The sequence below is a fragment of the Sphingobacteriaceae bacterium genome (assembly GCA_016715905.1).
GTDB lineage: Bacteria > Bacteroidota > Bacteroidia > B-17B0 > Aurantibacillaceae > Aurantibacillus.
On sequence record JADJXI010000003.1, the window covers coordinates 692056 to 749726 of the forward strand.

Annotated in this window: 39 protein-coding genes (2 of these 39 only partly in view); 23 read left to right on the forward strand and 16 right to left on the reverse strand. The window is 35.1% G+C overall.

Annotation, left to right across the window (positions count from 1 at the left end; translation table 11 throughout):
- The 3 genes in view from IPM51_03455 to miaA are tightly spaced (each overlapping or abutting the next) and all read right to left on the reverse strand, a layout consistent with a single transcriptional unit that may run on beyond the window.
- Positions 1–423 carry the start of a hypothetical protein gene (locus IPM51_03455; protein ID MBK9283354.1) on the reverse strand. It extends 1068 nt beyond the left edge of the window, so 423 of the gene's 1491 nt are visible here — the first part of the coding sequence; it begins with the start codon at positions 421–423; its stop codon lies off the left edge, out of view.
- The gene (locus tag IPM51_03460; GenBank protein ID MBK9283355.1) at positions 407–1675 is read right to left on the reverse strand and encodes an MFS transporter; all 1269 of its coding nucleotides are present in this window, start codon (positions 1673–1675) and stop codon (positions 407–409) included. Before IPM51_03460 ends, IPM51_03455 begins: the two co-directional genes overlap by 17 nt.
- Complete coding sequence (miaA, locus tag IPM51_03465) at positions 1668–2585, reverse strand: tRNA (adenosine(37)-N6)-dimethylallyltransferase MiaA (GenBank protein MBK9283356.1); 918 nt, start codon at positions 2583–2585, stop codon at positions 1668–1670. The genes IPM51_03460 and miaA overlap by 8 nt, the downstream gene beginning before the upstream one ends.
- A gap of 106 nt (positions 2586–2691) precedes the next feature.
- Here miaA and IPM51_03470 point away from each other — a divergent pair, with 106 nt between their 5' ends.
- The 3 genes from IPM51_03470 to IPM51_03480 all read left to right on the forward strand — a co-directional run bounded on the left by IPM51_03470 (position 2692) and on the right by IPM51_03480 (position 7016).
- Positions 2692–4149, forward strand: a complete 1458-nt coding sequence (locus IPM51_03470; protein ID MBK9283357.1) for a hypothetical protein — start codon at positions 2692–2694, stop codon at positions 4147–4149.
- Entirely contained in the window at positions 4150–5367 is a 1218-nt protein-coding gene (locus tag IPM51_03475; GenBank protein MBK9283358.1) for a hypothetical protein, read from the forward strand.
- Positions 5368–5504: 137 nt separating this feature from the next.
- Entirely contained in the window at positions 5505–7016 is a 1512-nt protein-coding gene (locus tag IPM51_03480; GenBank protein MBK9283359.1) for an MBOAT family protein, read from the forward strand.
- A gap of 17 nt (positions 7017–7033) precedes the next feature.
- Here the strand turns inward: IPM51_03480 and uvrB are convergent, their stop codons facing one another.
- The gene (uvrB, locus tag IPM51_03485) at positions 7034–9058 is read right to left on the reverse strand and encodes an excinuclease ABC subunit UvrB (protein MBK9283360.1); all 2025 of its coding nucleotides are present in this window, start codon (positions 9056–9058) and stop codon (positions 7034–7036) included.
- A gap of 56 nt (positions 9059–9114) precedes the next feature.
- Here uvrB and IPM51_03490 point away from each other — a divergent pair, with 56 nt between their 5' ends.
- Positions 9115–13662 carry a gliding motility-associated C-terminal domain-containing protein gene (locus IPM51_03490; protein ID MBK9283361.1) on the forward strand — a complete coding sequence of 1516 codons (4548 nt, stop codon included), beginning with the start codon at positions 9115–9117 and terminating at the stop codon, positions 13660–13662.
- A gap of 141 nt (positions 13663–13803) precedes the next feature.
- Complete coding sequence (locus IPM51_03495; GenBank protein ID MBK9283362.1) at positions 13804–18351, forward strand: gliding motility-associated C-terminal domain-containing protein; 4548 nt, start codon at positions 13804–13806, stop codon at positions 18349–18351.
- A gap of 42 nt (positions 18352–18393) precedes the next feature.
- On the opposite strand, the gene IPM51_03500 is transcribed toward IPM51_03495, so the two are convergent.
- Positions 18394–19131, reverse strand: coding sequence for a M15 family metallopeptidase (locus tag IPM51_03500; GenBank protein MBK9283363.1), 738 nt, complete (start codon positions 19129–19131; stop codon positions 18394–18396).
- Positions 19132–19217: 86 nt separating this feature from the next.
- Between IPM51_03500 and IPM51_03505 the strand changes: the two genes are divergently transcribed.
- From IPM51_03505 to IPM51_03525, 5 genes are all read left to right on the forward strand, one after another.
- Entirely contained in the window at positions 19218–19706 is a 489-nt protein-coding gene (locus tag IPM51_03505) for a YajQ family cyclic di-GMP-binding protein (protein ID MBK9283364.1), read from the forward strand.
- Positions 19706–20740, forward strand: a complete 1035-nt coding sequence (locus tag IPM51_03510) for a dehydrogenase (GenBank protein MBK9283365.1) — start codon at positions 19706–19708, stop codon at positions 20738–20740. The genes IPM51_03505 and IPM51_03510 overlap by 1 nt, the downstream gene beginning before the upstream one ends.
- Positions 20728–21846 (forward strand): rhomboid family intramembrane serine protease, encoded by a 1119-nt coding sequence (locus IPM51_03515; protein MBK9283366.1) that lies wholly within the window; start codon positions 20728–20730, stop codon positions 21844–21846. The genes IPM51_03510 and IPM51_03515 overlap by 13 nt, the downstream gene beginning before the upstream one ends.
- A gap of 3 nt (positions 21847–21849) precedes the next feature.
- Positions 21850–22797, forward strand: coding sequence for a phosphoribosylaminoimidazolesuccinocarboxamide synthase (locus IPM51_03520; protein ID MBK9283367.1), 948 nt, complete (start codon positions 21850–21852; stop codon positions 22795–22797).
- Positions 22798–22922: 125 nt separating this feature from the next.
- Positions 22923–26171: a PD40 domain-containing protein gene (locus IPM51_03525; GenBank protein ID MBK9283368.1), complete on the forward strand. Its 3249-nt coding sequence runs from the start codon at positions 22923–22925 to the stop codon at positions 26169–26171.
- A gap of 31 nt (positions 26172–26202) precedes the next feature.
- On the opposite strand, the gene IPM51_03530 is transcribed toward IPM51_03525, so the two are convergent.
- Complete coding sequence (locus IPM51_03530) at positions 26203–28572, reverse strand: M1 family metallopeptidase (protein MBK9283369.1); 2370 nt, start codon at positions 28570–28572, stop codon at positions 26203–26205.
- Positions 28515–29099, reverse strand: coding sequence for a HupE/UreJ family protein (locus IPM51_03535; GenBank protein MBK9283370.1), 585 nt, complete (start codon positions 29097–29099; stop codon positions 28515–28517). Before IPM51_03535 ends, IPM51_03530 begins: the two co-directional genes overlap by 58 nt.
- A 17-nt stretch (positions 29100–29116) precedes the next feature.
- On the opposite strand from IPM51_03535, the gene IPM51_03540 reads away from it, so the two are divergent.
- Together IPM51_03540 and IPM51_03545 are read left to right on the forward strand one after the other, a co-directional pair.
- Positions 29117–29635, forward strand: coding sequence for a hypothetical protein (locus IPM51_03540; protein ID MBK9283371.1), 519 nt, complete (start codon positions 29117–29119; stop codon positions 29633–29635).
- A gap of 317 nt (positions 29636–29952) precedes the next feature.
- Complete coding sequence (locus IPM51_03545; protein MBK9283372.1) at positions 29953–30924, forward strand: peptidoglycan DD-metalloendopeptidase family protein; 972 nt, start codon at positions 29953–29955, stop codon at positions 30922–30924.
- Here the strand turns inward: IPM51_03545 and IPM51_03550 are convergent.
- Positions 30914–31789: a leucine-rich repeat domain-containing protein gene (locus tag IPM51_03550; protein ID MBK9283373.1), complete on the reverse strand. Its 876-nt coding sequence runs from the start codon at positions 31787–31789 to the stop codon at positions 30914–30916. The genes IPM51_03545 and IPM51_03550 overlap by 11 nt on opposite strands.
- Positions 31790–31901: 112 nt before the next feature.
- Entirely contained in the window at positions 31902–32297 is a 396-nt protein-coding gene (locus IPM51_03555; GenBank protein MBK9283374.1) for an AAA family ATPase, read from the reverse strand.
- Positions 32298–32373: 76 nt separating this feature from the next.
- Here IPM51_03555 and IPM51_03560 point away from each other — a divergent pair, with 76 nt between their 5' ends.
- From IPM51_03560 to IPM51_03580, 5 genes are all read left to right on the forward strand, one after another.
- Positions 32374–33084, forward strand: coding sequence for a hypothetical protein (locus IPM51_03560; protein MBK9283375.1), 711 nt, complete (start codon positions 32374–32376; stop codon positions 33082–33084).
- Between the two features lie 145 nt (positions 33085–33229).
- On the forward strand, positions 33230–34330 hold the full coding sequence (gene mnmA, locus IPM51_03565) for a tRNA 2-thiouridine(34) synthase MnmA (protein ID MBK9283376.1): 1101 nt from the start codon (positions 33230–33232) through the stop codon (positions 34328–34330).
- Positions 34331–34418: 88 nt separating this feature from the next.
- The gene (gene fabD, locus IPM51_03570) at positions 34419–35306 is read left to right on the forward strand and encodes an ACP S-malonyltransferase (GenBank protein MBK9283377.1); all 888 of its coding nucleotides are present in this window, start codon (positions 34419–34421) and stop codon (positions 35304–35306) included.
- Positions 35303–36043, forward strand: a complete 741-nt coding sequence (locus IPM51_03575) for a hypothetical protein (protein MBK9283378.1) — start codon at positions 35303–35305, stop codon at positions 36041–36043. The genes fabD and IPM51_03575 overlap by 4 nt, the downstream gene beginning before the upstream one ends.
- An 11-nt stretch (positions 36044–36054) precedes the next feature.
- On the forward strand, positions 36055–37272 hold the full coding sequence (locus tag IPM51_03580; protein MBK9283379.1) for an alanine dehydrogenase: 1218 nt from the start codon (positions 36055–36057) through the stop codon (positions 37270–37272).
- A gap of 13 nt (positions 37273–37285) precedes the next feature.
- Here the strand turns inward: IPM51_03580 and IPM51_03585 are convergent, their stop codons facing one another.
- The 4 genes from IPM51_03585 to fabG form a co-directional block, all read right to left on the reverse strand.
- Entirely contained in the window at positions 37286–38374 is a 1089-nt protein-coding gene (locus IPM51_03585; protein ID MBK9283380.1) for an acyl-CoA desaturase, read from the reverse strand.
- Between the two features lie 56 nt (positions 38375–38430).
- On the reverse strand, positions 38431–38781 hold the full coding sequence (locus IPM51_03590) for a hypothetical protein (GenBank protein MBK9283381.1): 351 nt from the start codon (positions 38779–38781) through the stop codon (positions 38431–38433).
- A gap of 4 nt (positions 38782–38785) precedes the next feature.
- Positions 38786–40678, reverse strand: a complete 1893-nt coding sequence (locus IPM51_03595; protein ID MBK9283382.1) for a VWA domain-containing protein — start codon at positions 40676–40678, stop codon at positions 38786–38788.
- A gap of 182 nt (positions 40679–40860) precedes the next feature.
- The gene (fabG, locus tag IPM51_03600; protein MBK9283383.1) at positions 40861–41607 is read right to left on the reverse strand and encodes a 3-oxoacyl-[acyl-carrier-protein] reductase; all 747 of its coding nucleotides are present in this window, start codon (positions 41605–41607) and stop codon (positions 40861–40863) included.
- A gap of 132 nt (positions 41608–41739) precedes the next feature.
- Here fabG and IPM51_03605 point away from each other — a divergent pair, with 132 nt between their 5' ends.
- The 5 genes from IPM51_03605 (at position 41740) to IPM51_03625 (ending at position 54718) form a co-directional block, all read left to right on the forward strand.
- Entirely contained in the window at positions 41740–45543 is a 3804-nt protein-coding gene (locus IPM51_03605) for a gliding motility-associated C-terminal domain-containing protein (protein ID MBK9283384.1), read from the forward strand.
- Between the two features lie 107 nt (positions 45544–45650).
- The gene (locus IPM51_03610) at positions 45651–46106 is read left to right on the forward strand and encodes a hypothetical protein (protein ID MBK9283385.1); all 456 of its coding nucleotides are present in this window, start codon (positions 45651–45653) and stop codon (positions 46104–46106) included.
- A gap of 11 nt (positions 46107–46117) precedes the next feature.
- Positions 46118–49429: a gliding motility-associated C-terminal domain-containing protein gene (locus IPM51_03615; GenBank protein ID MBK9283386.1), complete on the forward strand. Its 3312-nt coding sequence runs from the start codon at positions 46118–46120 to the stop codon at positions 49427–49429.
- 29 nt (positions 49430–49458) lie between these two features.
- Positions 49459–52917 carry a gliding motility-associated C-terminal domain-containing protein gene (locus IPM51_03620; protein ID MBK9283387.1) on the forward strand — a complete coding sequence of 1153 codons (3459 nt, stop codon included), beginning with the start codon at positions 49459–49461 and terminating at the stop codon, positions 52915–52917.
- Positions 52918–52978: 61 nt separating this feature from the next.
- Positions 52979–54718 carry an ABC transporter ATP-binding protein gene (locus IPM51_03625; GenBank protein MBK9283388.1) on the forward strand — a complete coding sequence of 580 codons (1740 nt, stop codon included), beginning with the start codon at positions 52979–52981 and terminating at the stop codon, positions 54716–54718.
- Here the strand turns inward: IPM51_03625 and purN are convergent.
- Positions 54715–55278, reverse strand: coding sequence for a phosphoribosylglycinamide formyltransferase (gene purN / locus IPM51_03630; GenBank protein MBK9283389.1), 564 nt, complete (start codon positions 55276–55278; stop codon positions 54715–54717). The genes IPM51_03625 and purN overlap by 4 nt on opposite strands.
- A 105-nt stretch (positions 55279–55383) precedes the next feature.
- Here purN and lgt point away from each other — a divergent pair, with 105 nt between their 5' ends.
- The gene (gene lgt / locus IPM51_03635) at positions 55384–56238 is read left to right on the forward strand and encodes a prolipoprotein diacylglyceryl transferase (protein MBK9283390.1); all 855 of its coding nucleotides are present in this window, start codon (positions 55384–55386) and stop codon (positions 56236–56238) included.
- On the opposite strand, the gene IPM51_03640 is transcribed toward lgt, so the two are convergent.
- Both IPM51_03640 and IPM51_03645 read right to left on the reverse strand, forming a co-directional pair.
- Complete coding sequence (locus IPM51_03640; protein MBK9283391.1) at positions 56235–56984, reverse strand: tetratricopeptide repeat protein; 750 nt, start codon at positions 56982–56984, stop codon at positions 56235–56237. The genes lgt and IPM51_03640 overlap by 4 nt on opposite strands.
- On the reverse strand, positions 56981–57671 hold the final stretch of the coding sequence (locus tag IPM51_03645; protein MBK9283392.1) for a protein BatD. 1106 nt of this gene lie beyond the right edge of the window; the window shows 691 of its 1797 coding nt (coding positions 1107–1797); its start codon lies beyond the right edge, outside the window — the gene reads right to left on this strand; the stop codon is at positions 56981–56983. Before IPM51_03645 ends, IPM51_03640 begins: the two co-directional genes overlap by 4 nt.

The window sequence follows — 57671 nt, forward strand, 5'->3', positions numbered from 1 at the left end:
ATTGAAGTAATAAATTTCTTTTTGCAATAAGGCTAAACTATTAATTCTGGCAACATCAATTTCATCTTCTAGTTTGGGCATTTTAAAAGAAGACTCAATTTTTATTATCTGAGCCGTTTTCTTTTCTTTTTTATATAAATATATGTTTAATTTATTATGAAGGGTATCCGAAATTAGTTGAAGATATTCGTCGCCACTTTTATTTTGTAGATTAAGGTTTAAGCTATCCTCAAGCTCTAAATTTAAACTGAATTTGTAAATAATCAGATTAGAAACTTTATCATTTTTTTGAGTGCCAAACACATAAAGTTTACCATTGTATTTTTGAACACCGGTGTTTTCTAAAATTAATTCTTTAATCTGCGCATTTCCACGGAGTGCCAAGAATGAAAATGCAAATATAATTTTAATTAATTTCTTCATCTATTAGTCCCTTTTCTTTACGTTTGATGAAATCTAATATAAGAAAATAATACAAAATAACTCCTACGGCGTACAGTACAGCAGTCATTAAAAAAATGCTCACAAACTGAAATCCGGTTTTAAATAACAGGGTTACCATAATACCGCTTAACACCCAACTTCCACTCCAAATAGCTGAAGTTAATGCACTGGTAATTTCTCTGTTTTTAGGTCCCACATATTTTAGTACAACTTCCGTAGTCATTGGTCCGGCCATATTCATTAAAGGTTGCCTAATTATATAACAAACACTTGCAATCAGTACAGCAACCGTCATGTGATTATAATATTGTGTAGTGGCCAAAGCAATCAATGAAATAATAGCTAATGATTGAGTTGTTGGTATAGCAATTTTATAACCTATTTTAGCTTTTATTTTTGGAACTAATAAGGCAAAGTATGCAACCAGTAAAGCAGCTACTGAACTCAACATGGAAAAGCCTCCCTTATCTACATGATGTACTTTTTCAAAAAACAAACTAATAAATGGAATTGTTAAGCCTGCACCGGTGGCAATTATTAATGTAGGTATCAATGCTTTTATAACAACAAACCATTCTGTTTTATGAATAGTATTTGTTTTTACAGGAGTGCCGTCGATTACTATTTCTTTGAATCCCTTATTTTGATATAAAAAGTATACACCAAGAAATCCTATTATAGAAAAAAATATTAAAATAAATTGTTCATTAAATAATTCAGGATTGATTAGATCCATTATTACAATTAAAATTCCACTCACTATGCCACCAAAACTCCAAGTACTGTAACTTAAAGATAATCCGGCGGTATGATGTAATGAATTGGAATTTCTTAATATAAATGGAGCTACAGGCACCTGCATAAATGTAAATGATGCACCCCATAATAATAGTGAAATTATAGTTAACGTTTTCAAGTGTAATGCAATGGAAATAACTATTGCTAAACCAAAAACCGGAATGCATAAATTGCTTAGATAGAAAAAAGACATTAATTTTTTTCCCTTAATAAGTTTTCCGAGTGGTAAGGCTAATAAAAAAACGCCAACAAAACGAAAAGTAATAAATAACGCAATTTCATCATTTGAAAAACCTTCTTTAAACATATAAAGAGGTAAAATATTCATGAATGTTGCATTTACAATTTGTATGAAAAACTCTGAAATTATAACATTGAGCACAGGTTTTTCCAGGTTCTTATAATCGTTAATGAAAGAAAAAAGCTTACCCATGCTGAATAATTAGTTCTAAGTATCCTTTTATTTTTTCAAATTCAGTAGGTTCAAATTCTTCGTGTTCAAATTTGTTTTTTATCCAAGTGATTTGTCTTTTGGCATAATTCCGTGTGTGCTGTTTTATTTTTTCAATCGCTTCAGCTAAACTTAGTTCTTGACGTAAATATGCAAAGATTTCACTATACCCAACAGTTTTTAAGGAATTGAAATTTGCAAATTTTTCAAGCGATTTTACCTCATCCACTAAACCCTCTTGTATCATTTGATCTACTCTGTCATTTATACGTTGATATAAAATTTCTCGGTTAGTATTAATAAACAGAATTATAGGAATGAAATTTCTGGTAGCCTTTTGATTAGTTAATAAAGTAGAATAGGGTTGCTTGGTATGAAGGGTTAATTCCAAAGCCCGAATGATGCGTTGAGAATTATTTAAATCTACCTGATTATAATATAGCGGATCCAATTCCAAAAGTAATTGTTGAATATATTCTTTGCCTTTTGAAATATAATCAGCATTTAATTGCTCACGGATTGAAATAGGAACTTCTTCAAATTCATCAATTCCGTGAATGAGCGCATTGATATATAAGCCCGAACCGCCGGCCATAATCACAACATCCTTACTTGTATATAATTTTTCAAGAGTAATCAAGGCATCTTCACAAAAATGTCCAGCACCGTATAATTCGTTTGGTTCTTTAATATTGATAAAGTGATGTTTTACAGTTTTTAGTTCGAGTTCTGTAGGTTTGGCCGTTCCTATATCTAATCGTTTATAAAATTGCCTCGAATCGCATGAAATAATTTCTGTATTAAAATATTGAGCTAATGTTATAGCTAATTTAGTTTTACCAACTGCTGTTGGCCCTGTAACAATAACCAGGTATTTGTTCTTCTCTTTTATAGTGCTTAAAAATACTAATTGTTATGCATTAATTATTCAAAATTCGTTGTGAACAACTATTGTTTGTTACATCCACATTTAAATGAATTAGCCCTAATTTTAAAAAATGCATAAACCTCTGCATAGTTTATTTTTTGCGGCCCTACTTTTTCTTGCCTTAGGCTTATTAAGTTTTTCTTTTCCGGAGGAAGGCTTGGCGGTGAAAGAGGATTTAACACTTAATTTCCCAAGTCTTCAATCTTTATTTTCGCCTAAAGCCGAGAAAAAAGATATTTCGGCAATAATTGCCATGGCAGATGCAATGGATACTGTTTCATTTAATGTAGATACTGCAAATGTTTTTGCCGATTCCCTTATTAAAGAAATTTTAATAAAAGATACAGTAAAAAAAGTACTTAAAACCGGTTTACAATATAATAACAGAAGTTGTTTATCTGGTTTTTTTGATGCGCTTGCCGATATTAAGAAAAGTAATAAGTCTATCCGTGTTTTGCACTATGGGGATAGTCAGATTGAAGGCGATCGAATTACAGATTATTTACGATTGAAATTGCAAGGACAATTTGGTGGACAAGGACCGGGCCTTTTTTCTGCAATGCCTATTGCACAAAGTATTATAACCAAGGTTAAAGCGAGTGATGGATTTGATAGATATAATACATTTACCGGAAAAGATAAACGCGTACATCATTCAAATTTTGGCGTTTTAGGTGGATTTGCAAGATTCGCCCCTTATAAAAACGTTTCCGATTCTTCACAAATGCTTAGTGCCGAAATAAATATAAATACAAGTAAACTCGGTGGAGTAAATGCTACTAAGTATACCAAATTAAAATTATTTTATGGTGGCTCTCAAACAAAAACTTGGTGCGAGTTTTATGACGGACCCGCTTTAAGTGGAGCCGATAGTTTGGAGTCGAACGGATACTTTAGAGTAAAGGAATATAAAGTGGGCTTGGGATCACTAAGTCATAGTTTTAAATTTAAAGGAAAAGATAGCCCTGATTTTTATTCATTTTCACTTGAGTCTGATCAGGGGATATATGTGGATAATATTGGATTACGGGGAAGCAGCGGAACCTTTTTTCATCATATTAATTCTGCTCAGTTAAAACAATTTTATGATTATTTAAATGTTAAACTAATTATACTGCAATTTGGTGGTAACGCTATTCCAAGTATAAAAGATGGTAGCATAGCTGTTAATTATGCAGGATATTTAAGGTCGCAAATTTCCATTATAAAAAAACTAGCACCGCAAGCAAGCATTATTTTTGTTGGTCCGGCTGATATGAGTGTAAAGGAAGGTACCGAATATAAAACGCATCCGCAGTTAGAAAACACGCGTAATGCGCTTAAAAAAATAGTGCTTGAGTCGGGTTGTGCATTTTTTGATATGTATGATTGTATGGGAGGCGAAAATTCAATGCCTGAATGGGTAGAACAAAAACTTGCCGCAACAGATTACATACATTTTTCGCCGCAAGGAGCTAGAAAAATTGCTACGTTATTTTATAGCGCAATCATGAACGAATATAATGCTTACTTAAAATCTAAAAAATAAGTGCGAATAATAATTATAATATCTCTATTTCTTGTATCTCCATTTATTAGCGGACAGATTGCAAATACTTACACTTTTATTAATTTGGAAAGTAATAAAATAATTCACGCAAAGGATTCATCCAAATTTATGCTGTTTTATCAAAAACTTGATTCTATTTCAAATAAAACGCGAAGCCGAGTTAGCATAGCTCATATGGGCGGTTCGCATGTACAAGGTGGCACGTGGAGTAATACCTTTATCACGGGTTTATCAAACGAGTTCAAGCCTGATGGAGGCGGATATTTTATTTTTCCTTATAAATTAGCCAAAACCAATAGCCCACACTATATATCAACCTTTGGGAACGGTAATTGGAAAAAATGCAGATGTGTGACTAAAGACTTTTGTTTGCCTTTGGGCATGAGTGGCATGAGTGTAAGTAGTAACGATAGTGCTAACTCTTTTGGTTTGAAACTGAAACCTCAATCTATCATCCGTAATTTTCAAACAGTAAAGGTATATCACAATTTTAATCCTTCTTTTAATTTCGAATTAGATACTTCAATTTATAGTTTAGGACTAAGATTAGATTATCCCGAACAGGGTTATACGCAATTTAGTTTCATGAATGCAATTGATTCTGTTTCCTTTAATATGATTAGGTTAGATACTATTACAAAAGACTTTATTTTATTTGGAATGAGTGTAGAAAGTGGTTATGGCTCAAAATTATTTTATGCCTGCTTGGGCGCTAACGGTGCGCAAAGTGGTTCATTTTTAAAATGCACTTACCTGGTTGAACAATTAAAAACCGTTGCGCCTGATTTAGTGATTATGTCGCTAGGCGTAAATGATTCACAAGATAAAAATTTTAATAAGGCAAATTACATAAGCCACTATGACAGTTTAATTGATAAAGTTAGACAAGCATCTCCCAACTGTGCAATTCTTTTAACCACAACTACAGATAATTTTATTCGAAGAAAAACTCCAAATAAGCGAAGTCAACTCACGCGTGAAGCGATGTTTGAATTAATGGAAAAGCACGACTTGGCTATTTGGGATATGTATGAACTGATGGGTGGATATAAGTCTATGCTGAAATGGGTAAAGTCCGGATTAGCAGCACGCGATCGTGTTCATTTTTCAAGCAAAGGCTATACCTTGTTAGGAAATTTAATGCATGAGGCTATGATTACCCAATACAAAAGTTATTTTAAAAAGGAATTGAAATAGATTTTTTCAATCAAATAATTGCTTATTCACAAGACAAGCCTTTGCTGTTTACGCAATTGTTTTTTTGGGCATTTTTTGCCGTTGTACTTCTAATTTACAGTTTTGTATACAGGCACAATAAATTAAGAACTGTATTTTTGTTACTGGTAAGTTTGTTTTTCTATTTTAAAACCAGTGGTGTTTTTGTACTTCTTTTATTTTTTACCATTTGTAGTGATTATCAATGGGGGAAGTTGATTCACCGAAGCAAGTCTCAGGTAGCCCGAAAAACTTTCCTTAGCATCAGTATAATTTTTAATCTAAGCTTGTTATGTTATTTTAAGTATTCTTACTTTTTTCATGAAAGTATTAATGATATAACCGGATCGGATTCTGTTTTTTTTAATCACTTCACTCATTTCTCAAATACATTCTTTGGTACTGCCTTTAGTGTGGATAAATTATTATTGCCGGTAGGTGTTTCCTTTTTCACTTTTCAATCTATGTCTTATGTAATAGACATGTACAGGAAAAATGTATTGCCGGTAGAAAACATATTCGATTACGGTTTTTTTGTATGTTTTTTCCCTCACCTTGTGGCCGGTCCAATAGTTAAGGCACATGATTTTCTCCATCAAATTTATCAGCCCTATAAGCTAGAGAAAAAGGAATTTGGATTGGCTTTATTTTGGATTTTAAATGGTTTTTCAAAAAAAATTATTGCTGATTATATTGCGGTTAATTATATCGATAGAATATTTGATAATCCTACATTTTACAGTGGAGTAGAGGCCGTGTTTGGTATATTTGGATATTCGCTTCAGATTTACATGGATTTTAGCGGTTATACAGATATGGCTATAGGCATTGCTTTACTTTTAGGATATCGTTTAAAAACAAACTTTTTATCACCTTATAAAGCTACAAGCGCCAGTGAGTTTTGGAAACGCTGGCACATTTCATTAAGCAGTTGGTTGCAGGAATATTTATATTTTCCGTTAGGTGGTAATAGAAAAGGAACAATAGGCTCATATGTTGCATTAACCATTATATCTGTGTTTATGATTTTAATAAGCGGAAAAATATGGTTAACTTTTTGGTTGATAGGCTTAGCAATATTATTAATCATATTATTTTTGGTTTTTCCAAAAGTTAAACAAACAATTAATACTAATATAAATCTAATGGTTACCATGTTGTTAGGTGGGCTTTGGCATGGAAGCAGCTGGTTATTTTTAATATGGGGTGGTTTAAATGGCTTAGGATTGATGATTCATAAATTCTGGAAAGATTATTCTCCATTTAAAAATTCTAATGGAAGAATCATCCGTTTTATTTTAATGCTGATTACTTTAACTTTTATCAGCTTCACTAGAATATTTTTCAGAAGCCAGAATTTAGAAACCGTAAATAATATTTTTTACCGAATCGGAAATTATTTCGGATTGGATTTAATTTTTGATATTATCGCCGGATACAAATGGGTTTTCCTAATCATGTTAATAGGATATATCATACATTGGATACCTGAAGGATTAAAAGAAAAATATAGAAATTGGTTTTCATCTCAGCATTATATTGTAATGGGGCTATTAACTATTCTGGTTGTATTTTGTATGTATCAGTTTATGAGTGGTGAAATGCAACCTTTTATTTATTTTCAGTTTTAGAAAACTTGCTTTTATTATTATTTATCATTCATCATTTTTTCCAATGCGTACATTTCATCTCTAAGTTTAGCTGCTTCTGCAAAGTTTAATTCTTTAGCCGCCCGTAACATTTGCGATTTTATTTTTGTAATTTGTTTTTTTAGTTCTTCCGGACTCATATATTGTATCACGGGATCGGCAGCTAAATTCAATTCTTCGTTTTCAATATATGTTTTTACCATTTTTCCGTTCAGAGATACTTCTGTTCCGCCAAATTGAGAGTGCTGGCTAAGTTTTTTCCCCGCTTGTTTGGGTGTTATGTTATGCTGAATATTATAATCTTGTTGTTTTTTTCTTCTCCTTTCGGTTTCTTCCATGGTAAAACGCATGCTTTCGGTTATTTTGTCGGCATACATAATTACTTTTCCGTTCACGTTTCTAGCGGCTCTGCCAACAGTTTGAACTAAGCTTCTTTCATTCCTTAAAAATCCTTCTTTATCTGCATCTAATATTGCCACCAAACTCACTTCCGGTAAATCCAAACCTTCTCTCAATAAATTAATACCCACTAAAACGTCAAAAATACCAGCGCGGAGTTGTCTTAAAATCTCTACTCTTTCAAGCGTGTCTATTTCACTATGTATATATCTACATTTTACATTTAATTTACTTAAATATTTGCTTAACTCTTCAGCCATTCGTTTGGTAAGTGTTGTCACCAAAACGCGTTCACCTAGCTCAACTGTTTTGTGTATTTCATCCAATAAATCATCTACCTGATTTTTACAAGGACGCACTTCAATCAATGGATCAATAATGCCGGTTGGTCTAATTAATTGTTCAACAACAACTCCGCCTGCAAGTTGCAACTCATAATCTGATGGCGTTGCGCTAATGTAAATTACTTGATTTTGAAGAGATACAAATTCATCAAATTTCAATGGGCGATTATCCATGGCCGAGGGAAGCCTGAATCCGTATTCAACTAAATTTTGTTTACGACTAAAGTCTCCTCCAAACATGGCTTTCACTTGAGGCAAAGTTACATGGCTCTCGTCAATAAGCATCAAATAATCATCCGGGAAATAATCCAACAAACAAAATGGACGAGTGCCCGCTTCTCTTCCGTCAAAATAACGCGAGTAATTTTCTATTCCACTGCAATAACCTAATTCGCGCATCATTTCTAAATCATAATTAACCCGTTCTTCCAATCGTTTGGCTTCCAATTCTTTTTTTTGCGACATGAATAAATCACGCTGTATAATCATGTCGTCGTAAATTTGATGCATGGCTTTTTGTAAAGTATCAGGTGCTGTTACAAATAAATTGGCCGGATAAATATTAAAGGATTTAAATTCACCAATTTTATAATTATTTGCAGGGTCAAAAGTTTCAATACTTTCAATTTCATCTCCAAAAAATAATATTCTTACGCAATAATCAGCGTAAGGCAAATTTATGTCTACGGTATCACCAATCACTCTAAAAGTTGATCGGGCAAAATCACCTGTTGTTCTTGAATAAAGTGAAGAAACAAGTTGATGTAAAAATTTATTTCGGGAAATATTTTGGCCAACGCTTATAGGAATAATATTCTTTTTGAAATCAACCGGATTTCCAATACCGTAAATACAACTCACCGAACTTACAACAATTACATCCCTTCTTCCTGAAAGTAGAGAGGAGGTTGCGCTTAACCTTAATTTTTCAATTTCATCATTAATAGCTAAATCTTTTTCAATGTAGGTCCCTGTTGTAGGTAAAAATGCTTCGGGTTGGTAATAATCATAGTAGCTAACAAAATACTCTACTGCGTTGTCCGGGAAAAACTGTTTGAATTCACTATATAATTGTGCGGCCAAAGTTTTATTGTGGCTTAGTATTAAGGTTGGTTTATTTATTTCCTGAATAACATTCGCTGCAGTAAATGTCTTGCCTGAACCCGTTACCCCTAATAATACTTGATGTTGAGCCTTGTTTGTAAGGCCGGCCACCAATTGTTTTATGGCTTCCGGTTGATCTCCGGTAGGCGTAAATTCTGAGGTTAAATTAAATGACATGCCACAAAGATACTTTATTTAAAAATCCAACAATTATTAATTAACTTTATGTTCTAATGGCTAACCGTGTTAAATTATTATTTGCTTTAGTTTTTTGTCTGAAATTGAGTTTCGGGCAAACTAAATTCAATCATTTATCAAAAGACATTTTCGGGTGCCGGGTTTTTGTAGAGAATAAAGGTCAGTTTAATAACAAGGAACTTATCAAAGAGCCAATTCTTTATGGATATGAAAACGGCGAGGAACATATTTATTTTACACAAAGCGGACCGGTATACCAGTTGATCAAAAGAAATCTGATTTCTGAAAAAGAAAAAGAGAGAATTGAAAGAGGAAAAAAAGTAAAAATTAAGCCGGATGAATCTCATTTTGTATTTGTAAAATGGCTAAATGCCAATACGCAAATTGAAATGGAAGAGAGTCAAACACAAAATCATTATTTCACCTATGGTGGACCGGAGTTAAATGCACGTACTTTCAAAAAGATAACCTATAAAAATGTGTACAATAACATTGATATTGAGTATACTTTCCCCGAAAATAAATTAGATGGGATTAAATACAATATTATTCTACATCCCGGCGCCAATCCGGACGATATACAAATTCAGTATAGTGGTGATGTAAAAAACATCATGCTTAAAGATCAAGAAGTTATTGTAAAAACAAATCGTGAAAGTATAACTGAGCATGTGCCGGTTAGTTATTATTTAAATACCAGGGAAAAGGTAAAAAGCGAATTTATTTTGCAAAACGGTATAATAAAATTTAAACTCGACCCTGGTTATGATCGTTCACGTACTTTGGTAATTGATCCTTGGGTTACTACATTAACTAGCTTAGTAGTGGGTAATTATGGTTTTGATGTGGATCACGATGGTTTAGGCAATTTATTTGTATACGGCGGAGTGAATCAAGCCAAGATAGCCAAGTATGATGTGGTTGGTAATTTATTATGGACATTTTCAGGAACAGTAATTCCTATTTCATGGACATCACAAGGTCCGGGAAATGAATATCTGGGGAACTTTGTAGTTAACAAAAATACCGGTAAAACATATGTGGGTGTAGGATACGATATGAATAATCAAGTTAGAATTATTCGGTTAGATGCTGCAGGAAATTACGATAATTGGGTAACGCCTTATTTGTATACCGTAGAAGTTTGGGACATGCTTTTTCATTGTAGTTCGGGTACAGTATATGAAATGGGAGGATCTACTATTGCTAATTTATCAGGTGGCATAATTGATCAAATAACTTCCACCGTACAAGTTGCAAATTTTACAGGCATACCAACAGCGGGACAGGATTTTTTGTCTACTTGTGTCGATGATTACGGTGTAATCTTTGGAATTTATGCAAGCCAGGGTACATCTGTTGTTTCTAATCAAATAACAAGAATCAATAATAGCTTTAATGGAAATACCTGGATGGTACCAAGTACCTATACAACCTTTGCTGAAGCAGAAAACAAAGCAAGCTATCAGGGTGGAACTTACTATTCAAATGCATTTAACTGCTTAGCTGTAAATGCTAATTTTCTTTTTTATTACGATGGATATAATGTAGCGGCGTATAATAAAAATACCGGACAAAAAGTTGGTTTTACTACTATACCAATGATAGCCATTAAACAACAGGGAGGGATTGCTGTTGATGATTGTAATAATGTTTATGTGGGTGGGATTGATAATTTATTTTCATATTATTTTAATGGTTCGTCGTTTGTGGCCCTTAATGATGTGCAGTTAAACACGCCTTCTGTAAATAAATTTGTTTACGATGTAAAACTCGATCGCGCTACCAAACTATTATATGTTTGCGGAAGTGGATTTGCGGGAGTGTACAGTGCGGTAAACAGTTTAACCTGTGGGGCCAATAACGGTTTAAGCGTTACGGTTAATTGTTTGGGATTAAATGCAGCTTCAGCGGTGGCTACCTTAAGTACCGGCATTCCTAATCCTACCGTAAATTATATTTGGACAGCGAATGGCAATACGGTGGCCGCTACAATGAGTACTTCTGCTATGTCAAATACAGCGAATTTGCCAAATGGAACTTATACATTACAAACACATATTAATGCGCCATGCGGTCCAATTTTTACTACAACCTTAAATATTCAATGCTGTCCTACAGTAGCATTAACCTCTTCGGTTTCTCAGTCGGGATGTAGTTATTCAGTTAATTCTGCTACTGTAACATTAACCGGCGGCGGAACTTTAACTCCAACTATAGATTGGAATCCGCCTCCGCAAGCTGTTGCTCCTAATTCACTCAGCGCCGTTGGTTTACCGGTGGGGACAAATACTATTGTATTTAATTTTGGGTTTAACTGTATCAATACATCAACTGTAAATGTTTTAACACAGGCACCTCCGGTTACATTCACGTTAAATAATTTAACCGGAAGTAATTCCATTACATGCATTGTTCCTGTCGTTACCTTGCAGGCCGTTAGTAATTATACCTTTGGAACTTTGTCTTATAGCTGGACCAGTCCTTCTTTTACCTCCGGATTGACTACGGTTCAGATTTTAACTGCAAATACTTTAACATTAACAGTTACAGATCCGCTCACCGGATGTTTATCTCAACAAATTGTAGCTATTGCATTAAACACCACCGCACCAACTAATTTTGTGAATCCTACAAATCAATTTGTTACCTGTAATTCAGGCGCCCCGGTTACTTTTTCCGGAACCGTTACAAACCCAACTATTAATATTCAACACGATTGGTATAGCCCTTTTAATCCTTTGCCCGGAGGAGTACCGATTGCAACTTCTAATAACACATTGGGATTATTAAGTGGAGCAGTTCCTCCCGGTGTTTATACTTTGCAAACAACTAATCTTGTTAATGGTTGTATATCATTAAAAACTGTAACTGTTACTTCTTTGGATGCTTGGCCAACATTTTCACTAAACAGTCCAACTAATTTTTCGGTAGGTTGTAATCCTTTACATCAAACAACAATTTCTATTGTAAATCCGGTTTCCACTCAAACTCCTCCTGCCACTTGCAGTTATACTTTTTTAGCACCCTCGTTTACCGGCGTGGTTACTCCAAGCGTTGTTTTAGGAAACAATACTTCCACTGTAACAACAATACCGGGTACATGGACCATTATTGTGCAGGATAATTCTAATTTCTGCCGTACAACCATCCAGGTTCCAATTATTCAAAATACGGTTGCGCCCAATGTTTCGTCCAGTATGTTTACACAAACATTAACTTGTAAAAATCCAACAGTTATTGCTACAGGAACCACTACAACTCCAAATACAATCATTACTTGGAATGTTCCTTCAACACCACCAACCTTGTCAACACCAAGCGTAGAAATTGGTAACCCTTCCAATGGTCCAAATACCAGTACAACTTCGTTAACCTACGCTAATTTTACGGTGGTAGCAACAAATTCATTAAATGCTTGTCAGTCAACTTCGGTAGTCACAATCCATCAAAACTTTAAACCGCCAATTTCTAATCCCACTATTTCTATTGCTACGCCAACTGCAATTTATTGTACGGTAGGATCAAATCCGGTGGTATTAACAACGGGTAGCAGTACCACAACAAGTGGGGGAGGACCCGGCGCATTTGTGGCTAATCCATGTTGGGAAGGACCATCCCCGCAAACGCCAACCTGCGGACCGTCATCTTACAGCTGTTATGTACCCGGTGTTTATTCATTAACGGTAGAAGATGCCTATAACGGATGTAAACACACAGGTACTGTAAATGTTTTAGATAAAACACAACCTCCGGTACTGCAAAATCAGATTTCCACTGCAACCATACAGTGCGGAGAAGATCAAACACGTTTGCAAATTCAGTTAACCGGAACAAACACTTCTATAAAATACTGGATTTATCAATATCCAGTTGGGGCTTCTTTTAACCCAAGCACAGCTATTACACCAAATGGCGGTAACCTATTACTCAGTGGCACATCTAGTCCGAGTATTGATGTGTCATTAAATGGGCGCTACTATTATTACGTAACGAACACACTCACCGGTTGCAGAATTTCAGGAGTTTATGAAGTGAAAAACGGTAATTTAAATACCAGTTTAAAGGCGAATCCTGAATTGGGATTTGCACCATTAGATGTACAGTTTAATGCAGAATCCAATGGACTAACAGCTGTAAATATTGTATGGAATTTTGGAAATGGTCTATCTCAAATTTCCAATGATTCGGAAACTATAAATACTTTATATAATTCACCGGGAACTTATCAGGTGTTTTTTATCGCTTCAAAGGGAAAATGCATAGATACAGCCTATAAAACGATACGCGTGGAAATGCCATCCAAAATGCAGGTTCCTAATATATTTACACCAAATAATGATGGAGTAAATGACCAGTTTTTCTTACACGTGGCGAATCTTACAGAGCTTAAAGCAATAATATTTGATCGATGGGGTAATCAGGTTTTTGAAATGCAAAGTGAGTCCGGAAATATTCAATGGGATGGGACTAATTATACTGGAGTAAAGTGCTCTTCAGGAGTATATCTATTTAGTATTACCGGTATAGGAACTGATGGTAAAACTTACCATCAAAAAGGAACAATTACTTTGCTTCGATAGTCCCGAATTGTTAAAATCAATAAGTTTTGCCTTTTTGGCACAGTATTTGCCAACAATACATGAATTTCTGAAAATTGGGCTAACCAATTAATTGAAATTTTAATATATTTATAACTATAATCAACCGTTTAACTCATTAACATGAAAAAAAATTACATTATTGCATTGCTAATTATATTTAGCGCAGCATTAAATATCAACGCTCAATTTGCCAAACTCAGCAAGGATGTTTTTGGTACTCGGGTTTTAATTGAAAACAAGGGTCAGTTTGATAAAAAAGTAAATTCTTTAAGTCCGGTGAAGTACGGATATGAAACATCCGGTGAGAGAATTTATTTTACCGATAAAGGCCCAATTTATAAACTGATTAAACGATTTATTTACTCACATGAACAAATGGAAAAATTGGAGCATGGGAAGTACGTGCCTTTAAAAGCGGACGAAGTTTATCAAGTGAATGTAAACTGGATTGGATGTAATGATAATATTCAAATTATTGAAAGTGAAAAGCAGTCTCATTATTTCACTTATGGTTCGGCTGACTTAAATTCTTCTACCTTCAAGAAAATAACTTACAAAAATGTTTATAATAATATTGATATAGAATACACGCTTCCGGAAGATAAGGAAAGTGGTATAAAATACAATGTGATTTTACATCCCGGAGCAAATCCGGCTGATGTAAGAATATCTTACACAGGTGATGTACAAAAAATAGTAAAAAGCGGAAATAATATTATAATTAAAACTCCTTTGGAAGACATCACCGAAACCGCGCCGATTAGTTATTATCAAAACAAAGGCAAAATAGCTTCAAAGTTTAATTTAAATCAAAATGTTATTTCTTTCGAATTCCCAGAAGGATATAACTCAAATGAAACTGTGGTTATAGACCCTTGGGTTTTTACCATGCCAACACTTACCGGTAATAATGTAGTTTATGATATTGATTATGACGGACTAGGAAACACCTTTGTTTATGGTGGTATGAATTTTATTAAAGTTGCTAAATATGATCCACTTGGAACTTTAATTTGGACTTTTGCGGGTAGTGTTCCCGGTATCACATGGGACAGTCAAGGTCCGGGTAATTTTTACACGGGTAACTTCATTGTGCACAAGTTAAATGGCAAAACGTATTTAGGACAGGGATTTGATTTTACAGGAACGAGAACAATTCGATTAGATGCTGCCGGTAATTACGATAATTTTGTTACCGTTGTAGTACCTGAGTTTCGTGAATTATGGGATATGGGTTTCCATTGCGGAACAGGTAATGTTTATGGATTAGGTGGAACAACTGCCAATGGAATTTCTGCAGCTTTAATTAATCAAAATAACGGTGTGCAAACAACCGCAAATTTCACGGGACTTGGAACCTGGGGACAAGACGTAGTTTCGAATGCGATTGATGATTTAGGAAATATTTTTGTGATTTTTGCGAGTAACGGAACACCTTCAGCTAATAACGCATTGTTGCGTGTTAATCCGGGTTTCAATGGAAATATCTGGTTCCAACCAAGTACTTACGCCACATTTAATGAGGCCAATAATAAAAATGGATATTTGGGATATGGTTTGGCTTCAAATGGGTTTAATTGTTTAGCAGTTAGCGGGAATTATTTATATTACTATAATGGTTTTGACCTTGCTGCTTATAATAAAGCAACCGGTGTGAAGATTGGATTTACAACTATCCCCGGACACATTGTGAAAAGATTCGGTGGAATTGCCGTTGATGATTGCGATAACGTATATATTGGAGGCGATAATAATGTACTATCTTATAATTTCAATGGCAGTACATTTAGTGCTTTGCCAAGTATTCCTTTAAATGCTCCTTCCGTTCAAAAACACGTTTACGATATTAAATTAGATAAAGCGAATAAGTTGCTTTATGTGGGTGGTAGCGGATTTGCCGGCACATTTAGTGCGGTTAATAGTTTAACTTGCGGAACAGCCAATGCTTTCTCATTAACCTTAAACTGTAATGGATTTAACAGTGGAACAGCTGTTGCATCGCTAACCACCGCAATAGCTAATCCTTCCATAAATTATATTTGGACAAACCAAGCCGGAACGGTTGCTGTGACCATGGGTACAACTTCCACTTCAAATTCAGTTAATTTACCAAATGGCACTTATACTTTAAATATTCAAATTAACGCGCCTTGCGGCCCGGCTTATGTGAATACAATAAACGTGAATTGCTGTAATGCAGTTAATGTTACGCACACTATTGTTCAAGCAGGATGTACAAATACAGTGAACAGCGCAACGGTTACTGCTACAGGTGGAGGTACAGTTGTTCCAATTATTACCTGGAACCCGGCTCCTCTTACACTATCAGGAAATTCATTAACTGCAACCGGATTACCTATTGGAACTACAACAGTTGTGCTTGATTACGGTGGAGGTTGTACAAATACAATTGGAATAACTGCATTACCAGCTCCACCTCCAATTACATTTACAATAAATAATTTAACCGGTACATATACAATTACCTGTACAAATCCTGTTATTGATTTACAAGCGGTGAGTAATTACACTTATGGCCCTTTATCTTATAGCTGGACGAGCATATCATTTACAGCCGGTACATCTTCAGTAAGTATTAATGCGCCAAATACTATTACACTAACAGTAACAGATCCTTCTACCGGTTGTTTATTGCAACAAGTTGTAACAATAGGAATTAATACTGTGGCTCCTACAAACTCTGTGAATCCGGTATCACAAGCTATTACTTGTAATTCAGGAGCACCCGTAACTTTTTCAGGTACGGTTTCAAATCCTACAGTAAATGTTCAGCATGATTGGTATAGTCCGTTAAATCCATTACCGGGCGGCGTACCTATTGCTACTTCAAACAATACTATAAGCATTTTAAGTGGAGCATTGCCTCCTGGTGTATATACATTAGTTACTACTAACTTGGTAAATGGTTGTACATCGCAAAAAACGGTGACCATTACTTCGCTTTCTGCTTGGCCTACTTTCTCTTTAAGTAGTCCAACCAATTTCAGTGTAGGTTGTAATCCATTACATCAAACAACAATTTCAATCATCAATCCGGTGAGTACACAAACTCCTCCAGCAACTTGTAGTTATACTTTCTTGGCACCTTCATTTACCGGAGTTGTGACTCCAAGTGTGATTTTAGGAAATAATAGTTCAACTACTACAACTATTCCGGGAACCTGGACCATTATAGTACAAGATAATTCTAACTTTTGTCGTTCTATAATTTCAGTTCCTATAATACAAAATACGGTTGCTCCTCATGTGGCTGCAAGTATGGCTACCAATACCTTACTTTGCAGAACTCCAACAGTGTTGGCCACCGGAACAAGTACTACACCAAATACTATTGTAACTTGGAATGTTCCGTCAACGCCTCCAACTTTATCTACTCCTACAGTAGTAATTGGAGATCCGGCTAATGGGCCTAATACCAGTTCAACATCTTTAACCTACGCAAACTTTACGGTTGTTGCCACTAACACTTTAAATGCTTGTCAGTCCACTTCCGTAATAACTATTTATCAGAATTTTAAACCGCCAATTTCAAATCCAACGATTTCGATTGCAACCCCTACAGCTATTTATTGTACTGTAGCAAATGCTCCGGTGGTTTTAACAACAGGTAATAGTACAACTACATCAGGAGGCGGGCCAAGTGCTTTTGTGGCTAACCCATGTTGGCAAGGGCCTTCACCGCAAACACCAACTTGCGGACCGTCATCATATAGTTGTTATGTTCCAGGGGTTTATACCTTAACTATAGAAGATAATTATAATGGTTGTACAGATGAAGGAACTGTTACTGTTTTAGATAGATCACAACCTCCTGTAATTACAAATACTTTATCTAATGCAATTTTAGATTGTGGTGGAAGTCAAGCCTCCCTTTCCGTAGCAATTACAGGAACTAATACCGGTGGCTTACGTTATTTATTAATTGAGTATCCAATCGGCGCTTCCTATTCGCCTTCTAATGCCGCATCTTATAATGTGAATCCGAGTTTAAGTGGTACATCTTCTAGTACAATCAATGTTTCATTGCCGGGATGGTATCAGGTTATTGTATCAAATACTTTAACAGGATGCAGAGCCTTAGCGTTTTTTGAAGTAACAACAGGCGGTTTAACAGCGAGTTTTACACCTGAACCTCAATCGGGATACGCGCCTTTAAATGTCAACTTTACCAATCAGTCAGCTAGTTCATCAGGAAGTTCAAGCATTACATCGGTATGGAGCTTCGGAAACGGAACGAGTCAAACTACTACATTAACTAATACCTCTGCAGTTTATAATGCACCGGGTTCTTATACAGTGATGTTATATACAACAAAAGGTTCATGTGTTGATTCAGCCTATAGAGTTATCAAAGTGGAAATGCCATCAAAATTAGAAGTGCCAAATATTTTCACACCAAACGGTGATGGCAGCAACGATGTATTTTTCTTGAAGGTGGCAAACATTGAAGAAGTAAGCGCCATTATACATGATCGTTGGGGTAATAAAGTTTACGAAACGTTAAGTAAAACCGGTAACATTGCCTGGGATGGTAAAAATTTCGGAGGTAAGGAATGTTCTGCCGGAGTTTATTTCTATATCATTAAAGGTAAAGGTTTCGATGGTAAAGAATATGAACAAAAAGGGAATGTAACTCTCATGAGATAAAACTTTAAAAAATAAAGGCCCCTTCTTTGTAAGGGGCTTTTTTTATGGAATTAATTGAAAATGCGTTTCTGCAAATGCTTTCGAACATGAGTTAAAATGCCACCACTCACTGCTTATACTGGTAAATCCTGCACTTTTCATCACGTTTCTAAGCAAGTTTCTATTGGCAATTTGAGTTGAATCCAATTTCTTGTTATTCAAATAATATTGTTCTCTATAGGGTTCTGATATTTTTTCAAATGAGTCAAAAGATGAACCCATATCTAATAATTGATTATTCTCCGTGTTTATTATGCTAATATCAACCGCACATCCGTAATTGTGCAAAGATTTTAAATAAGGAGGTGCAACAAATTTAAATTTAACCGATACTTCCATTTTTAAACTGTCCCACATCAATTTTTGAGCAAACCAAGGTCTGGACGCATCAAATATTACAAGTGATAATTGCGGATTAATCTTTTTTAAATAGTATTGCGCATTACACACCTTAAGAGCAACTTCACATGGGAAATATGCTTTTTCTAAATCGTCGTAAAGCGGGAAGTGTAAAAAATTGGCCGTGTCAGAATATTTCAGCTGAATACATATGGTGCTATCCAATGTGTTAACATCAATTAAGCCAAATTTAATAAATAGATTTTCGGTGTTTCCGGTAACTTTCTTTTCAATTACTTTTTCCGGAATATCCCGAACAAATACAATTTTTTTTCGAATGATAGTTTTTTCTTTATCAGTTCTGTTGCATGAATAAAGCGAGAAGCAAATTATTAGTGTCATAACTTTAATAAAATCGAATAAAATCAGCCGTATATATTTCCTATTTCTCCCCAAAAAGCGTTAATTTGTTTCACAAATATATTATAATGCCGTCATTTGATATTGCAAGTAAATTAGACGCCCAATTATTGGATAATGCGATTAATGTAGCCCGAAAAGATATTTTGAATCGTTGGGACTTCAGAGATTCTAAAAGTACCATTGATTTGAATAAAAAAGACATGCTCATAAATGTAACAACGGAAAATGATATGCGCTTAAATGCCATTTTAGATGCCATTCATTCCCGGATGATTAAACAAGGTTTAGACCCAAGAGGTTTGGATGAGAAGAAAGAGCATTATGCCAGCGGTATGTTTATTAAGAAAGACATTAAAGTAAGAGCCGGTATTGAAAAGGAAACATCAAAAAAAATCTTAAAGGATATAAAGGATAGCAAACTGAAGGTTACTGCGCAAATTATGGATGATATTATTCGCGTAAGCAGTAAAAGTATAAATGATTTGCAGGCTGTAATCGGAATTTGCTCAAAGGGCGATTATGGTGTTCCATTACAATATATAAACATGAAATAATGCAATCCTCAAAAATTATAAGAAGTAAAGCGCCATTTCGAATAGGGTTGGCCGGTGGAGGAACGGATGTTAGTCCGTATTCGGATGAGTATGGTGGAGCAATATTAAACGCAACTATTGATCTTTACGCTTTTACAACACTGGAACCTTTAGAAAAAAAGGGAATTGTATTTGATATAGCTAATAGTGGTTTGCATCACGAATGTGAAAGTGCTGAAGTGTTAAAAATGGCAGAGGGATTCGAGTTATTTATCGGCGTTTACAATGCAATAGTAAAAAAGTTTAAAACAGGTCCCTTATCTTTTCGATTAACTTCAAATACGGAAGCGCCGCAAGGTTCTGGACTAGGAACATCTTCAACCATTGTAGTTTCTATTATTGGCGCATTTGTAGAATGGCTCAATCTACCATTAGGAAAATATGATATAGCCCATTTGGCTTATGAAATTGAACGTATAGATTTACAAATGGCCGGGGGTAAACAAGATCAGTATGCGGCCACTTTTGGGGGAATTAATTTTATAGAATTTTATGCAGAAGATAAAGTAATCGTAAATCCACTTCAGCTTAAAAACGAAGTGTTTCATGAGTTAGAGCATAATTTGCTTTTATTTTATACGCAAACACAGCGAAATAGCGCTGCGATTATTGATGAGCAAGTAAAAAATGTGAATGATAAAAAAGCAAAAAGTATAGAGGCTATGCATCATCTTAAACTACAAGCTGTACAAATGAAGGATGCTTTGTTGAGGGGAGAGTTGGATAAAATTGGTGAAATTATGCAATACGGCTGGAAAAATAAAAAGCAAATGGCGCAAAGCATTTCCAATGATTTTATTGATAATATTTATGAAAAAGCTATTGCTCACGGGGCTAGTGGCGGAAAAATTTCCGGTGCAGGAGGGGGTGGATTTATGTTTTTTTACTGCCCTGCAGTAAGCAAAAATAGAGTGGCAAACGCTTTAACGGCGATGCGTGGTAGAGTTCAACCTTTTAATTTTACGCAACAAGGATTAATTACATGGAGCATATAAACAGTACGGATGAAGATCAGCTTCATGAATCAAGTTCAAAAGCAAACGATACAACTGCTTTTACCATTCAAAATTTATTAACTCCTTCTAAAGGATATTATGCAACTCCAATATTACTTTTTCTAAACGTTATAATTTTTGCAGTGATGGCTCTAAATAATGTGGATATTATCGAGCCTGAGAAAAAGGACTTAATTGATTGGGGCGCTAACTTCAGGCCTTTCACCTTAAATGAAGGATTATGGCGATTAGTAAGCAGTAGTTTTGTGCATAATGGCCTATTACAGTTTTTGTGCAATATGTTTGTATTGATAAGTTTCGGCAGAGTTTTAGAGCCTTTGTTAGGTACCGTAAGATTATTATACTTTTTTTTACTGCTAACTATTTTGTCTGCTGGCGCGAGTTTATGGTATTACACTTCATTTTTAAGCGTGGGAAATTCCGGAGCTTTATTTGGTATGTTAGGCATAATCATAACTGTTTATTTTGGACGTAATGAAACTATAAGTCTTAAAAAAGAATTATGGATTGCCGTTGCTGTTTTAATCGGATTTTATGTTTTCTATTCAATTAAAGGATTGTCGGATAATGCAGCTAATTTTTCGGGTTTGGGAGGAGGATTAGTATTTGGTTCTTTTTTTGTTTTAAGCACTAAAAATTATTCATCAGCTAAATCTCTTTCCTATCAGTTTTTATCTATGCTGCTAGTTTTAGGATTTTTGATTTTTGTTTTTCAATCTATTCCTTCCGATTTGGGTAAGTATTTTTCAAAAATGGAAATTATCACCAAAGCAGAAACAGAGGCGCTTGAAGTATATAACTTGCCGCAAAATACCGATAACAATATCTATTTAAACGAAGTGCAAAAGGGAATGGAAAAATGGGTGCAGTGTGAACGTGTGATAGAAGAGTGCAATCAACTCAATATTACGGATAAATATAAATCAAAGAATAAATTAGTTGCTAAATACATCCAATTACGAAAAGAGTCATATGAGCTTATATTAAGAGCACTGCAGGAAAATTCGAATAAATACAATAACGAAATACAACAATACAATGACCGGATATTACAGGCCATGAAAGAAATTGAAAATTTTAAATAATCCATGAAAACTACTAGTAAATCTGAATTCAACTTCCAAAATCAAACTGCTTTTTATAAGGGAAAAGTTCGCGATGTTTATACAATTTCCAATAAGTATTTGGTGATGGTGGCCAGTAATCGAATTAGTGCATTTGATGTAGTGCTTCCTAAAGATATTCCATTTAAAGGCCAAGTATTAAATCAACTTGCCGCACACTTTTTAGACCTAACTAAAGATATTGTTCCTAATTGGTTAATTGCTTCGCCTTTCCCTAATATCAGTATCGGACATAAATGCGATCCTTTTAAAATAGAAATGGTTGTAAGGGGTTACTTGGCCGGGCATGCAGCCAGAACTTATTTAAGTGGGAAACGCGAACTTTGTGGGGTAAGCTTACCGGAAGGATTAAAGGAGAATGATAAATTGCCTCATCCTATCATTACGCCAAGCACCAAAGCTTCTGAAGGTCATGATGAAGATATCAGTAAAGAAGATATTATTAAAAACGGTTTGGTAAGTAAGTCGCATTATGAAGAATTGGAAAAAATAACACTTGCCTTATATGCAAGAGGACAAGAAATAGCTAATCAACAAGGTTTAATATTAGTGGATACCAAATATGAATTTGGATTATACAATGATAAAATCATGTTAATGGATGAAATTCACACTCCCGATTCTTCGAGATACTTTTATCAGGAAGGATATGAAGATCGTCAAAAACAAGGTGCTGAACAAAAACAATTAAGTAAAGAGTTTGTCAGAAAATGGTTGATTGAAAATGGTTTTCAGGGAAAAGAAGGACAGTCTATTCCTGCAATGAAAGATCAATGGGTAAATGAAATCAGTGAACGTTATATCGAATTATTTGAAAAAGTAAGCGGAAAAAAGTTTATGCGCGAAAATACGGCTGTTGATAATTCAAAAGTTGAACTTCAAATCAACTCATTAATAGCTAAATTACCCTAATCTAAAATTCAGCACGTTTTTTTAGTTTTTTCTTTTTCCTTTATGCTTTTTTTTTGAGTTTTAAGGTAATTATTTTGAATATCCAATCTTAAATTCTTAAGTTTAAATTCAATAATTCTATACCTATGAAAAGACTCTTCCTTTTAAGTCTGCTGATTTTTTCAGCTATTTTTTTGTCATTTGATGTTGTAAAAAACGATACGCTGTGGTTGAGGTATCCTTCCATTTCACCGGACGGATCTACTATTGTATTTACCTACAAAGGTGATATTTATAAAGTGTCTGCCGCAGGAGGAGAAGCAGTACCTTTAACTTTGAATGACGCGCATGATTATATGCCCGTTTGGTCACCCGATGGTAAAACAATTGCATTCTCTTCAGATCGTTTTGGTAATTTTGATGTTTTTACAATTCCAGCTGAAGGTGGAGAGGCAAATCGAATTACTTTTCATTCTTCAAGTGATTTTCCATCTTCATTTACTCCCGATGGAAAAGAAATAATTTTCAATTCTACACGTCTTGATCAAGCTGCATATATACAATTTCCTTATGCCGGTTTACCCGAATTATATAGTGTATCAGTAAATGGTGGCAGAGAAAAACAAATTTCTTCTATAGGCGCTATTGAATCGCATTTAAATAAAGCGGGCGATAAGTTAATTTTTCATGATGTAAAAGGATATGAAGATCCGTGGAGAAAACATCATACTTCTTCGGTAGCTAGAGATATTTGGATGTGGAATAAAAAATCAAATGAATTTAATCAACTTACCAATTTTGCCGGTGAAGATCGTAATCCGCAATGGAGTGCAGATGAAAATTCAATTTATTACCTCAGTGAAAAAAGTGGTTCATTTAATGTTTGGAAAATGGAAGTTGCTAATCCGGCTCAAAACAAACAAATAAGCAGTTTTGATAAAAATCCGGTTCGTTTTCTTTCAATTGCCAATAACGACTTATTGTGTTATTCTTATAATGGAGAATTATACACGCAAGCTGCAGGCGCAGAACCTAAAAAAGTATCTGTTACCATTCATAATGACGGACGAACAAATACGGCTAAAACCGAAGTGTTTACAAACGGCGCTACTGAGATGAATGTTTCTCCAAATGGAAAAGAAGTTGTTTTTGTGGTACGCGGAGAAGTTTTTGTTGCGGCGATTGAAGGGGGACTTACTAAACGTATTACAAACACGCCGGAGCAAGAACGAAGTGTTAGTTTTAGTCCTGATGGAAAAAGCATTTTATACGCATCCGAAAGAAATAATATTTGGGGCTTGTATCAAACTTCATTGGTTCGTAATGATGAGTTGTATTTTTTCAATTCCACATTACTTAATGAAGAAACCATATTGGCAGGAACTACCGAAGCTTTTCAGCCGGCTTATTCTCCGGATGGAAAAGAAGTAGCCTTTATTGAAGATCGCACTTCCGTTAAAGTAATTAATTTAAAATCGAAAACTATACGAACGATAATGCCGGGCGATAAAAGTTATTCTTATGCTGATGGTGATCAATCTTTTGAATGGTCGCCCGATGGAAAACATCTTTTAGTACAGTTTTTGCAGGATGGAAATTGGAGAAGTGAAATCGGTTTAGTAGATGCGGACGGTAAAAATGGTATAAAAGATTTGACGCAAAGCGGATTTGATAATGGGGATGGGCATTGGATGATGAATGGAAAGATGATGATGTGGTTTTCAAACAGACATGGAATGAAAAACATTGCTAGTCACGGTAATCAAAATGATGCATATGGTTTGTTTTTAACAAAGGCTGCGTTTGATCAGTTTAAAATGAATAAAGAAGAATATGCTTTGTTTAAAGAGAAGGAAGAAAAAACTAAAAAGGAAGTAAAAACTCCTACCAATGATAAATCAAAGTCTAAAGGAAGTGATACTTCAAAAAAAGTAATTGAACCTGTAAAAATTGAGTGGGATGGTTTACAGGATAGAAAAGTGCGTTTAACTATTCATTCATCCAGCATGTCCGATGCCTTAGTTACTCCTGAAGGTGATAAAATTTATTATTTAACCCGCTTTGAGGGAGGATTTGACATTTGGTGTACCAAGTTTAAAGAACATGAAACAAAAATGTTTATTAAACTGGATTGTAAAGGTCCGGGGAAAATGATGTTCGATAAGGAAGCTAAGCATATTTTAATGGTTTGCGATGGAAAAATAATTAAAATAAAATTAGAGAACGCCGAAAAAAAGGAAGTTCCTTTTCACGCGGAAATGAATTTAACACTCGCGCTCGAAAGGGAATATATGTTTGAACATGCCTGGCGCCAGGTTGTAAAAAAGTTTTATGTGAGTGATTTGCAAAAAACAGATTGGAATTATTACAAACAAAATTACAGCAGGTTTTTACCATACATCAATAACAATTACGATTTTGCCGAATTGCTGAGCGAAATGCTTGGCGAATTAAATGCCTCACATACAGGATGCAGATATAAAGCGCCGCACCATAATCCGGATGAAACAGCGTATTTAGGCGCGTTTTTTGATGAGCAGTATGAAGGTAACGGTTTACTGATTTCCGAAATTATTGAAAAAGGTCCACTGGATGCAGATGGCTTACAAATTAAACCCGGACAAATAATTGAAAAGATTAACGGAGTGGAAATTACGCCGCAAAGCAACTACTATAAAATTTTAAATCGGGTTTCAGGTAAAAACACCTTGATTTCTATTTACGATAAAGCAGCTAATAAGCGATGGGATGTAATTATAAAGCCAATTCCATTGGCACAGCTTTATCCTTTATTATATCATAGATGGATAAAAAGAATGCAGGATCTTACTGAAAAATTATCAGGCGGTGAATTAGGATACATGCATGTTAAAGGCATGGATGACGAAAGTTTTAGAGAGTTTTACGATCAGGTAATGGGTAAATACGTAAACAAAAAAGCATTAATTGTAGATACTCGATTTAATGGTGGTGGTTGGTTGCACGATGATTTGGCTACTTTCTTATCAGGAAAAAAATACATTGAATTCGTTCCTAAAGAAAGAAAAATTGGAGTAGAGCCAGGTAAAAAATGGATAAAGCCATCTTTGGTTTTAATGGGTGAAGGAAATTATTCAGATGCGCATATGTTTCCTGTAGTTTACAGAACATTGGGAATAGGAAAGTTGGTTGGTATGCCGGTACCGGGTACCGGAACAGCCGTTTGGTGGGAACCCATGATTGATCATTCATTAGTATTTGGTATTCCGCAAGTAGGGGTAATGACACCGGAAGGAAAATATTACGAAAACACGCAATTGGAACCGGATGTTAAAGTGGCAAACGAATACAAGGCCATGTTGGAAGGAAAAGATCAACAAATTGAAGCTGCCGTTAAATTATTATTGGGTAAATAATTAAAAGGGATTAATATCCCTTTTAATTTCATTATTTTTTGCCCTGCATAGGATTCCAACCATTACTTTGTCCTCTGCCGGCTGAAGCTTTGGCTTTGTAAAGGTCGAATTTAGAAGGAGAAGTTTTTATGTTCCATAAATTATTCTCTTCGTTTATATCTCCTGTTTCCCGGAATGGGTCTAATTGAATGGAAACTACTTTTTTATCTTTTATAAATGTTTTGGTAACTTCATTTTCGTTTTTTCTCCAAACATACACATGGCAGCGCTCAATATCACTACTTCCATCTGTATAATTAAATTTGATAATGAGCGGCATTACTGATCCACCGCGGTTACTGAATTTAATTTCACACAAAAATTTTCCTTCAAACTTTTTCATCTCTTCATCACTTAATTCGCTTAAGTTTTCATGTTTTTCTTTAATTTCCATGGTAAGCGGTGATGCAGGTTTGTAATGGTAATAAAAATCTCTCAGTGTAGTATCCACATCAACCAAGGCCTTCATACCACTTTGCTTGTTTCTTATTTGGGTAATGAATTCAAATTTATCCGGGTAATGTTTATGCATGACAAAATGAGTGTCTGGTTCAACTTTAATTTTTTCACCCTTTTGTAAAACATAAGTTTTTACGGTGTCAATTGAAATATCTACCGGATCGGTATCATAAAACCAAGAACGCCAAAACCAATCTAAATCAACTGCGCTGGCATCTTCCATACTTCTGAAAAAATCTGCCGGCTCAGGATGTTTGAACGCCCATCTTGTACAATAAGTCTTAAAGGCAAAATCAAATAATTCTCTACCCATGATTGTTTCTCTCAAAACTGTTAAGGCTGTTGCTGGTTTACCGTAAGCATTAGCGCCAAAATTATGTATGTTTTCACTATTCACCATAATAGGTTCGAGTTGATCTTTGGGTAACCGGAAATAATCCAACATTTTATGTGCTGGTCCTCTGCCGGAAGGATAATTCATATCAAATTCCTGCTCGGTTAAAAACTGAACAAAGGTGTTTAGTCCTTCGTCCATCCAGGTCCATTGCCTTTCATCGCTATTAATAATCATTGGGAAAAAGTTATGTCCTACTTCATGAATGATAACCAAAATCATTCCGTTTTTACTTCCTTCTGTATACGTTCCGTCTTTTTCTGTTCTTCCGAAGTTAAAGCAAATCATGGGATACTCCATACCGTTAGCTGCTTCAATACTTTGCGCAACGGGATAAGGATACGGTATGGTGTATTTAGAATAAGTCTTTATTGTATGTGCAACCACTTTAGTTGAATATTTTCTGTAAAGACCATAAGCTTCTTTGCCGTAAAAGCTCATGCACATCACGCGTTTGCCTTCGCACTTCACCGGCATGGCATCCCAACAATATTTTCTTGAACTTCCCCAAGCAAAATCGCGAACACTGTCTGCTTTAAAAATCCAGGTTTTGGTGGTGGTGGCCTTTTTCTTTTCTGCGGCTTTAGCGTCTTCTAACAAACCAATTTCCACCGGTTCCGTGGCAGTTTGAGCTTGCACCCATCTTTTGTATTGCGCAGCAGTAAGTACTTGCTGATAGTTTTGACATTCACCGGTTGAACAAACTAAGTGATCGGAAGGCACCGTCATTTTCACTTTGAAATTTCCGAAGGCCAACGCAAATTCTCCTCTTCCTAAAAACTGTTTGTTTTGCCATCCCTGAAAATCACTGTACACACACATCCTCGGATACCATTGTGTCATGGTAAATAAATGGTTTCCGTCTTCTTCAAAATATTCATACCCACCTCGGCCGCCATATTGTGTGCGGTTAATCATTTTATAATGCCATTTCACAATAAATTTTATTTTCCCTTTTGGTGCAAGTGTTTTTGGTAAATCAATTCTCATCATGGTTTCGTTGATTGTATAGGACAATGTTTTTCCTTTTTCATCCGTTACGGCATCTATTTTATCACCCAGACCCGCCAAATTTTCTTTATAGTTAAGTGATTTAATTGTTGCATCACTCAATATTTTTCCCTCTAATTTGTTTTCATCAATGCTGTGCACAAATGAATTAGGGTCGTGTTGGTTTTCATCTAACTGCAACCATAAATAATTTAAAGCATCCGGAGAATTGTTGTGGTATGTTATCGTTTCTGTTCCTACAATACTTAAATTGGCTTCATCTAATTTTACATCAATATCATAATCGGCGCGTTGCTGCCAATATTTATTTCCCGGTGCACCTGAAGCGGTGCGATATTCGTTTGGCGTTGGTAATATGGAACCTAGCTGTTCAAATTTATTTCCGTGATTGGATTTCGGATTGTTTTGAATATTCTGTGCAAGAGCTGAACTTAATCCGATTAAGAATAAAATAATCGTTGTATTAAAATTACGATTGAAAATAAAACTGAAACGCATGCGATAAATATTTTTAATTGGTTGTGTGTTACTTTAAATGTTCTGCTTAAAATTAAATAAAAAAGTATGACTATGATGACAATTAAAAGTTGACCTATCTCTATTCCGGCATTGAAAAACAACAGCGGAAAGCCCGGAGACTCTGTGTTTCCGAGCATTGAGCGAATTAGGTAAGAAAATCCCATACCGTGAATTCCCCCAAATAGGGGGATGAAGACGTATAAAATTCGTGCGTTTTTCATTGAGCTTTGTCGAATTCTAAATAATTCAAAACATGCAGTGAGTAAGATAGTGGAGGCAATTAGTATTTCGGCCAAAGCTTGATTTAATACAAATACATCATAAACACTGAGTGCTAATGAAACGGAATGGCCAAGGGTAAAGCCTGTTATTAAGATTAAAATTTTTTTCCATTCTTGTACAGTATACGCAAGTGTAATTAAGGCTACAAATAAAATATGATCGTATGCCCCATCTGTTGTTATATGTTCAAGTCCGGTTACAAACCAAAGTGAAAATTCATTCATTTGTTTAACTTTGTAAAGTGAAACGAAAACTCAATAATACGAAAAAGTTAATTGCAATTTCTACGCTTATTTTTTTCGCATTCGTTTTTGTTAACTTTCATCCCTTTTATTTAAGTGTTTGCGAATTCAAATACAAAGCAGATAAAAAAACTTTAGAAGTTTCGGTAAAACAATTTACGAATGATTTAGAGGAAGTATTGGCTAAGAAGAATAAAACAAAAGTGGATTTAATTAATGGAAAAGACACTGCATTACTAAATGGATATTTGAGAGAATATATTTTAGCTAACCTGAAATTAAACGTAAACGGAAAAGATAAAGTATTTAAATATTTAGGTTATGAAAGGGAAGAGGAAGCTGTTTGGGCTTACTTGGAAGTTAGTTCGTGTGAAAAACCGACGGAAGTTAGAATTGAAAATTCACTGTTGTATGAATTAATTAAAACTCAAATCAATATTGTGCATTTTGAGTTAGACGATAAACGATTGAGTAAGAAAGTGGAAAATCCGGATAGGGTAATTTTATTTAGTTTTTAGTCATTTTCCCTTATTTAAAAACGAAGGATTTATCGAAAAGAAGTATCTACTGTCCTAAATTCAAACCTTATATGTGGATTATATGTAGGATACAGGGCAAATTTTAACATTTTATTTCTTGCTCAATTTTTTTGGCCGAAATTCTAAATACTTTTCGTAACCTTCTGATAAAAAAGCAGTTGAATATAATAACATTTAGATTTTGATGGGTTTCTCCGAAATAAGGATTTAGATGTTAGCAAATTGAACCTCAAATTATTACAAATGGACTTGCTTTTTAGGAAAAAAACATAATCTTTGCAAAACTTTTAACCCAGTTGAAGAAGTTAATACACATATTATCAATTACTTGCATCGTTTTAATTCACGTAGATGCCTTCTCGAAAAGTCCCGACTTTGATGATAAAACAAAAAAGAAGGAAGGAGATAAAAAGGAAAAAGTAAAAAGAGACGATACTACAACCCTTGCCTTAAATGAAGAACATTTGGAAGGATTGGAAGAGGAGTTGAGTGACAGTACGGAGATGATGTTTCCGAGCCATGACCTTTACGCAACCTGGGATACTACTTCTGCACATCCTTATCATTTTTATGAGTCCTTTAAAATGGATAGTGTGGATATAACTTTAGTGAATGAAAGTGATCATGCATTTTCAATGCCATTTAAGGGTGGAATAACCAGCGAGTTCGGATGGCGAAAATACCGTCCGCATTTTGGTACTGATATTAAACTTCAAACCGGCGATCAGGTAGTTACTTGTTTTGATGGAATGGTTCGTTTAGCGAAGTATTATTATGGATATGGGAATTGTGTAATTGTTCGTCATAACAATGGCCTTGAAACAGTTTATGGCCACCTTTCAAAAATATTAGTAGAAGCAGGCCAAGTTGTAGATTCAGGAGATTTATTAGGTTTAGGTGGGAACACCGGCAGATCATTTGGTAGCCATTTGCATTTTGAAATCCGGTATTTGGGTCAGGCATTAGACACCGAAGATTTTATTGATTACGCAAGCGGCGAATTAAAATCGAATTGTTTTATGTTGCGAAAAAATGATGTGGCAACAAAGTACGACTTACGGGCTGTACATACCCGTCACAGAAAAGGAAGTTCTTATGCAAAAGGTGGTAAAGTGAAATTGAGTCCGGGTGGAATATATACAATCCGTCAAGGAGATACCCTTGGAGCTATTGCCAGAAGATATGGCACTAGCGTTAATGCCTTGTGTAAAAAAAATAAAATAAAAGCTACTTCTACTTTGCGCTTAGGGCAAAAACTTAAAATTTAATTTCACATCCCGGTAAAAGGGCTTTTAGTTTTTCCAATTCATCTTTTTCTAATGGATTACCACTCAAATCCAAAAAGTGTAATTCTTTTAGTTGTGAAATACTGTCGGGTAGTTTGGTGATTTTGTTATTTCGCAAAGAAATGAATCTTATTTTTTTAGCTTTATAAATATCAAAAGGAATGGTTTGAAGCGGATTATTTTCTATGATGAGCAATTCTAAATTCTGTAATCGTTCAAAATGTTTAGTGATGTTGTGTGTATTGGTATTACTGAGGTATAAAAAGTTTAAATTAGGAATTTTAAAAATTTGCTTTGGAAAACTATCCATAATACAATTTTCAATTGTCAGCTCCTGTAAATTCTTCATGTATTTTAAAGTTTCAGGAAGTTTCAGCGTATCATCGGTATTACCGAATTTAAAAGTTTTTAATTTATTTAAATAAGCAATTGCACAAGGTATGCTGTCTATTTTGGTATGTTGCAATTCGAGATAATTCAGATTACGATAAGCTTCCGGCTGTGGAAGGAAAGCTGTAAATTTATTATTATAGGTTGCAAAAAAAACTAAATTATACAATGCTTCAAATCCTTTAGGGTAATCTACTACTTCATTACCGCTAAGCTTTAAAGTTTGCAAATCAATCAACTTTGAAATTTTATCATATTGTTTCGCATCTAATTTCTGATAACTTAAATCAAGCTTATAAACATTTCGTTCAATGGCAAGTGCGGTCTTCAGATCTTTATGAACAGAGGCTCCGTAAGGTCCGTATCTTTCAAAAGGGTCTTTGGGCAATGGCTTATCGTTTTGTGCCAACACCTGCAAACTAAAAGTGAAAATAAGAAAAAGGAATAATTTGTGCATTTTCATTGCAAACGAATTTACAGCATTACATGCATTTGCAAAACTAATAATTTGCTTCTTATAAAAGTTTTTTAACAAGAGATTAGCCAATCAATACTTTTGAATTATTTGTTCAGAAGAGGTTTACTTTGTATTTGACAGCCATTTTTTGAATCTGCTCATCGTTTATTTGATGTATATTCTTGCTTTTGTGATAATTTTCAACGGTAAGAACATGCGTTCGGTAATTATTTTTTTCTGCCAATAGAAAATAAGGTTCAATTTCCCAGTCTAACGTAAATGTATTGGCCACAAAAATTTTCTCTATTTGTTTAAGCATAGCGTTTTCGGTACGATCAAGACATTGTTTATAGGCCAGATGATTTTTATCAAATTCAAATTGATACCCGTTTTCATCGGTAAAGTAATCATCAATACTCAATACCGGATATTTTTTTTCACTGAGTAATGAAGCCAATGTACTTTTACCGGCACCTGGTAATCCCCTAAGTAAAATTAACTCTTTCATAAAATTTTATAATTTATTGGAATATAGTTTGAAACGGGTATCTTTTTAATTTACTTTTGTTATACATGTTAAAATTATGAGATTTTTTGTTTCGATATGCTTTTTATTTTTCATCACTTTCAATAATGCCCAAGTAACCGATGGCAATGGTAAAAAACAAGGCTATTGGAAAAAGAATGATGAAAAAACGGGCAAATTAATTTACGAAGGTGAATTTAAAGATAATAAGCCGGTAGGGAAATTTAAATATTATTATCCCAATGATTCACTTCAGGCAATCATGAATTTCAAAAATGAGGGTACTGTTGCTTACGCACAATTATTTCATCCAACCGGAAAGAAAATGGGAGAGGGTAAATATATCAATGAGCTCAAAGATAGTGTTTGGTTGTATTTTGATGAGCTGGGAACATTACTTTCAAAAGATACCTATAGTAAGGGAAAGAAAAACGGCATTTCAGTGGTTTATATGCCTGAAGGTTTAGTTGCAGAAGAACGAAATTATAAAGACGATCTGGAACATGGCGAATTTAAACTGTATTTTGATGGTAAGAAGCTAAGAGCTATCGGTAAATTTATAAACGGTAAGCAAGAGGGCAAAGCCATTTATTATTTTCCAAATGGTGTAGAAGTTGCGAATGGCTTTTTCAAAAATGGAGTGAAAGAAGGGCCTTGGATATATAAAAATGAACAGGGAAAAATTACAGAGAAGGAATTATACAAAAAAGGTGAACCGGTTAGTAAAAAAGAAGCAGAAGCTTTTTTTAATAAGAATAAAAAGAAATAGTTCTATTCAATTATTATCCTAATCTCAATTTAAATTTGAAATCTCATTAAAATTGCCAAGAGAATTTTTTTGAATAAAAACTAATTTTAGTTACAGAAATCCCATTTAATACAACCTTTATTTCATTAACTTTGTATTCTGATTTATGAGCAAGAACGGTAAAGTATTGGTAGCTATGAGTGGTGGTATTGACAGTAGTGTTACCGCTATGATGTTGCATGAAGAGGGGTACGAAGTTATTGGTATAACCATGAAAACATGGGATTATGAAACTTCAGGCTCTTCTAAAAGAGAAACAGGTTGTTGCAGTTTGGATAGCATAAATGATGCTCGTACTATGGCCGTAGCTTATGGTTTTCCGCATTACATATTAGACATTAGAGGCGAATTCGGAGAGCATATTATTAATAATTTTGTGGAAGAGTATTTGGCCGGCAGAACACCTAATCCATGCGTATTATGCAATACGCATATAAAGTGGGATGCATTACTTAAGCGGGCCGACATGCTTGATTGTGAATTTATAGCTACCGGACATTATGCACAACTAAGAACAGAACAAAACCGAAGGATAATTTCTAAAGGAATAGATCAAACCAAAGATCAAACTTATGTATTGTGGGGTTTAGATCAAGCGTGTTTAAAAAGAACTATGTTTCCATTAGGGGGATTTAAAAAAACAGAAATAAAGCAAATGGCTAAAGATGCCGGATTTTATGATTTGGCCAACAAAAGTGAAAGTTATGATATTTGTTTTGTGCCCGATAATGATTATAGAGCTTTTTTAAAACATCGTATGCCCGGTTTAGAAGAGAAAGTGGATGGTGGAATATATCTTTTTAAAGGAAAAGAAGTGGGAAAGCACAGAGGATATCCTTTTTATACCATTGGTCAAAGAAAAGGATTAGATATAGCATTGGGTGCGCCTGTTTTTGTAAAAGAAATCATTCCGGAAACAAATACAGTTATATTAGGAGATAAAGACGATTTGGAAGAAAATCAATTAACTGTTCGTGATTTTAATATTTCAAAATATGAAAATTTACCTTCCGATTTCGAGTCTTTAACCAAAATCAGATATAAAGATGCCGGAACTATGGCAACACTCAATATTATTGATGATAAAATTGATGTTATTTTTCATGCCCCCGTTTCCGGTGTTGCTCCCGGACAAAGTGCTGTGTTTTATGAAGAAAATGATTTAGTGGGTGGAGGATTTATAGATCGAAAGCCTTTAAAATTCTAACAACTTAGCGTTAATTAGTAATTGAATTGCACATTTGTTCATGTGCCATATTCTTTTAAATTTACAATTCTATTCCAAAAATACACAAATGAAAAAAGCATACATTTTTCCGGGGCAGGGTTCTCAGTTTTCGGGAATGGGAAAAGAACTTTACGACTCCAATGAAACAGCTAAAACACTTTTCGAAAAAGCCAATCAAATATTAGGTTTTCGCATCACTGATACCATGTTTGCGGGTTCTGATGAAGAGCTGAAACAAACTAAAATAACTCAGCCGGCCATTTTTTTACATTCAGTTGTATTAGCGGCCACTAAATCGAATGATTTTAAACCGGACATGGTTGCCGGCCATTCTTTGGGTGAATTTTCTGCATTGGTAGCTAATAAAACATTACAGTTTGAAGATGCTTTGGTTTTAGTTTACAAAAGAGCACTTGCTATGCAAAAAGCTTGTGAATTAAATCCAAGTACAATGGCAGCTATTCTAAACTTAGATGATAAAGTAGTAGAAGATATTTGCGCCGCAATTACAAATGAGGGCCAAATTGTTGTTGCCGCCAATTATAATTGTCCGGGACAATTGGTTATTTCTGGAAGTTTGGAAGGTGTTAATTTGGCCTGCGAAAAATTAAAAGCTGCCGGTGCCAAACGTGCATTGCTTTTGCCGGTAGGGGGTGCATTTCATTCACCACTTATGGAGCCCGCAAAAATTGAATTAGAGCAAGCCATACTTTCAACTTCATTTAATCAACCTATTTGTCCGGTTTATCAAAATGTCACAGCTAGTGCAGTTTCGGATGCTGAACAAATAAAAAAGAATTTAATTGCTCAATTAACAGCTCCGGTAAAATGGACTCAAAGTATTCAACAAATGGTGAGTGATGGAGCTACTCAATTTATAGAAGTAGGGCCTGGTAAAGTTTTACAAGGCTTGGTTAAAAAAATAAGTGCCGGAGCCGAAGCAATGAGTGTATGAAAAAATTAATTAGCTTTTGTTTAGTTATTAATTTACTTACTTTAAAAAGTCAAACACGCTTTTTTCAGGGTATCGGAATATTTGCTTCCGGTACACAATCCATGCATAATTATAAAAACACAACGCAAGACAATAAAGATTTTGCGAATGACAATCCTAGTAATTTTGTATTTGCAAATTATTACCCGCAATCTCATATTTCCAGGGAAAATTTCAGCTGGGGTGCTGGACTTTTTTTGGAATTTATTGACAGTGATAGAATTCGTTGGCAAACAGAAGCAACGTATATGAAGAAAAGTGTTTTAGAGAAAGAGGTGATCGATCCCTTTTTTGGAACTCGAGCCGGGAATTTTTCTGCTAATAAATACACCTATATACAATGGAATAATTATTTAAAGTTTTTAAATATTGGATTAGGACCCAGGTGGTATGGGATGTTGGGAGTACGTTTAGAGTATTTATTAAATAGTAGCGCTTCCGTATTTACTTCAGTAGCCGGAAGTTTTCCTAAGTTTTGGTTTAGTGGAGATGCAGCTCTGGGTTATGAATTCCCAATTGCTCGACGATTGAATATGTTCGTCGAATATCATTGGAATCCGGATATTATTCGACATAAACATAATAATATTAAAGTTCGTAATCGTACCTTTGAACTTCGGGTTGGAATTGTGTATCGCCCAAGGAAAAAAAGAATTGACGATTGCAACGCACCTAGATACAAAGGACCCGCATATTAAATTTTTGAATTATGGCAATGAATAAAGACGTTTTATTTGCACTTACAAAGGGTGCATATGCACCGCAGGAAGAAATGCTGGAAGTGGCAAGAAAAAAAGGAAAACTCTTAATCGGAATTCCAAAAGAAATTGCTTTTCAAGAAAATCGAGTTGCCTTAGTACCGGATGCGGTGAATTTATTAACGAATAATGGGCATAGAATAATAATTCAATCCGGAGCGGGTAAGGCAGCGAATTTTGAAGACAGTGATTATAGCGAGGCTGGTGCAGAAATAGTGAATTCACCTGAGGAAGTATATAAGGCGAATTTGATTTTAAAAATTGCGCCCCCAACTATTGAAGAAATTGAACTCATGCAACCTAAGCAAACACTTTTTAGTGCCTTGCAGTTAACTGTTCAGCCTCAGGATTTTTTAAAAAAATTAACCAGTAAAAAATTAAATTGTGTAGCATTTGATCTAATATTAGATGATGCTGGAATTTTTCCGGTAATCCGCGCTATGGGTGAGATTGCCGGTGGCGCAAGTATTTTGATAGCCGCAGAATTATTGAGTAATGTAAATAATGGTGTTGGGTCTATTTTAGGAGGAATCAGCGGCATTTCACCAACCGAGGTAGTAATTATTGGTGCTGGTACAGTTGGAGAAGTAGCAGCCAGAGCTGCATTAGGATTAGGAGCAACGGTAAAAGTATTTGACAACTCAACCTCTAGATTACGTCGCTTGCAAAATCAATTACCTTCAAGAGTATTTACATCAGTTATTGTTCCTAAAGTGTTGGAAAAACATTTAAAATCAGCAGATGTTGCTATTGGAGCTCTAAGAGCTACCCGTGGCAGAACTCCTTGTGTAGTTACAGAAGCAATGGTGAGTGAAATGAAACCCGGTTCGGTAATCATTGATGTAAGTATAGATCAGGGAGGCGTGTTTGAAACATCCGAAGTAACCAATCATTCACAACCTGTTTTCAGAAAAAATGGAGTGATTCATTATTGCGTACCTAATATAAATAGTCGAGTTGCCCGCACTGCTTCTTATGCCTTAAGTAATATTTTTCAGCAGGTTGTTATGAATATGGGTGATGAAGGAGGTTTTGATGGAATAGTTCGTAAGGATCCGGGATTAAGAAACGGAGTTTACATTTATAATGGAATTCTTACTAATCAGTTTTTAGGCGAAGCATTTAACTTACCATTTAAAGACATTAATCTGTTGATGGCAGCAATTTAACGGTAAAGAATAATTAAGCTCTTCCTAATTTCCACAACATCATTTCATGCGACCATAGGGCGCCAATAAATGTCTTTTTAGATAAATAGGGTAGTTGGAATTCCGCAGCTGTTTCCTTAACAATTTTAGAAATTTTAGGATAATGAACATGGCAAATTGTTGGGAATAAGTGATGTTCTACCTGAAAATTTAAACCGCCCATTAACCAGGATAATATTGGATTTCCATTAGCAAAATTCATAGTGGTTTTAATTTGGTGGATTGCCCAATCATTTTCTAAATTTCCTGATTCTGTAGGTAAAGGAAATTCCGTTGTTTCAGCTACGTGTGCAGGTTGAAAAATGGCAGCCAAAACAAAACCGGCAATATAATGTATAGTTAAAAATCCGATTACCCAATCAATAAAGGTCATATTGCTGACAAACACAAAAGGTAAAATCATATAGGCAAAATAAAACACTTTAGAGAAAATGATTATCATAAGTTCCTTCATAAAGGTTGAATTCTGGGCTTTCACTAAACCTAATTTTTCATATCTTCTTAATTGCTTAAAATCTTTTGTAGAGGTCCACATCATGGTCATCATGCCATAAAAAATCCAAGCATAAATGAACTGTAATTTATGAATCCACTTTCTCTTTGCATGAGGTTCAAAACGCATAAAACCGGGAGGGGTAATGTCCTCATCATGATTATGCACATTCGTAAATGTGTGATGAATTACATTGTGTTGAATTTTCCAATTCATGGCATGACCGCCCAGTAAATTAATTGAAAAACCTAAAAAGCTGTTTAGTTTTTTATTATTACTATAGCTGCCGTGATTGGCATCGTGCATAATACAAAGTCCGATTCCGGCCATCGCAAAACCCATAATTCCGGCCAACATCCACCAAACTAATTTGCTTTCAAAAATACCTGTACACAATAGGGTAAACGGCACAACGTACGCCGAAATCATAAAAATGGTTTTGATATACATATTTATATTTCCGGTTTTGCTTATATTATTTTCTTTGAAATAAGCATCAACACGTTTTTTCAATTCCATATAGAATTGACGATTATTATTCGTAAATCTGATGTTACTTGTTCCGAGCATAATTCATTTAAAATTTTATGACTGTGAAGTTAGTTGATTCGAGCTAAAGAAAAAAATTATTTAGTTTGGATATCAACAATATATTGTTTAACCGCAACGCTATCTTTCATCTTTAATAATTTTAGTTTTATCGTAGTTTTACCCTGTTTCAGAGCTAAAAAATTAATATCCAGTCCTTTCTGATCACCATGCCAAACTGAATTAATATGATTTATTATTTCATGATTATAATCATCTATTAAAACCCAATTTTCGCCCAATTTGTGATTTTCAGGTAGATTAATCTTGAATTTTTTTTTGGCAATAATTTTATTTTCATTTGGGAATTCCGCTTTTAGCTCATCAATAGAACAACGTTGCATGCCAAAGCCAATTAAAATAATCCAAATAAATGTCTGTTTATTCACAGATTTAAATACCCGCATATTTTTTTCTAAAAAACCATTCTAAGCTTAATAAACTTAATATTAGTACAAAAATCCATTTAAATTCAACTAAAAAAATAGACTTGTGTGAGCTATAAGTTACTGGTTTTATGATAGTATTTTTTGCTATGCTATCACTTACACTTAAAATATTATCTGCTGGAAATAAAATGCCTCCACTTTGTTTGCTAAGTTGTGCAAGTAATTGATGATTAGCCACTGTATTTAAATTTTCTGTTTCAATTTTTCTTACAGTGAAAATACCCGACTTTGTTAAAATATCCCCATTTGTATTTACTTTTGCTTCATATTGATATTCACCCGGACTCAAATTACCTAAATTAAGTTTATATAATTTTTCAAATTTACTGAAGGAGTATTCAAATACTTTTTTATCCTCATTTGTTAATTTAAAATTCACGTCAGGTTCTGTTATAGCTTCATAACTTTTATTGTAAACCTCGGCTTGTATAAGCACATCTTCATTTTCATTAACTAATTTAGGTGCGTTTATTCTAAAAAAGCTTTTGTCGGATTTAATAGAAAGAAACTGAATTATTTTGCTGATAAAATCATTAAACTGATTGTTATTATTTCTTTCTGCGAAATCTCTCATTTTCCATTTCCAAATTCCTTCGCCAATAAAAACTCCACTTCTTAAGTTAGCAACTTCAGTGAAAATTAATAAGGGATTGTTAGTTTCAATAGTGCCGATTTTTTGCTTTAGTAGTATTTCAACTCCGTTGTTAATGGAATAATTCCCAAAAGGAACTTTAAGGGCAGGCATTTCGTGAATCATATTTTTTAATTCTTCGCTTAAATTGAATAAGCCAAACTCAGTATTTACAAAGGCCTCTACGTCATTTTGTTTTAACTGAGTTGGATTAAATTTCAGATATTGAATATTATCTGAAACTCGTGGGGCTATAATTAAATAAGGTATATTCTTATTTTTTAAAATATTTATCAAGTTAGCATTGGCATTTGAATATCCATGAATCACAACTAAATTATATAAGCTCAAATTTTCGTTACTTCCTTCAAAGTATAAACTTTTAAGTTCGTAAGAATTATTATTGGTGATAGCATCTTTTATTGCTGCAATATCCGGATGGGGGCTGTTGGCGAGTAGAAGAATTTTTTGCCTGCTGTCGATAACATCAACTAAAAAAGTAGAAGTGTTATTTTTAATATTTAATTCTTGTACAATAACTGATGTTTGAATGGTGTATTTATGCATACCTACCTGCGAAGCATTTACTGTAAAAGATGTTGTACTAATAAAATTATCAGCGGTAATCAGCATTTTTTTCTCATCTAACTTCAGGTTGTTTTCATAAAGGCCAATTTTAATTTCTTTGCCAATTGCTTTTTTGGACCGAATAACTACTTCAACAGGAAACACATTACCCAGATAGGAAAAAGAATTAGAATTAATTTTTTGAATGGCCACATCAATTATTTCGGTTGTATCGCCCGTGGCAACGGTATAAATTGGAAAATTTAATTTTTCAATTTGATAGAGGGGATTTATTCCTTTATTGATAATGCCATCGCTAACAATTATTAGAGCGCCAATATTTGTATTTGCAAAGTTATTTTCGATATCGCTCATTAATAACTGCATGTCTGATTCACGTTCTTTAAAATCGGCTTTTTGATAAGGGTTTACTTTAGAGCCGAAGCTTATCAGTTTTACCTGTTTTTCGCCGGACAATTGTTCTGCTAATTGTTGAATTTTTAGGGGCAAGGTGTTGCGAATAAAACTACTGTCTTTCGCACTTACCATCGAATTAGAATTATCTATAGCTATTATTACTGTGGGTTGTTGAGTTTCGTGCACATATAATTTTATTAATATATCCAGTAGTAAAAGCATAAGAATTGAAAACACACTAAACCGCAGTGTGCTCATGATCCATAACCATAAGGAAGAAATTTCGGAATTTTTCTTATGTTTAAAATAAAGAATTGCCGAAAGGATTCCGGCAATAAAAAAGCAGAAAAATAGATGATACCAGGAATTGCCGAATATCAATTTTGAATCCAAATTAAAGTAAATTAAGTAAGCATGCCTCCGCAAACATTAATGCACTGACCGGTTATATATGAACTCATATCGCTCGCCAGAAATAGCGTTAAATTAGCTACATCCTCAGGACTTCCTCCTCGTTTTAAAGGTATTCCGTCTCTCCATTGTTGTATCATTTTTTCGTCCAATGCAGCGGTCATTTCTGTTTCAATAAATCCGGGTGCAATGGCATTACATCGTATATTTCTTGATCCCAATTCTAATGCAACTGATTTTGTAAAACCAATAATACCTGCTTTTGATGCGGCATAATTACTTTGACCCGCGTTGCCTTTTACACCTACCACCGAACTCATATTAATGATAGATCCTTTTTTTGCTTTTAGCATAGGACGTTGTGCAGCCTTAGTTAAATTAAAAACAGATTTTAGATTAGCATTAATTACATCGTCCCATTGTTGTTCACTCATGCGCATCAATAAAGTATCTTTAGTAATACCAGCATTATTTACTAATATATCAATGGTACCAAATGTTTCAAGTACCTGGTTAACCAAAGTATCAGCTGAAGCAAAATTTGCGGCGTCACTTTTATATCCTTTTGCCTTAACTCCTAAATTATTTAGTTCGCACTCTAATTCTTTCGCCATTTCTTCTGAATTCATGTAAGTAAAGGCCACATTTGAACCGGATTTGGCAAACGCTAAAGCTACAGATCGGCCAATTCCACGCGTGGCTCCTGAAATTAAAACCGTTTTATTTTGTAAATCTTTCATAATGATTGGGTAAAACTCAAATGTAATACTAAATAATATGAGAAATAACTTAATGTTTTTAACAATATTTTTATCTTTGGCACGATAATTGCAAAGAATGTTAAAATCGAAATCAACATTAAACTCAAACATATGAAAAAGTTCAAATTAATTTTTAGTCTTCTCATCACAATTTTTCTCACAAAAGGGGAATTGTTTTCGCAGTCCAGTGCAGCGCGTCAAATGCATGCTTTATTAACTTATGCTTTTGATATTGATTCATTGAACGGATTTGATGCAATTGCTTGTCAACAAGCCGCCGTTTCAGAAGGATTATATGGCGAAGAATTAAAAGTAAAAATGGCCAAATCTAAAAGATTTTTTATCAACAATAAATATGGATTACAGAAAGTTTACAATCCCGGAAAATCCTATTTAAATTCATATGTAGCAAGCAAAACTCAAGTTGTTCCTGCCTGTACAAATGAGGATTTTGAAGGATCGACGCCAGCGCAAATTACAGCAACTGATCAGATTAATGGATGGACAGTTACCGGCGATAATAATTTAAATTATGCCAGCAACTGTAATTTACAAACTTGCTGTCCGAATGCACCTTTCGCCAGCGCACTTATCGACTGTCCTTCAGGTACCGGATTTGTAGATCCTATTATTGGAGGAGTTTATCCAATTTATTCGGTTTTTGGAACCGGTGCAAATAATGGAAATGGAAATAATCCTCAGGTTCCAATTCCAATGGCCGGAACTAAAGTTATTCGTATTAATAATCCTGCAGCTGGCGATTATTCGGTAGAGAAGCTTTCTAAAACTTTTGCGGTTACTCCATCTAATGCTTTATTCCAGTTTGCATTTGCTTCTGTATTTTATACAAATCACGGATGTTGCGACGGAGCAAATTTTCAAATTAAAGTTTCTGCCAATGGAAATACTTTAACTTGTCCGAGTTATTCAATTGCTACGCCAAGTAATCAATGTACAACTGTAACTCCAATGCCATTTTTCAATTGTGGTACGGGTACGCCATTTACAGGAAGCGGTTCTTATATTTTCAATAAGTGGAGTATCAATTCCATGGATTTAACACAATACATTGGTTCAAACATAACTATTGAAATTTTAGTGAGCGATTGTGTGTATGGTGGTCACTACGGTTATTCATTTTTTGATGCACAATGTTCTCCTATGGTCATAGTCGGGAACGGCAATGGTTTCCCGGCAGGTACACCTAGTATTACCTTACCAACATGTGGTGCTGCAGGAGCAACTATTACAGCGCCAAGCGGACTAGGGCCTTACAGTTGGAACTCGGGTCAAATTAGTATTCCTGCTCCTTTAACTGTTCCTAATAACACAAACATAACTTTAGTAACTAATCAAAGTGGCACATTAATGTTAACGATGAATCCTCCGGGATCATGCGCTCCTATTACTAAAGTAATTACCGTTAGTATAACCCCGGCACCAATTGCCTTAGGTTCTGCTACTCAATCGGGATGTACAAATACATTATCGTTAGCTTCATTAACTACTGCAGGTTCAGCATCAGTTAATCCGGTTATTACATGGAGTCCGGCTCCATTGTCCTTATCAGGAAATTCATTGAACGCAACAGGATTACCAATAGGAATTACTACTATCACTGTACTTGATCCTTTAGGTTGTAAAGCAACTGTTACATTAAATATTTTACCTGCCCCTCCTCCGGTAACCTTTACCGTTAATAATTTAACCGGTTCGTATTCGATAACTTGTATTAATCCAACAATTAATTTGCAAGCTGTATCTAATTATACATATGGTACATTAAATTATTTCTGGTCGAGTTTATCATTCACGGCAAATACTGCAACAGTTGGAATTACCGCCGCAAATACAATTACCGTTACGGCTACCGATCCGGCCACCGGTTGTTTTACAACTGAAATTGTAACAGTAAATATTTTTACTACCCAACCTACCAATACGGTAAATCCAAGTTCACAAGCGATTACTTGTAACTCAGGTGCGCCTGTAACATTTAGCGGTACAGTAACAAACCCAACTGTAAATATTCAACACGATTGGTATAGCCCATTAAACCCTTTACCGGGTGGTGTTCCAATTGCCACTTCAAATAATACAATAAGTATATTAAGTGGAGCTTTACCTCCTGGGATTTATACTTTGGTGACTACCAATCAAGTGAACGGATGTTCTTCAGCGAAAACCGTAACGATAACTTCTTTATCGGCATGGCCAACATTCTCGCTGGCCAGTCCTACCAATTTCTCTGTGGGTTGTTCTCCTTTAAACAGTACTACTTTATCAATTATTAATCCGGTATCTACACAAACACCGCCGGCAACTTGTAGTTATACGTTTTTAGCACCAACATTTACAGGAGTGGTGACACCAAGTGTAATTTTAGGAAATAACAGTTCAACAGTAACTACTATTCCCGGAACATGGACAATCATAGTACAAGATAATTCTAATTGGTGTAGAACAACTATTCAAGTTCCTGTTTTACAAAACACAGTTGCACCAAATGTATCTGCATCATTATTTACGCCAACACTTACTTGTAGGAATCCTACAGTAATTGCTACGGGAACAACTACAACTGGGAATACGATTATTACATGGAATGTACCTTCAACGCCTCCAACCTTATCTACTCCTACAGTAATTATTGGTGATCCGGCAAATGGTCCAAACACAAGTACTACATCATTAACCTATGCCAACTTTACGGTTGTAGCAACAAACACTTTAAATGCATGTCAATCTACTTCTGTAGTAAGCATTAATCAAAACTTTAAACCGCCGATTTCTAGTCCTACTATTTCTATAGCAACACCTACTGCAATTTATTGTAATGCAGGTAGTGCACCAGTAGTACTAACAACAGGTAGTAGTACAACCACTTCGGGTGGTGGCCCAAGTGCTTTCGTGGCAAATCCGTATTGGGAAGGTCCGTCTCCTCAAGGTACTGTTAGTGGAGCTTCATCATACAGCTGTTATGTACCGGGTGTATATTCATTAACGATTGAAGATAATTACAATGGATGTACACGTACAGGTACTGTGAATGTATTAGATAGAACTCAACCTCCTGTTATAACCAATGCGTATGCTACTTCAACCTTAGATTGCGGTGGTGTAAATGTAGCTGCAACATTAAGCTTTGCATTAACCGGTACAAATACAGGAATCAGATATTTAGTAACTGAATACCCTTCGGGAACTGCCTTCACGCCTACAAATGCAATTCAAATAAATTTAAATCCTTTATTAAGTGGAACTGCATCACAAAGTGTAACTGTAGATAAGTTAGGTGCATATGAGTATGTTGTTTCAAATACCTTAACCGGTTGTCAAGCTGTTGGATATTTCACAGTTGTTCCTGGTGGATTAACTGCCAATATTGATGCAAGTCCGGAAACAGGTTACGCGCCTTTAACGGTTTCGTTCTTTAATAATTCAAGCAGCAGCACAAGTAGTTCTAGTATAACATCTGTTTGGAGTTTTGGTAATGGAACATCGCAAACCACTACTACTAATATTCAAACATCTGCCATATATAATGCTCCTGGAACATACACTGTAAAAATGATTGCAACAAAAGGATCATGTACAGATACAGTTTATAGAGTAATTCGTGTGGATATCCCTTCTAAAATTGAAGTGCCTAACGTATTCACTCCAAATGGAGATGGTAATAATGATGTATTCTTTTTAAAGGTGGCTAACCTTTCAGAAATTAATGCAGTTATTTTAGATCGTTGGGGAAATAAAGTTTATGAAACCACTTCAAGCACCGGCAATATTGCCTGGGATGGAAAGAATTTCGGAGGTAAAGAATGTGCTTCTGGTGTTTATTTCTACATCATTAAGGCTACCGGAAAAGACGGAAAAGAATACGAACAAAAAGGAAATATAAGTTTGTTCAGATAAAGTTAAAAACACTTTAAAAACCCCGCATTTTATTTAACAATGCGGGGTTTTTTATTGTGTAGATTTTGTTATCTTTAAAGTACTAATTGATTTTAAAATTATAGTGTATGAAAAAAATTGGCTTAATAACTCTTATCCTAATCTCATCCATTTTATCTGCTCAGGATAATCTTTATACCAAAATAAAAGAAAGGTTAAAGGCAGAACACCCAGAAATTAATTTAGAAAATAAGTTAATTGCTGTAAATGTTTGGTCGGCACAGGATAAAACCAGCCGGGATATGAATGCTGAACTCAATAAAGCATATTCCATCTATGAGTTCGCAAAATTGAAGGGTGGGAGTAGAGGAATGATTGGAGTATTGGTTAGTTTAAATGAAGATTTAAGCTTGAATGATATTACTTTGACTAAAGATAAAACAGAGAAAGCAATTTCCGTAGTTTCAAATGGATTAAATGTGTCCGGAATCAAAAATGTAATATTTGACTCCGAAGGAACTGTTATACAAAAGAATTTGGAAGCCGGATTATTTAAACAGATTAATCAATTAGTAACTAGATAAAAGAATTAAAAATGAAAAGATTATTATTTATATCGTTGTTATTGGTAAGTGTGATAGCCAATTCACAAAATGCAGATTGTATCAATTATATTCCATTATGTTCAAATCCGAGTTTTTCTTTCTTTTCTGTTCAGGGAGTTGGAAATGTGAACGATTTGCCAAATGGTAATAATATCAGTAATCCACAAACGAATCCAAATCCGCCTAACTCCGGTTGTTTGTTAACCGGTGAAAATCGTCCGCAATGGTTATTGATCACTGTAGGTAATGCCGGTAACCTTGAATTTGTTTTTGGTGCGGGTAACAGTCCTAATCCTCAAGTTGGTTTTTATGATTGGGCCATGTGGCCTTATTCACCCACGGCTTGCCAGAATATATTAAACAATACATTGCCTCCTATTCGTTGTAATTGGAACGCCACTTCATCCGGCGGAACAGGGATTGCCGCGCCGGGCAATATTCCTCCTGGTGGTAATTCAGGCAATTATGAAGCTCCGTTGGCGGTTAATGCTTGTCAGCAATTTATTATTTGTATCTCAAATTATAGTGGGGTAAATACTTTGGTATCTTTTCAATCTTTAGGCACTGCCTCTTTATCTTGTAATCCCAATTGCAATCCCAATTTCGTTATTTGTGCCGGTGCTAATGTTACAGTAACCGCAATCAATTATTCCAATTTAACTAATCCAACTTTTTCCATGAATCCGGGAGGAATCAGTAATCCTTCCGGTACTTTTGTTGTTACTCCTTCAGTGACTTCATCCTACACAACTTATGTTACCGGGACTAACCAAGCAAATGCAATTCAAACTACTACAGGCGTAACAAACGTTACGGTAAATCCATCACCGTTAGTTGCTCCATCATTAACGCAAGCCTCGTGTGGGAATACCGTTAATGCTGTAAATTTAAATTTAAGCTGGAATCCTTCACCAACCCCAAATTATACAGTTACTTGGAATCCGGTTCCTCCGGGAATATTATCTCCTACACAAACTACAGCTAGTAATTTATTACCGGGAGTAACTACAGTTACCGTTACTACTGCAAATGGTTGTATAACTACTACTTCCTTTACCATGGGGCCGGTTCCTTCTCCCGCAAACTTTACGATTTCTCCTCCTGGTGGAACTTATTCTTTAACTTGTACAAATACCGTGATTGCACTAAGTGCTTCACCTAATAATTACACATATACTTGGGTGAGTTTAGGAAATTCATTCACAAGCTCGGCGGTTTCATTTACGCCGGGAACTCAGGGTACATATACGGTAACTGCTGATAATGGAGTTTTTGGTTGTGCTACAACACAAACCCTAACTATTGCCCAAAATACCGCTGCGCCGGTTACCTCAGTTAGCCCTGTAAGCCAAGCAATCACTTGTAATTCCGGTGCGCCTGTTACTTTTAGTGGAACGGTATCTAACCCTACAATTAATATCCAACACGATTGGTATAGTCCTTTAAATCCTTTACCTGGCGGAGTACCCCTAGCAACATCAAATAATACAATCAGTATTTTAAGTGGGGCCATCCCTCCTGGTGTGTATACTTTAGTAACTACAAACCAAGTGAATGGTTGCACCACTCAGAAGACCGTTACCATAACTTCATTATCCGCATGGCCAACTTTCTCATTAAGTAGTCCTACTAATTTCTCAGTAGGTTGTGCACCTTTAAACAGCACTACTATTTCAATAATTAATCCGGTTAGTACGCAAACGCCACCTGCTACATGTAGTTATACTTTTTTAGCTCCAACATTTACCGGTGTGGTTACGCCAAGTGTGATTTTAGGAAATAACAGTTCAACAACAACTACATTACCCGGAACATGGACTATCATAGTTCAGGATAACTCTAATTTTTGTCGAACCACAATTCAAGTTCCGGTAATTCAAAATACCGTTGCGCCGAACGTATCTGCAAGTATGTATACTCAAACGTTAACTTGTAAAAATCCTACCGTTATTGCAACAGGAACAACATCAACTCCTAATACAATAATCACATGGAATGTACCATCAACGCCGCCAACTTTATCTACTCCTACAGTAGTTATTGGTGATCCAGCGAATGGTCCCAACACAAGTACAACATCATTAACTTATGCAAACTTTACAGTTGTTGCTAATAATACTTTAAATGCATGTCAGTCTACATCTGTGGTAAATATTAATCAGAATTTTAAACCACCGGTTTCAAGCCCAACCATTTCGATAGCAACACCAACTGCTATATATTGTAATTCAGACCGAGCTCCGGTTGTTTTAACTACCGGAAGTAGCACTACCACTTCAGGTGGAGGCCCGGGTGCTTTTGTGGCCAACCCATGCTGGGAAGGTCCTTCACCTCAAACGCCAACCTGCGGACCGTCATCTTATAGTTGTTATGTTCCTGGTGTTTATTCTTTAACTGTTGAAGATGCATATAATGGATGCAAACACACCGGAACGGTAAATGTTTTGGATAGAACACAACCGCCCGTATTAGTAAATCCGGTGAGTGGTTCAACCTTAGATTGCGGAGCTAGTCAAGCAACCATGAGTTTTGCCTTAACCGGAACTAATACAGGCGGGGTTCGTTATTTCGTTACTCGTTTCCCTGTTGGCACATCATTCAGTCCTACAAACGCAATAACTATGAATATTAATCCGGATTTAAGTGGAACTGCCTCTTCTACAGTAGCTGTTTCATTAAATGGTGAATATGTGTTTGTGGTGACTAATACTTTAACCGGATGTAAAGCTACCGGGACAGTTATTGTTACAGGTGGTGGAATCACTGCCGATTTCGAAGCTAATCCATCAACCGGGTATGCTCCATTAGCCGTTAATTTTGATAATAAATCTACTAGCAGTTTAGGTTCTTCCAGCATTTCATCTGTTTGGAGTTTTGGTAATGGTACAAGTGCTAGCAGTACGACTAATATTAATACAAATGCATTGTATGCAGCACCCGGATCTTACACAGTCATGTTGATAGCAACAAAAGGTTTATGTAAAGACACAACTTACAAAACAATTATTGTTGATGCACCTTCTAAAATGGAAGTGCCGAATATTTTCACGCCAAATGGAGATGGAAGCAATGATGTGTTTTTCTTGAAGGTTGCGAATATGAACGAAATATCGGCGATAATTATTGATCGTTGGGGCGGAAAAGTTTATGAAACAAATAGCAAAACCGGAAATATTGTCTGGGATGGAAAGAATTTCAGTGGAAAGGAATGTGCTAGCGGCGTTTATATGTACATTATTAAAGGCAAAGGAAAGGATGATAAAGAATACGAATCAAAAGGAAATATCACACTGTTACGATAAATAGACTAATAATTTAATTTGAGTAAAAAATGAAAGTAAAAAATAAAACACAGTTTGCCTTATTTGTCCTTTTCATTTTCTTGACGTCTTTTTTGAAAAGTCAAACCTTTCCATGTGATAATGGTGCAAGATTATATTTTTTTAGAAATTCGGGCTTGCCCAACGGATCACTGTCCTACGTTACTAATTACACGAATACTCCGGTAATTACCGATATGTTTCAAATGCCAACATCTTCTCATAATGCTTTGGCAGGAAATCCTGTAGATAATTACCTTTATTATCTGGAAGGAACAAACTTGAGGCGTTTAGATGCTTTAGGTGGAAATACAGTAGTTTGTGTTCTGCCATTTAGTAGTGCGTATGGATGTTTCAATAATTTAGGCCAGTTTTGTGCAATTTTCAGCGGCAGTTTGGTAGTGTACGATATAAGCACTTGCACAACTGTAAATTCATTTAGTTTACCTCCGCTTTCCGGATTTGTAGATATAGTTTATAATGTTTTTGATAATCATTATTATGTCGGTAATTTAAAAGTTACAACCGGTGGAGTAGTTATTTTAAATAACATGACAAATTTTACTCCGGGTGGATTTACATGGGGCGCAGTAGCTATGGGTTCCAATGGTTTAATTTATGGTTTCAATAACACTAGCCCCACAACACTTTCTGCAATAAATGTGATTAGTAATACAACCTTTACAACCGGTACCTTAAACCCCGGTGTGATAGTTGCAGGAGGTAGTGATGCGGCTTCCTTTATGTGTACATCCGGAATTTCAGCATCTGTTTGTGCGGGTTCTTCAGCAACTTTAAGTGCAGCAAATCTTTTTGTATTAGCAAATCCACAATATTCAATTCAACCTGGTGGAACGGTACAAGCGAATCCGGTATTTACTGTTACTCCACCATCCACAACAAATTATACGATTTATGTTACAGGTACAAACAGCGTGAATGCAGTTGTTACTCAAACTGTGGCGGCTTCGGTTACTGTTAATGCGCAACCGCAAATCGCTCCAACTTTTACTCAAGCTAGTTGCAGCAATACAGTGAATGCTGTTAATTTAGGATTAACTTTTAATCCACCTGCTCCTGTACCAAATTATTCTGTGATTTGGAGTCCTACACCGCCGGGTGTTGGTTCTCCTACTCAATCAACAGCAAGCAATTTGAGTCCCGGTGTTACAAATGTTACAGTAATTACATCGAACGGTTGTTCCGTTACCACAAGTTTTACAATGGGTAACATACCTTCCCCTGCAGAATTTACGGTTACACCTCCGGGAGGTATTTATTCAATCACCTGTGCAAATCCAACCTTATCAATTTTTACGGCTCCTGCAAATTACACGTATACTTGGGTTAGCTTGTCAAATACGTTGAGTGGAACATCCGGAACTTTTTCATCCGGATCGACAGGGAATTATACGATAACCGCAAACAATGGCATTGCCGGTTGCAGTACAACACAAACCATTTCCATAGTTCAAAATACAATTGCTCCAACAACCACAGTAAATCCAACTTCTCAGGCTATCACTTGCAATTCCGGTGCGCCTGTTACATTTAGTGGAACGGTATCTAACCCTACAATTAATATCCAACACGATTGGTATAGCCCATTAAATCCTTTGCCTGGCGGAGTACCCATAGCAACATCAAATAATACAATCAGTATTTTAAGTGGGGCTATACCTCCCGGTGTTTATACTTTAGTAACTACAAATCAAGTTAATGGATGTACCACTCAGAAGACCGTTACCATCACTTCATTATCCGCATGGCCTACATTCTCATTAAGTAGTCCTACTAATTTCTCAGTAGGTTGTGTACCTTTAAACAGCACTACTATTTCAATAATTAATCCGGTAAGTACGCAAACGCCACCTGCTACATGTAGTTATACTTTCTTGGCTCCTACATTTACCGGTGTGGTTACGCCAAGTGTGATTTTAGGAAATAACAGTTCAACAACTACAACATTACCCGGCACTTGGACAATTATAGTGCAGGATAATTCAAACTTCTGTAGAACTACCATTCAAGTTCCTGTGTTACAAAACACCGTGGCTCCAAATGTGTCGGCGTCTTTATACACACCAACACTAACATGTAGAAATCCTACGGTGATTGCTACAGGAACCACCACTACACCAAATACAATAATCACATGGAATGTTCCATCAACGCCGCCAACCTTATCTACTCATACCGTAGTTATTGGAAATCCGGCAAATGGTCCAAATACAAGCACGACATCTTTAACATATGCTAACTTTACAGTAGTTGCTACTAATACTTTGAATGCTTGTCAATCAACATCAGTGGTTCAAATAAATCAGAATTTTAAACCGCCAATTTCAAATCCAACTATATCTATTGCAACACCAACTGCTATATACTGTATGGTGAATGAAGCTCCCGTTGTATTAACTACTGGTAATAGCACAACAACTTCAGGCGGTGGTCCTAGTGCATTTGTGGCTAATCCTTGTTGGGAAGGACCGTCTCCACAAGTGCCCATTTGCGGACCGTCATCTTACAGTTGTTATGTTCCCGGAATTTATACATTAACTATTGAAGATAATTATAATGGATGCACAAAGTCGGGAACAGTAAATGTTTTAGATAGAACTCAGCCACCTGTTTTATTGGATCCTTTTGCAACAGCCACTCTAGATTGTGGAACTAATAACGCCTCTTCTTTCTCCATCATAGTTACCGGAACCAATACCGGTGGATTAAGATATTTAGTTACTGATTATCCGGCCGGGGTTGCATTTTCGCCAACTAATGCTATTGCCGTTACATTAAATCCGATTTTAAGCGGAACATCAAATAGTGTAATTACAGTTGACGCAACCGGTTTTTATCGATATGTGGTTTCTAATACCTTAACCGGTTGTCAAGCGGCGGGTGAAGTAAATGTGGTGAATGGAGTAATTAATGCAGCGTTTGAAGCTGATCCGCAAACTGGATATGCACCGTTAAATGTTATGTTTACGAATAATTCGGCAAGCAGCGGAGGAACTTCCAGTATCTCTTCAGTGTGGAGTTTTGGAAACGGAGAAACTAAAACATCAACAACCAATATCAGTTTTGGCACTGTTTACAATGCGCCGGGAAAATACAATGTGATGTTAATTACACAAAAAGGATCTTGTGTAGATACAGCATATAAAGTGATTCAAGTTGATATGCCTTCTAAATTAGAAGTTCCTAATATTTTCACTCCTAATGGTGATGGAAGTAATGATGTGTTCTTTTTGAAGGTGGCGAATATTTCGGAAATAGATTGCGTAATTCTTGATCGTTGGGGAAATAAAGTGTATGAAACAAAGAGTAGCACAGGTAATATTGCCTGGGATGGAAAGAATTTTAGTGGACAAGAAGCTGAAGCCGGTGTTTATTTTTATATAATAAAAGCTAAAGGCAAGGATGATAAAGAATACGAGTCGAAAGGAAATGTTACTTTAATGCGATAGCGTTTGATAAAAGACCGGTTTTTAGACCGGTTTTTTTTTGAATTATACTTAACTTAGTCCGGTGAAAAATTTAAAAGTTCTTAATACTTATTTTATTAAATACAAGTGGCATTTTCTGGGTGGTTTATTATTTGTCATATTATCGAGCATTTTTAAAATTTACCAGGGTGTAATTGTTCGTGAGGGTACTGAACAAATCATGTCAGTATTTAAAAGTGACACTCCGGTTGAATCAAGTGTTTTTTTGAAACACGGTTTAACTTTAATTTCCTTGGCATTACTAAGTGGTTTTTTTCTCTTTTTAATGCGTCAAACTATTATTGTTATGAGTCGGCATATTGAATACGATCAAAAAAATGAATTGTATCAAAAATATCAGGAACTCGACCAGCAATTTTATAAATCACACACTACCGGCGATTTGATGAACAGAATAAGCGAAGATGTTTCAAAAGTAAGAATGTATACCGGTCCGGCTATTATGTACTTAGCAAATACAATAGTAACTACAATAACCATATTGGGTTTTATGCTCATGGTGAATGTGAAACTTACTTTGATGGTATTTATACCGCTACCGATTTTATCTTTAATTATTTATTTTGTTTCTGATAAAATTAATAAACAGGGAACCATTGTGCAGGAAGAACTCGGTAATTTAACTACACAGGCACAAGAATCTTTTAGTGCCATTCGTGTAATAAAAGCCTACGCGAGAGAGAAATTTTTTATAAAACAAATGTCAGAAAAGAGTGGTGAATATAGAAAAGCTGCTTTAAGAATGGCCAATATAGAAGCTTTGTTTAGTCCGGCAATGATTTTAATGGTTGGAATGAGTGTGCTCATTACCGTATGGTATGGAGGAATCATGGTTTCAAACGGTGAAATTAGTTCCGGTAATATTCCTGAATTTATTTTATATGTTTTTTATATGACTTGGCCATTTGCGGCATTGGGTTGGGTAACTTCATTGATACAACGTGCTTCGGCCTCACAAAAAAGGATCAATGAATTTTTAACCATTAAACCGAATATTATTTCCGTTAACTCCAATAATTATGAAATACGAGGGGATATTGAATTTAAAAACGTAACATTTAAATACCCTGAGAATGGAGTTTTGGCTTTAACAGATTTATCATTCAAATTACCGGCTGGAAAAATTTTAGGAATTACTGGTCCTGTTGGTAGCGGAAAGTCAAGTGTAATTTCACTTTTAACCAGACAGTATGATGTAACGGAAGGTGAAATATGGGTGGATGGAAAGAATATTAAAGAACATAATTTAAAGACATTAAGAAGACACATGGGTACTGTAACACAAGATGTTTTTTTATTTAGTGATTCCATAGCTAATAATATATGTTTTGGAACACAGGAAAAGCAAATTTCTCATGAACGTATAATTGATTCTGCAAAAAAGGCCGGAGTACATGAAAATATTATGCAATTTCCTGAACAGTATGAAACTAAAGTTGGTGAACGTGGTGTAACATTAAGCGGAGGTCAAAAGCAACGAATATCTATTGCGAGAGCATTAATTGGGAACCCAAAATTATTACTGTTTGATGATTGTTTAAGCGCGGTAGATACAGAAACTGAAGAATTAATATTATCTAATATTAAAAAGGAATTGCAAAGCCGAACAGGAATCATTATTAGCCACCGATTGTCTAGCATAAAACAAGCCGACTTTATTTTGTTTCTGAAAGACGGAAAAATAGCAGAGTCTGGTACGCATGAAGAATTAATGAAGATGAGAAAGGACTATTTTGAATTAAATCAACTTCAAAATAATTAGAGTAATTTTTCTATTGCCTGAGGAAAGTATTTGTATTCCAATTGGTGAATTTTGTGCGCTAAGGCTTCGGCTGTATCATTTTCTGAAATTTCACAAGACTCTTGCAAAATGATTTCGCCTTGGTCATACTCTTCATTCACAAAGTGTACAGTGATGCCGCTAGTTTTTTCTTTCGCTGCTATAACTGCTTCATGCACGTGGTTACCATACATTCCTTTACCACCATATTTAGGTAATAAAGAAGGGTGGATATTTACTATTTGATTTGGAAAAGCTTGTATAAGCGGAACGGGAATTTTTAGTAAGAAACCAGACAATACAATTAAATCAATTTTTTCTGATTTCAAAAAGTCGATTATTTGTGAAGTATATTGCTCTAAGGCTTTTTTAGAAATAATATGGAGATTTTTTTTATGCCTTTCGGCTCTGGCAATAACTCCGGCTTTATCATTATTGGTCACAATAACTTTTATTTTTACCCGGCTATCATTCTTAAAATAATTTATCAAATTTTCAGCGTTTGTACCTGATCCGCTGGCAAAAATGGCCATGTTCTTCATGATTTAAATTTACCACAAATTTCTTGTTTGAATTAATTATTTTTTTGCGAAAACGGTACTGATATGAGTAACCTTTATTCAACAAATATCATTATTTTTACAGCCATGATTGAAATGTTCATAAGATGGGATCCGGCTCCGGAAATTTTCACAATACCAGGCATTAACTGGCCCGTTCGTTGGTATGGAATGATGTGGGCTTTGGCTTTTATTGCGAGTCATTTTTTTATGAATAGAATTTTTAAAGCTGAAGGACGTTCAGATAAGCAATTGGATACACTTACCCTTTATATTATTTTCGGAACTATTTTGGGTGCGCGTTTAGGTCATTGTTTATTTTATGGTCCATGGTTTGATGAAGTTGATGCCATGGGGAATGTAATCAGCGAGGGTTATTTATCTCACCCTTTAAATTTATTAAAAGTATACGAAGGCGGACTTGCCAGTCATGGCGGCGCTATAGGCATTATTATTGGAATGTGGCTTTATTGTAGAAAAACAAAGGAGAGTTGGATGTGGTTATTTGACCGACTGGTAGTTGTAGTTCCATTAGCATCTATGTGCATACGCTTAGGTAATTTGATTAATAGTGAAATTATTGGAATTCCAACTGAACTTCCTTGGGCCTTCATTTTTGTAAGTGAAAGTCCTTTACCCCGTCATCCTGCTCAATTGTATGAAGCTATTTTTTGTCTCTTTCTTTTTGCCTATATGTATTTTTTATGGAAAACGAAAAGACATGTTCTTAAAAAAGGCTTTATGTTTGGAATAATGTGCGTGTTGTTTTTTACAGAACGTTTTTTTGTAGAGTTTTTAAAAGAAAATCAAAGTGAATTTGAAGGGAACTTACCAATCAATATGGGGCAGATTTTGAGTATTCCTTTTGTAATACTTGGAATTTATATGATTCTTCGTTCGAAGAAACAAAGTCCACATGAAATTAAAGTAATCGAAAATTAAATTATTCCAATTTCACTTATCTTCAGCCAACCTTCATTCCCATTATCCAATTTTATCAGGGTCCAATCTCCGTTAATTTCGATGACTCTCACTTTTGTACCTTCATGCAAGGAGAATTTTGAAGAGGATGTTTGTGTAGGCTCATTCATAATTTTTGCTTCTCTTACGGTTAGAATTGCAAACTTATTTTCATTTTTCGATTTGTAAGCCGAATAGCCTAAAAAATAAGTAAGGCTAAAAGAAATCAAAAACAGAAGTATAATGAAAAAAGAAATTCGTTTGGCACTTGTTCTTTCCGATTGAATAAATAAAAAAATACTGAAGCACAATAAAAACATACTTACAATTCCGGTCCAGGCCCAACCATTAGTGTCTAAGCTGGCCAATACATTTGTTTTCACGGCCGAGATAAAAAAGTTTTCTTTTGAATCTATTTTATCTACTGTTTTAGAGCCGGCAATACCTAAATTTATTCGAATATCTTCATCATTTGGATTTAGTTTTCTGGCGAGTTCATAATTATAAATAGCTTTTCCCAACTGTTTATCACGATAATAAGCATTGCCCAGATTATAATATAATTCCCAGGATTTTAAACCTTTAGAAATTAATGATTCATAGTGACCTATGGCTTCTTTATATTTTTTAGTATCATAAGCTTTTTCAGCGGCAAGTATTAAATCGCCATCGCCGGCATAAATCAGGCCATTCAAGAATAAGAAGAATATGCTAATTAATTTTTTCATGCGCTTTTTTTACTTAGTTGTTCTTCTAAATCGGTAATTAATTCAATTGTGTTTTTATATACTAAATTTAAATCTCCACTTACTGAACCGGGGGCATAGCGAGCAAATTCACTGGTTTCGATGGTGTTCATAGTTTTCATAATGCTATCTGGAGTAACTTGTTTTTTTGCTAAATGTTGTTTTATTAAATCTCTCGAAATATCTGAAATTGGAATATTTAATTTGTTACTAAGGAAGTGGTTGATGGCATTCAAAATTTCATTATAAAACTCATCTTTCTTATTTTCTTTCATCAATTTTTCTGCAATACTCAATTGTTTTTTTGCAATGCGAACGGCCTTTCTTTGTTTCACCAAAACAATATTACTGTTTTTATGTAAATAATTTTTGCGGATAAGTAATGCAGTAGCTAATAAAAGAATAGGGAGGAGGAGTAGCATGATATGTGTGCCGGAGTGAAAGAATTCTGTTTCCGTTTGGATAAGATCAAATTTTCCTTTTTTAATATACCGAATATCATTTTCACTTTCTTTTATTGTATTCTGCGGCGTATAAACGCGCGCTTCGGAATTATTTGGGTCGGGCGCTAAAACTTTTATGGTGATATTATCAGCGGGAATAGTTACATATTTTTTTGACTCCAAATTAAAATAACTAAAGTCCAAATTATTTAATACAAACTCACCT

Bases quoted from the DNA above. Each gene is read 5' to 3' on its own strand.
- IPM51_03460 (MBK9283355.1), bottom strand. From the start codon at position 1,675: ATGGGTAAGCTTTTTTCTTTCATTAACGATTATAAGAACCTGGAAAAA.
- IPM51_03470 (MBK9283357.1), top strand. From the start codon at position 2,692: ATGCATAAACCTCTGCATAGTTTATTTTTTGCGGCCCTACTTTTTCTT.
- uvrB (MBK9283360.1), bottom strand. From the start codon at position 9,058: ATGTCATTTAATTTAACCTCAGAATTTACGCCTACCGGAGATCAACCG.
- IPM51_03490 (MBK9283361.1), top strand. From the start codon at position 9,115: ATGGCTAACCGTGTTAAATTATTATTTGCTTTAGTTTTTTGTCTGAAA.
- IPM51_03495 (MBK9283362.1), top strand. From the start codon at position 13,804: ATGAAAAAAAATTACATTATTGCATTGCTAATTATATTTAGCGCAGCA.
- IPM51_03500 (MBK9283363.1), bottom strand. From the start codon at position 19,131: ATGACACTAATAATTTGCTTCTCGCTTTATTCATGCAACAGAACTGAT.
- IPM51_03505 (MBK9283364.1), top strand. From the start codon at position 19,218: ATGCCGTCATTTGATATTGCAAGTAAATTAGACGCCCAATTATTGGAT.
- IPM51_03510 (MBK9283365.1), top strand. From the start codon at position 19,706: ATGCAATCCTCAAAAATTATAAGAAGTAAAGCGCCATTTCGAATAGGG.
- IPM51_03515 (MBK9283366.1), top strand. From the start codon at position 20,728: ATGGAGCATATAAACAGTACGGATGAAGATCAGCTTCATGAATCAAGT.
- IPM51_03520 (MBK9283367.1), top strand. From the start codon at position 21,850: ATGAAAACTACTAGTAAATCTGAATTCAACTTCCAAAATCAAACTGCT.
- IPM51_03525 (MBK9283368.1), top strand. From the start codon at position 22,923: ATGAAAAGACTCTTCCTTTTAAGTCTGCTGATTTTTTCAGCTATTTTT.
- IPM51_03530 (MBK9283369.1), bottom strand. From the start codon at position 28,572: ATGCGTTTCAGTTTTATTTTCAATCGTAATTTTAATACAACGATTATT.
- IPM51_03535 (MBK9283370.1), bottom strand. From the start codon at position 29,099: ATGAATGAATTTTCACTTTGGTTTGTAACCGGACTTGAACATATAACA.
- IPM51_03550 (MBK9283373.1), bottom strand. From the start codon at position 31,789: ATGCACAAATTATTCCTTTTTCTTATTTTCACTTTTAGTTTGCAGGTG.
- IPM51_03555 (MBK9283374.1), bottom strand. From the start codon at position 32,297: ATGAAAGAGTTAATTTTACTTAGGGGATTACCAGGTGCCGGTAAAAGT.
- IPM51_03560 (MBK9283375.1), top strand. From the start codon at position 32,374: ATGAGATTTTTTGTTTCGATATGCTTTTTATTTTTCATCACTTTCAAT.
- mnmA (MBK9283376.1), top strand. From the start codon at position 33,230: ATGAGCAAGAACGGTAAAGTATTGGTAGCTATGAGTGGTGGTATTGAC.
- fabD (MBK9283377.1), top strand. From the start codon at position 34,419: ATGAAAAAAGCATACATTTTTCCGGGGCAGGGTTCTCAGTTTTCGGGA.
- IPM51_03575 (MBK9283378.1), top strand. From the start codon at position 35,303: ATGAAAAAATTAATTAGCTTTTGTTTAGTTATTAATTTACTTACTTTA.
- IPM51_03580 (MBK9283379.1), top strand. From the start codon at position 36,055: ATGGCAATGAATAAAGACGTTTTATTTGCACTTACAAAGGGTGCATAT.
- IPM51_03585 (MBK9283380.1), bottom strand. From the start codon at position 38,374: ATGCTCGGAACAAGTAACATCAGATTTACGAATAATAATCGTCAATTC.
- IPM51_03595 (MBK9283382.1), bottom strand. From the start codon at position 40,678: ATGCTTTTACTACTGGATATATTAATAAAATTATATGTGCACGAAACT.
- fabG (MBK9283383.1), bottom strand. From the start codon at position 41,607: ATGAAAGATTTACAAAATAAAACGGTTTTAATTTCAGGAGCCACGCGT.
- IPM51_03605 (MBK9283384.1), top strand. From the start codon at position 41,740: ATGAAAAAGTTCAAATTAATTTTTAGTCTTCTCATCACAATTTTTCTC.
- IPM51_03610 (MBK9283385.1), top strand. From the start codon at position 45,651: ATGAAAAAAATTGGCTTAATAACTCTTATCCTAATCTCATCCATTTTA.
- IPM51_03615 (MBK9283386.1), top strand. From the start codon at position 46,118: ATGAAAAGATTATTATTTATATCGTTGTTATTGGTAAGTGTGATAGCC.
- IPM51_03620 (MBK9283387.1), top strand. From the start codon at position 49,459: ATGAAAGTAAAAAATAAAACACAGTTTGCCTTATTTGTCCTTTTCATT.
- purN (MBK9283389.1), bottom strand. From the start codon at position 55,278: ATGAAGAACATGGCCATTTTTGCCAGCGGATCAGGTACAAACGCTGAA.
- lgt (MBK9283390.1), top strand. From the start codon at position 55,384: ATGATTGAAATGTTCATAAGATGGGATCCGGCTCCGGAAATTTTCACA.
- IPM51_03640 (MBK9283391.1), bottom strand. From the start codon at position 56,984: ATGAAAAAATTAATTAGCATATTCTTCTTATTCTTGAATGGCCTGATT.